Raw genomic sequence first — 56,329 nt, forward strand, 5'->3', positions numbered from 1 at the left:
GAACGATACGAACCGCGAGCGAGGTTTTTTCCTCGCCCAATGCGGGCGCTTGTGAAAGCGTCCACGCACCGAAGCCGATGTGGGCAGCGAAGAGTATCAGGGCAAATGCAATGCCCGTCTTTGCAAACCGCCCGCCGATCAGCAATGCTGGTGCGCCAAAGACAAACACTGCCAGGGCGCTCATCCCGGTGAGGCCAAGCACGGCGACCGATTGCATCAGAAGCGGCGTTGGCATGATGGCATAGCCGATGGCGTTCCACGGGAAACCGGTGAACAGAAAGAGGCGCAGCCACTCCGCCAGCGCAAAGCCGAACGCAAGCGCAACGATGCGCCCCAAGCCGTCAGACCAGAAGACACGCGCGACCATCGTCGCAAGCGCGTAGAACAGAGCCAGAAATGCAGGGAGGCCCAAAACCGCCAGCGGCAGGGCCCAGGCAAACTGGTCCGCATCGATGAGCAGCGCCGTGCCGATCCACCACAGCCCGGAAACGAAATGACCGAAGCCGAACCACCAACCGACCATTGCTGCGGGAAGCAGGCGCCTGACCGGACCGGCATTCGCATTGGCGATAGCGCCATCGATCAGCCAGACGAGAATTGGAAAAGAGATGAAGCCCGCCACAAAGATATCGAAGGGCGGCTGAGTCAGTGTGGCGAAGGCACCACTCAGAAAAGCGGCCAGCGCACGACGCCAGCCGCTCGACAGAATGATTTTCCCCGCCAGCCTTTCGATCATCCGGCCTCTTTGGGGGCGTCGGTTGCCGTTTCGGCTTGTGCGGGCTGTTCTCCCGGCTTGGCGGATACGACAGCGCGTTGCTGGCGGCGACGGTCAGCCGCGGAAAGCGGCACGATACGCACTTTCTTTACCCGGCGCGGATCGACTTCCAGCACGTGGAATTCGTAGCCCGGAATTGCCTGAACGACCTCGCCGCGAACCGGAATGCGCCCGAGAACCGAGAAGATCAGACCGCCGACCGTATCGACGTCCTCGCCATGCTCGCCAACTTCGAAAGACGGGCCGATCTTTGCGGCCAGTTCCTCCAGATCGGCGCGTGCATCCACGACGAACACGCCGTCGGCTTCTTCGGCGATCATGATTTCTTCGTCGTCATGTTCGTCTTCGATATCGCCGACGACCATTTCGACAATGTCTTCCAGCGAGACCAGACCATCGGTGCCGCCATATTCGTCGATGACCAAAGCCATCTGGATATGGGTCGCCTGCATCCGCGCCATCAATCCGCTCGCCATCATGGATGGCGGCACGAACAGGACCTTGCGCATGAGATTGAGTTCACCGATCGTCTTGGTGAGATCGATGCGGCCCATGTCGAACTTGGCGGCCTTGTCTTCGGCTGTCGCCTTGCTGCGCGTGGTACTGCGGCGCGTGGTCTTCTGACGGGCCTGCTTGGTGATGTAGTTGAGAACATCGCGGATATGGATCATGCCGCGCGGGTCGTCCAGCGTTTCGGCATAGACCGGCATACGCGAATGGCCGGATTTTTCGAAAAGCTCCAGCACTTCCCAGAGCGGCGTGGAAATTTCCACGGCCTCGACGTCGGCGCGCGGAATCATCACGTCTTCAACGCGGATTTCGCGCAGGCGCAGGATATTGTGCAGCATCGCCTTTTCTTCGGGCGAGAATGCTGAATCCTGTTCGCTTGCCGTGCTGGAAAGGGCATCGGCCAGATCTTCACGCAGCGAAGATGATTGGCGCGAGCGCATGAACGGGAAAATATTCGACAACAGGGAACGCTTTTCGGCCACTACGGACCGCTGCGTACTTTGCCCTTCGGCGTCTTGAGTCTCGCTGCGATTTTCGCCAGCGGACGGGGGGTGCGATGTTTGATCAGCCATGGTCAATCGTTGTTAAGGTCTCAATCGGATACAGCATAAGGGTCGGGGATGGCAAGAGCATGAAGGATTTCACGCTCGCGGCCCTCCATCACCTCCGCTTCCGCATCGGTTTCGTGATCGTAACCCAAAAGGTGCAAAAAGCCATGCACGACAAGGTGTACAAGGTGGTTTTCGAGCGGCTTTCCCTCTTCAAGAGCCTCTCGCTCGAGGGTTTCCCGCGCGATGATGATGTCGCCCAGCATCGGTCCCGGCTGCGATCCGGCCTTGACCGGAAATGCCGGAAACGACAGCACATTGGTCGGCTTGTCCTTGCCACGCCATTCGGCATTCAGGGTCTGGATCGATGCATCATCCGTGAAGACGACACTGAGTTCGCTTGCTGCGCTTTTCAGTCCAAGGTTGGACCAGGCGGCCTCGACGGACTTTCTGACGAGCCCTTCAAGGGCGTTTTCGTCCTGCCAGTTGCCGGCTTCGATCATGATATCGATATGGATCGCGTTATTTGACACGTTCTGCGGCGGCTCTCCATGCTGGTTAGCCGCATCATCCTTTCAGTTATTAGAGCGCCGTGCGTCCAATCAGACGCACAGAAGCCTTTGCTTGAGCATAATTTTCCCGATCAAAGCAGGATCAGAAATCAGCCGGTGGACCGATTTCCCTGCGCAGGCGGTTCGGCTTTTCGGAATCATGCTCTGGAAAGCTGCCTGCCAAGAGACAGACAGCCTTTGTTAAATCGTGATTCCAGCAGGCAATTGCAAGATCATTCCGAACGCGCGTGCTGTTTCCCGTCGCGGTCGTAAGCGCCGACGATTGCTGCCACCAGCGGATGGCGAACAACGTCTTTCTCCGTAAAGCGCACCTTGATGACGCCTTCGACATCATCCAGCACGCGAAGTGCTTCCACGAGGCCCGATTTCTGCCCCGGCGGAAGGTCGATCTGGCTTGGATCGCCGGTCACGATCATGCGCGAACCCTCGCCAAGGCGGGTCAGGAACATTTTCATCTGCATGGAGGTCGTGTTCTGCGCCTCATCGAGAATGACCGCAGAATGCGCCAGCGTACGCCCACGCATGAAGGCAAGAGGTGCAATTTCGATCACACCCGCGGTAATGGCACGTTCCACCTTTTCCGCCGGCATCATGTCGTAGAGCGCATCGTAAAGCGGGCGCAGATAGGGATCGACCTTTTCCTTCATGTCGCCCGGCAGGAAGCCCAGACGTTCCCCCGCCTCGACAGCGGGGCGGGACAGGATGATGCGTTCCACCAGACCGCGTTCGAGAAGCATGGCGGCATGAGCAACGGCAAGATAGGTCTTGCCGGTACCGGCCGGTCCGACGCCGAACACCAGCTCCGACCGGTCGAGTGCCCGCATATAGGCATCCTGCGTCGGCGTGCGGGCAAAGATCGTCTTCTTGCGCGTGGAAATCTGGGCTGCGGAAAGCTTGCCCTTGTTTTCCATGGTCGGCAGCGTCAACTGGTCATCGGCAGCGATTGCCATGCGGAGTGCGCCATCCACATCGGATGGTCCAAGCTCATGACCTTTCTGCAGCGTGGCATAAAGATGATCGAGCGCGCGCCGCGCCTGCTCGGTCGCGGTCGGCTCACCCCGGATCGACAACTGGTTACCCTTGGAGCGGACATCCACGCCAAGCTTCTGTTCGATACGGGCAAGGTTTTCATCGAACTGACCGTAAAGCGCGCTGGCAAGACGGTTGTTGTCGAAGGTGAGCACGATATGGGCCATATCCGAGGCCCCGGTCGTCGGGCTTTTTTGCGTTTGATTGGTTGGCTTGGCAGACTTCAGCTTTTCCGTAGCGCTCAACCGTATCTCCTTAAAGCACAATCCTGAAAAGTAGGGGACTTTTCAGACCAGACTATGCATGAACGCAAACCGTCCACACACTGCAATCATAGTCTCGACAGGATTACCGGCAAGCGACTCAATACGCCGAAATTTTCTGCCTCGGCATCATCATGCCTTCAGGCCAGTTTTTGCGCAATAAGGCTGTTGGTGCCTGTGGACGTGATTTTCACATGAATGATGTCGCCGATCCGGTCCTGATTGTCATCGATGATGACAGGCAGCAGCCATGGCGAACGGCCCACCATCTGGCCCGCAACGCGACCCGGCTTTTCGAGCAGCACATCCATCTCGCGACCGATCATGGAATCCTGGAACGCATATTGCTGTTCGGACAATAGTGCCTGAAGCCGCTGGAGGCGTTCATCCTTGACCGCTTCCTCGACATGATCGTCAAGATCGGCACCCGGCGTGCCGGGACGCGGCGAATATTTGAACGAATAGGCCTGCGCGTAATTGACCTCGCGCACGAGCCGCATCGTGTCTTCGAAATCCTGATCGGTTTCACCGGGGAAGCCGACGATGAAATCACCCGACAACGCCATATCCGGCCTGACTTCGCGGATACGCTCGATGAGGCGCACATATTCATCCGCCTTGTGACGGCGGTTCATCGCCTTGAGAATGCGGTCCGAGCCGGACTGTACCGGCAGATGCAGATAAGGCATCAGCTGGCGCAGGTCACGATGGGCGGCAATCAGGCTGTCATCCATGTCGCGCGGATGGCTGGTGGTGTAACGAAGGCGGGCAATCCCCGGAATGCGCGCCAGACGAAACAGAAGTTCGCCCAGGCCCCATTCGCGACCATCGTCACCAGCGCCGTGCCAGGCATTCACGTTCTGGCCGAGCAGGGTCAATTCACGCACGCCGCTGTCGGCAAGGCGCTCGGCCTCCGCCACAATCTGCTTCACACTGCGCGAAACTTCCGAGCCGCGCGTATAGGGAACCACGCAGAAGGTACAGAACTTGTCGCAGCCCTCCTGCACGGTCAGGAACGCTGAAACACCGCGCTTGCGGGTTTCCTCGCGCCTCGGCGATGGCAGATGTTCAAATTTATCCTCGATAGCGTATTCGGTCTCCACCACCTTTTCGCCGCTGCGAACCCGCGCAAGCGCATTAGGCAAGCGATGATAGGTCTGCGGCCCGATGACCAGATCGACATTCGGCGCACGGCGCAGGATTTCCTGTCCTTCCGCCTGCGCCACGCAGCCCGCAACGCCGATGGTCAGTTCCTTGCCATTCGCTTCGCGCGCATCCTTCATCTTGCGCAGACGGCCAAGCGCGGAATAGAGCTTTTCCGACGCTTTTTCACGAATATGGCAGGTATTGAGCAGAACCAGATCGGCATCATCCGGCGTATCAGTCGCGACATAGCCTTCCGCTGCAAGGCTGTCGGCCATGCGCTGGCTATCGTAGACGTTCATCTGGCAGCCATAGGTCTTTACGAAAACCTTGCGCGCATTCGGGCGCTCTGCCGCGGGGTCGAGTTCGGTGATATTGTCGCTCATGCGCGGCTATCTACAGCTTTTGTCGTCATTTTGGAAGGTGACAATCTGACGGCTGTCACTCTTCGGGGATATCACGCCCCAGCAATGCGCTTTGCAAAAGCGCGCGCACCCGGTTTTCCATTGTGCGAGCGAGCGCCTTGCGATCTGTCTCGGCCGTTACCACAATGGGTTCCCCGAAACGCACCTCGACGTCTATCGCGCCCTCTCGCAAGATGCCTTTGAGATGCGGCATCAGTTCGACATCGCCCGGCCACGACGCAATGGGGCGGAAATAGCGGCCCATCGCCATGCCGTGAACCCCCGTATAGGCGATGGCGACCGGCTGAACCATGACTTCAGGCACATTCGCTTCCCTGATTGCGGCGTGCGCGGCACCGAAAAGCGCCGTCTTGAAAGGCAGAACGCGATTGCCGTCCGATGTCGTGCCTTCGGCGAACAACACCATTGCGTCGTCGGTCGCCAGACGCCGCGCAATCTCCGAGGTCTGCTCTCCGGTCTTGCCTCGCCGCTCGCGCTCCACGAAAACGGTACGCTGCAAGACGGCGAACATGCCGAAGACGGGCCAGTCGCGCACTTCCGATTTAGCGATGAAGGACACCTGCCCTACGGCCGACAGCACGACAATGTCGCTCCATGATGTATGATTGGCGACAAGGAGAAGCGGGCGGCCTTCGTGCATCTGGCCGACGGTCCTGATGCGGAAGCCGAAAAGCCTCGCCACGACGCGGTGGAAGAAGTTCGGCAGGCTGCGTTTCCAGCCGTTCTTCAGTTTCAAAAACAGATATTGCACCGGAATCAGCGACAGGCTCAGCGCAACCATGGCCGAAACGACCAGGAATATCCGTATCGCGCCGATCATGGCGCCCTCTTCAGGTCACGCCGCAAGATGAGGGCCGCCGAACGCCCATTCGCCGTTTCGTAATAGGCAGGACGGTCGCCGACCTTCCGGAAGCCGAGGCGGCGGTAAAGCGCCTGCGCGGCGACGTTGGCCTCGTCCACCTCGAGAAAAAGCGTTTCGGCCCGTTCCTGGTAGAGATGGCGCAGCACGGCATCCATGAGCGCGCGCCCCACGCCCTGCCGCTGCACGACGCGCGCGACGGCGATGGTGAGGATTTCCGCTTCTCCTGCGACCAGACGGGCCAGCACGAAGCCGCACGCATCGTTCGGCTTGCCTTCCGCACGCGCCACAAAGCCGAACACAGTGTTTTCGCCAATCAGCGACCTGAAATCATCGGAGCTCCAGCCATGATGGAAGGCGGCGGCATGAATGCGCTGGATCGCATGGCTGTCCTGTGCGTTCAGCGGTTCTATCGAAACCTCCCTGCGACCGAAACGGCCGAACGGCAAGCCCATCATCGGCTATTCCCCAGCGCTCTTCCGCGGCAGCGCAAACCCGACCTGTGGCTTTGCATCAGGCCCGCGCATGTAAAGCGGCTTCGGCGCATCCCCCGGCTGGCGCGAGCCTGCGAGACGCGCATAAACGCCGATTGTCGCGGTCGGCTCTGACGGGCCGAGCGCGAAACGTCCGCCAACCGCCTCATTGATTGAAACGGAAGCAGAACCCGCTAGAACCGTATTTTCGGCCTGGGAAGCGGCAAGGGCCTCTGCCTCCTCCCGTGACAGGACCAGAGGCTTCGCGCCTGGCAAACCCTTCGCATCGAATGATTGCGCATAAATTTCGCCGCGATGCGCGTCGAGGAGGACGAGCACCGGCTTTTCAGGCTTCGTGAGCCGGCTTTCAGCGGCCAGCGCTTCGAAGGCTGTGATGCCGAGCGCCGGAACGCCGAGGGCCAATGCAAAGCCGCGCACCGCCGAAACGCCGATACGCACACCGGTAAACGATCCCGGCCCGATATTGACCGCCATGCGATCCATGTCGCGGAGCGATAGTTTCGCCTCCGTCAAAGCGCGTTCTACATAGGTCATCAATACTTCCGCGTGTCCTTTGCCGATGTTTTCGCTCACATCGGCAAGCACGAGATCGCCATCGGAATCGTAGACGGCAACGGAACACCACGAAGCGGCAGTATCAAGCGCGAGTATTTTCATGCGCAACCGGGTAAATCAGATTTCGCGCTGCGACAAGCCGCAACTTGGTGCAAGCCCAATCGGTCCCGTTTTTTAACCGACCCACGGAACAAAATCTGTCGGCATGCATTTTCCCACCGGGTGCGGGAATGTTTTGCGTTGCCTTGAAGGTAACGAAGGCCCTCCGGCAATCGAGCCTTGTAAGGATCTGGCGGGTTCGTTTGTGTTGGAACAGCTGCCCACGACCATGAGCGACATTCTCCCAGTCTCTCCTAGCCGGATCGAGCAAAAGGATGTGAGGATAAAATGCCCCAGAAGTCGATGCATGCAACCCGCAACGATCTTCCTTCCAATACGAAGACGACAATGATCGCGCTGCTTAACCAAAACCTCGCCGCGACAATCGATCTTGCCCTCATCACCAAGCAGGCTCACTGGAATCTCAAGGGGCCGCAATTCATCGCCGTTCATGAAATGCTCGATGGCTTCCGTGCCGATCTCGACAACCATGTCGACACGATTGCCGAGCGCGCCGTACAGATCGGCGGCACGGCCTACGGCACGACGCAGGTGGTTGCCAAGGAAAGCAAGCTCAAGCCTTATCCGACCGACATCTATGCCGTTCACGACCATCTGCTGGCATTGATCGAGCGCTATGGCGATGTCGCCAACCTGCTGCGCAAGTCGATCAAGGATGCAGATGAAGCGGGGGACGACGATACGGCGGACATCTTTACCGCCGCGTCCCGCAGCCTCGACAAGGCGCTGTGGTTCCTCGAGGCCCATGTTCAGGAAACGAACTAATATGAGAGCCTGACGGCCTGGCAACCGTCGTTTCTATAAAGGCCGGGAAATCCCGGCCTTTGTTGTCTGGCTATACTCAGTTAGCCCATTCGCCGCCGCGCATCACCGGCTCGCGGGTTCCGTCCGCGTTGATGCCGTCGACGTCGATCTGGCCGGAGCCGATCATCCAGTCGATATGGATAAGGCTCGCGTTGCCGCCCTGCGCCTTGATCTGTTCCGGCGTCATCTTCGCTCCGTCGATAAAGCATTTGGAATAGCACTGGCCGAGCGCGATATGACTTGCTGCGTTTTCATCGAACAGGGTGTTGTAGAACAAAAGCCCACTCTGCGAGATCGGTGAGGAATGCGGCACCAGCGCCACTTCGCCCAGATGACGGGCGCCTTCATCCGTATCCAGCACCTTGTTGAGCACCTCTTCACCACGGCTCGCCTTGGCCTCGATAATCCGCCCGCCCTCAAAGCGAACCACGATATTCTCGATCAAGGTGCCCTGATGCGACAAAGGCTTGGTGCTGGTCACATAGCCTTCGACACGAAGAGCGTGGGGGGTCGTAAACACTTCCTCCGTCGGGATGTTCGGATTGCAGGTGATGCCGTTTTTGGCAGTGGACGCGCCGCCGTGCCATTCATGGCCGTCGGCAAGCCCAACAGTCAGATCAGTGTTCGGCCCCTTGAAATGCAGGGCGCTATAAGCCTTGCCGTTCAGGAAGCGGGTGCGGGTGCGAAGTGCTGCATTATGCGCCGCCCAGGCGCCGACCGGATCGTCGACATCGACGCGCGACGCCGCGAAGATCGCATCGGCCAGCTTGCGGGTCGCAACATCTTCCGGTTCGTTTGGAAACATGAGCTGCGCCCATGCCGGATTGGGATAGGAGATGATGTTCCAGTTGATGTCGAAACCGGCGATCTTTTCCAGCGCCGGCTGATAGGCCTTTGAATTGGCGCGGTTGGCGCGTGAAACCTTGGCCGGATCCTGGCTTGAAAGCAGCATCGGATTGTCGGCTGCGATGGCCAGACGGGCAGCGCCGTCCGAATAGGCCTTTGCCATGCCTTCATAAAGCCAGCTTGCCGCACGGTCGAAACTCGCATCCGATGCATTCTCGTACCGGGCAAGCGCCATTTCATCATCCGCGAAGAACGGCGTTACCAGCCCGGCTCCGGCCTTGTAGGCATGCTTGGCGATGAGGCGCACCAGCGGCAGCGCCACGACCGGGGCGGTGATGACGAGATCCTGCCCCTCGCGCAATTGCAGACCGACACGAACGGCGACTTCCGCGAGACGTTCAAGTTTCACCGGATCGATGACTGGGTTCAGCTGTTCAGGAGCCATGGGTGGAAGACCTCTTTCGATAGGGAATCACCGACAGTTTATCAGACGGCATAATTTCACCACCTTTTTTCCTGCCTTTACGCTATAGTATTCACGCGGTCAGTTGCAGAAGAAAGCAGACAGCAATGAATAAGAAAGTGCTTATCTTACTGGGCATTACCGGCCTTCTGACCGGCTGCGTAACGATGACGCCCGAACAGCGCCGTGCAGCTGACGAGCAGACCTGCCAAAGCTATGGTTTCAAACCCAGGACCGACGCTTTCGCCAATTGCCTCATGCGGCTCGACCTCGATCGCAGGGCCGACAGGCGCGCCTGGCAGAATCAGGTCGATTTCTATGATGCTCCGATGATGATCTATCGTCCGGTCTATCGGCCCTGACGCCTTCGCTGAAAACAACTGCAATCTGCCATTGAAATCAAAACGCCGGTCTGGTTGGAGCAGACCGGCGTTGCAGAGCATCCGATTATAAATGCGCTTCCTAGAGCGGAGCTTCGGGACGATCCTGGGAGAGAAGAAGCGCGCCGATGGCGTCAGCCTGCTTCTGGCTCGCCGGAGCATAGCCAAGCGAGGTCGGCTGCGGGGCCGTCGTATCGAATTGCGGCTGGTAGGACGCCATCTGCATATGCTGTTCCTGTTGAGGCACCGCAACATCGCGATGACGCGCCAGACGGTCACTGCGCGCCTGAGGACCGACGCCGCTGTTCTGGTCTGCGCTTTGAGCCTTGGAAGCCTCCGCGAGTGCCACCTGAACAGTCGGTTCCGTTCCCGGAACCGGACCGGTCTGCGGCAGGGTCACATCATAAGATGGATCCTGCGGAACGGAAGGCGATTGCGGCGAATATGCGAGGGCAAGATTGTATGGCTCCTGCGGGACCGGGTTCTGCAGCGAGCCGTCGCGGTTGCGCTTTTCGTAGAAGGAATTGCCACCGGCGACGAGCACATAGTGCATGTTGTTGTAAGGGAACCTCAGGCCCGCCGTATGGAAGAACAGGGCGTTCTTGAGTTTCGGATGGCGCTGCCCCTTCAACACTGCATCGGCAGTTGCCTGAACATCAGGCAACGCCTTGGAATCCATCCTGCGGGTGAGGACGCCCGGCGCAAACTGGTTCTTCTGGCCAACGACGCCGCAAATCGTATCGGGATAACGGCCCGATGCGAGACGGTTCATGACGACCGTGCCGACAGCGAGAAGCCCGTCGGGGCTCGAACGGTTCGATTCGAAGAACATCGCGCGCTCAAGGCATTCCTTGTCACGCGCTGTGTAGGTGTAGGTCTTCACGCCATTGACGGATTTGACGTGGTTGGCCGCCGTCTTTTCCGAATTGGCTTTTCCCGTGGTTCCGGTCGTCGTGCATCCGGTGACCACGAAAGGCGCAACCACCAGCCCGACAAGAACGGGCAATTTCCACTTCGCGGCGCGCGTCAATGGCTCAATCTCATGTTAGGACCCTTAACTGATCCAGTCATTCGTTCAGGCAGACACATCCGGAATGATGCGCGCGAACGTCTGACCGCGGTGCAAGTCAAAGAGGACGAAGATCAAAATCATACGTCCTACTGTCGCTCAATCGAATTCAAGGTTTTGGAATTTTTAGGCCAAAAAAAGGCGAAGGGTCAAATCCCAACGATGCAGGCGGCGGTCAACCCGCCTGAAACGAAATCCGAATCGAGAGTGCGAATATGCCTACAAGCCCTTTAAATATATTAATAATTTATTAACAAGAATTACGAATTCAGATAAGGCATTGATTTAATGCGATACAAATTCCCGCAATACACGCCATATCGCTGCCTTAATTCGCTTTTGCTTGGATGGTTTTCCCCACCACATCCGCGCTGCTTCGAATGATCTGCAAAAATTCTGTTTCCCATGGGTTCCATTGGTCGCTGTCAACTTTGAAAACAGATTTGTAACATCGCGTGAAAATGCGTGATTGGCGCGCAGTTTTGGTCGGGCCTATGCGAATCGGATCAACGTTGCCGCAGGCTGACCATCCGCAAACGGCCCGCCACGATGAAAATGGCGGGCCGATCAGGAGCTATATCTGAGAGTTTGAATGACGGTGTCGATCAACCGAAAGAATAACCGGCACCGCGAACGGTGCGGATCGGATCGAGCGCGCGACCGACATTGATCGCCTTGCGCAGCCGTCCGACGTGGACGTCCACCGTGCGATCGTCCACATAGATGTCCGGACCCCAGACGCCATCCAGAAGCTGGCTGCGCGAGAAGACACGGCCGGGCGACATCATGAAATATTCGAGCAGTCGGAATTCAGTCGGTCCGAGACGGACTTCCTTTTCCTTGCGGTAAACCCGATGCTGCTGACGGTCCAGAACAAGGTCGCCCACTTTCAGCACATGCGAAAGAATGCTCGGATTGGACCGGCGCAGCATCGCCTTGACGCGCGCCAGAAGTTCCGGCGTCGAAAACGGCTTTACCACATAATCGTCGGCGCCGACGCTCAACCCGCGGACGCGTTCGCTTTCCTCGCCACGCGCCGTCAGCATGATGATCGGCAGGCGCTCGGTTTCCGGCCATTGGCGCAGGCGGCGGCACAATTCGATGCCCGAAACCCCTGGCAGCATCCAGTCCAGAATAAGCAAATCCGGCACATTCTCGCGCAATGCGATTTCGGCCTCGTCGCCGCGCAGCATGGTATCGACCTGGTAGCCCTCTGCCTCAAGATTATAGCGAAGTAGCACGCTCAGCGCCTCTTCGTCTTCTACCACAGCGATTTTGGGTGCCTGTGACATCCAGTATTTCCCTATCCAAATGCGGCGGGCGGTGGATACAATCCCCCCAATCGACCGCGTGCCGCCGCGCTATTCACTCATTCTCAGCCGTCGGACTCGGGATCACTCCAGGTCCGGTCGGATGCAGTTCAGGGTTTACGCGCCTCATCCACGACAATACCGTGGCTCAGGTCTTCCTTGGGCCGCTCAGCCGGCATTTGCAGGCCGGTCACGATGTAATAAACGGTCTCCGCGATGTTGGTCGCGTGATCGCCGATACGCTCGATATTCTTGGCGCAGAACAGAAGATGCGTGCAGGCGGAAATATTGCGCGGATCTTCCATCATGTAGGTCAGCAATTCGCGGAACAGTGACGTGTACATGGCGTCGATCTCGTCATCGCGGTCACGGACGACATTGATCTGCTGCACCGAACGCGACGCATAAGCGTCGAGCACGTCCTTGAGCTGGGTCAGCGCCAGTTCGGCCAGCGTTTCCAGACCACGATAGAGCTTTACCGGCTGACGCGATTCCGAAACGGCGGCAACACGCTTGGCAATGTTCTTGCCCAGATCGCCGACGCGCTCCAGGTCGGCCGAGATGCGGATCGAACCGATGATCTCGCGCAGGTCTACGGCCATGGGCTGGCGCTTGGCGATGATCATCACGGCCTTGTCGTCGATCTCGCGCTCGCTGGCGTCAAGGATGAGATCGTCGGAGATGACGCGCTGTGCGAGCGCGTTGTCCGCATTGACGATAGCGGCGACCGACTGCTCGACCATACGTTCCGCATGTCCGCCCATTTCGGCGATCTTGTGGGTGAGAAACTTCAATTCCTCGTCGTAGGAGCGAACGGTATGCTGAGACGGCATAGTAGACCTCGTAATATAAATTGCGGGGAAGCCGCACTGTCTGTTGAAACGCAGTTCCGGATCAGCCGAAGCGTCCGGTGATATAGTCCTGCGTGCGCTTTTCGGTCGGCGCGGTGAACATGGTTTCCGTGTCGCCCACTTCGACCAGATTGCCGAGGTGGAACATGGCTGTGCGTTGCGAAACGCGCGCGGCCTGCTGCATGGAGTGCGTGACGATCACGATCGTATAGTTCTGGCGCAGTTCGTCGATCAGCTCTTCCACCTTCGCCGTTGCAATCGGGTCGAGCGCCGAGCACGGTTCGTCCATGAGGATGACTTCCGGGCTGACCGCAATCGCGCGCGCAATGCAAAGGCGCTGCTGCTGGCCGCCGGAAAGACCGGTGCCCGCATCGTGCAGACGATCCTTCACTTCCTCGAACAGGCTCGCCTTCTTCAGGCTCGTCACGACGATTTCCTCCAGATCGGCCTTGGTCCGGGCGAGACCGTGGATGCGCGGGCCGTATGCGACGTTTTCATAGATCGACTTCGGGAACGGATTCGGCTTCTGGAACACCATGCCGACGCGGGCGCGCAGTTCGACGACATCGATCTTCGGATCGTAAATGTCCTCGTTGTCGAGCGTGATCTTGCCACCGACCTTGCAGCCTTCGATCGTATCGTTCATGCGGTTGAGCGAACGCAGGAAGGTAGACTTGCCGCAACCGGAAGGGCCGATCAGCGCTGTGACCATCTTTTCCTGGATTTCCAGATCGACGTCGAACAGAGCCTGCTTCTCCCCATAAAACACGCAGACCTTGTCGCCGCGCATCTTTATGGAACTGGCGTTGGCGTTCATTTTTTCTCCTACGGCTTTCTCGAGAGATCGTTCAGTCATCAGGTTCATAGCTTTCGACTCCCGTTTACCAGCGGCGCTCGAAGCGGCGGCGCAGAATGATTGCTGCAATATTCATCACGGCAAGGAACAGAAGCAGGACGATGATAGCGCCTGACGTGCGTTCCACAAAGGCTCGCTCTGCTTCGTTTGCCCACATATAGATCTGCACCGGCAAAGCAGTAGCCGGTTCCATCGGCGTTGACGGTACGTCGGCGACGAAGGCCACCATGCCGATCAGCAGAAGCGGCGCGGTTTCACCAAGCGCATGGGCAAGGCCGATGATCGTGCCGGTCAGGATGCCGGGTGCGGCAAGCGGCAGAACATGGTGGAACACCATCTGCGTTTTCGACGCGCCAAGGCCAAGGGCCGCGGAACGGATCGATGGCGGCACGGCGCGAAGGGCGGCGCGGGTCGCGATGATGATGGTTGGAAGCGTCATCAATGTCAGTACCAGACCGCCGACCAGCGAGGCGGAGCGCGGCAGGCCGAAGAAGTTGATGAACACCGCAAGCCCGAGCAGGCCGAACACGATGGACGGGACCGCCGCCAGATTGTTGATGTTCACCTCGATCATGTCGGTAAAGCGGTTCTTCTTGGCGAACTCTTCCAGATAGATCGAAGCAGCAACACCAATCGGCAGGGAAAGGCCGAGAACGATGAGCATCATGTAGAGCGAACCAACCAATGCCACGCCGAGACCGGAGGTTTCCGGACGGCTGGATGCGCCGAAGGTGAAGAGGCCCGTATTGAAGGACTCCTTCATCACGCCTTCTTCCGAAAGCGTCCTCATCCATCCCACCTGACGGTCCGAAACCTTGCGATTCGCCTCCGGCACCGAAAGATCGATCTGCCCCTTGAAGGCGGAATCGATGTCCGCGCCCGCCAGAACCGGAACGACCTGTGTCGTGCCGATGAGCGAGGGGTTGTTCATCACGATCTCGCGCAGCTGAATGCGCACGCCGTCCGAATAGAAACGGCCAAGGTCCCGCATTGCCGGTCGATCTGTCGTCGAAACACCAAGCTTTTCAGCCAGAGCGTTGCGCACCAGCAGCGGATAATTGGCCGTGATCAGCACATTCGGATCGGCCGCGCGCTTGTTGCCCGGATCGATCACGCTCTCTTCAAGCTTTACCGGCAGATAAAGCGTCGTCTGCCAGAAGGCGGTATAGCCCTTGGAGAAAACCGAGAACAGGAGCGCGCACAGGAAGAATACGCCGATGGCAATCGCAGCAATACCGTAATAGCGGAAGCGACGTTCGGCAGCGTAGCGGCGTTTCAGTCCGATATCGCGACGCGTCGGCTGTGCCGCGGCGCCGCTGGCATTAAAGGTCGTATCGGTCATTATTCGTACTGCTCCCGGTACTTGCGCACGATGTGCAGCGCAAAGATGTTCATGATCAGCGTCAGGACGAAAAGCGTGATGCCGAGTGCAAAGGCCACCAGCGTCTGCGGCGAATTGAACTCAAGATCGCCGGTGAGCTGGTTGACGATCTTCACGGTGATGGTGGTCATCGCCTCGAAGGGATTGATGTTGATGCGGGCCGCAACACCTGCCGCCAGAACCACGATCATGGTTTCGCCGATCGCGCGCGAAGCAGTCATCAGAAGCGCGCCTACGATGCCCGGCAATGCCGCCGGAAGGACCACCCGCTTGATGGTTTCGGAACGGGTCGCGCCAAGACCAAGCGAGCCGTCGCGCAACGCACGCGGCACGGCAGTGATGATGTCATCGGAAAGCGAAGACACGAACGGGATCAGCATCACGCCCATGACGAGGCCGGCGGTCAGAACGCTCTGCGCCATGATGAAACCCTGCCCGCCAGCAATGGCGATGGACAGATCGCGCAGGAAAGGTCCAACGGTCACGAGCGCAAAGAAGCCGTAGACGATGCTGGGAATACCCGCCAGAAGCTCCAGAACCGGCTTTACGATGGTGCGTACGCGCGGCGAAGCATATTCGGCCATGTAGATGGCGGAGAACAATCCGACCGGAACCGCGAACAGCATGGCCACGAAGGCGATATAGAGCGTGCCTGCCAGAAGCGGGATGAGACCGAACTGGCCGGTCTCGCCGCCCGAACCGGCAGCGGCAAAGCGCGGGTCCCACACCGTGCCGAAGAAGAAGTCCCACGGCGAAACGGACTGGAAGAAGCTGATGGTCTGGAACAGCATCGAGCAGATGATGCCGATGGTCGTCAGGATGGCGATGCCGGAGGCTGCAATCAGGCCCCAGAGAACGATCCGCTCGACATTGTTGCGTGCGCGCATGCGCCGGCTGATCGTGGAGAGGCCGAAAATCAGGCCGGCCACGGCGATCACCAGGGAAACAGCCGAACCGATGGTGTGCGTGAGGGCCGTTGCCTTTTTCAGGTAAAGCGCGATCGGCACCATATAGTCCTGGCCCTCGGTCGCGAGCGCCACGCCCTTTGCCCCCAGAAGCGTGCGGGCGTCCTGATAGTTCGACGGGAAATTTTCAAGTTCGGCAGGCGTCAGCCGGTCAAGCCCGCTGGCAAGACCGCGAACCATGCCGAGTTGCAGGCTGCGATTGGTGAAAGACCCTTCCTCAACGGCATCCGGCAAGCGGGCGGTCGCACTGTGATCCAGATAAACCGACGTTCCTACGGCCCATATGGCGAGGAACAGAACCGCAGGCAATGCTGAAACGAGGAAAACCCACCAGCCATGATAATGCGGGCGGGAATGCATTTTCTCGGTCGGCGAAGCTTTTGCGGAAGCAGACTGCGCCTTGTCCAGTGCAACGGCACGCTGGCGGCCTATGAAGAATCCGATCAGCCCGATTGCAACGATACTGACGAGAACCAGAAAGAAGGACATTCAATTTCCCCGGTTGCCCTGATGAATGCGGATGGCGTTGAGGTGCAGCTTCCACCCACGCCGTTCCACGCGAATGCGCCTGTCATAATACAAAGGCGCGAAAGGAGAAGAACGCGGAGATTCCTCATCCCCGCGTTCCACAGATCAAAACTTACTTCGCAGCCAACGTCTTGCCTTCGGAGAAGGCAGCGCGCTGTGCTTCACGTTCTGCATCCGGGGCCGGAACCAGACCATATTCGGCGAGCGGACCGTCAGGACCGATCATCTGGTCGTTGAGGAAGAACTCAACGTATTCCTTGAGGCCGGGGATGACGCCGAGATGCGCCTTCTTCACGTAGAAGAACAGCGGACGCGACACCGGATACTCACCCGAAGCAACCGTTGCAGCCGAGGGAGTAACGTCGTTGACGGTGGCAACCTTCAGCTTGTCGGCATTGTTTTCGAAGAAATAGAGGCCGAAAACGCCAACGCCGGTCTTGTTGGAGTCGATGCGGGCCAGCGTTTCAGCGTAGTCGCCATCAATGTCCACGGCCTTGCCGTCCTTGCGCACTGCGATACAGGCGGAAGCGGCAGCCTTGTCGTCGAGGCCGGCCTTCTTGATTTCGTCCAGAGCGCCGGAGTGCTTGCAGCCGTCAGCCAGAACCTTTTCTTCAAAGACTTCGCGGGTGCCGTGCTTTTCGCCCGGGATGTAGGCAGCAATGTCCCAATCCGGCAGGTTCGGGTTGACCTGGTTCCACTTGGTGTTCGGATTGTCGACCAGCTTGCCGTCCACGACGAGCTTGGCTGCGAGCGCCTTGTAGACGTCTTCCGGCTTCAGCTTCCAATCCGGACCCTTGGCGTCGGTCGCAAAAACGATGCCGTCATAGCCGAAGCGCACTTCCTGAACGTCCTTGACGCCGGCGTCGATGCACGACTTCAGTTCCGAGTCCTTCATGGCGCGCGATGCATTGGCGATGTCGATGGTGTTCTCACCGACGCCCTTGCAGAATTCCTTGATACCTGCGCCCGAACCGCCCGATTCAACAACCGGCGTCTTGAAGTTCGGGAAGGTTTCACCGAAGGTTTCGGCGACGATTTTTGCATAAGGCAGAACGGTCGAGGAACCGGCAACCTGAATCTGATCGCGCGCCTGAGCGGCGGAAACCGACATAACGGCAGCGATGGCAAGCGCTGCGGTCGAGGAAATCATCTTGTTCATGAGCTGCGGCTCCTGTTGTAAAAGACATATGACGATGTGGCGTCGTTAGCCCTCTACGCGCTCTATATTACATTCATATGACACTATTGTTACAGGTTTGTATCAGAGCCGCTTGCCAGTGATTTTGTGGGGTTTTGACGCGCCTTGAACCGGCAAAGAATAATGCGGCGTTCGTCCACCGCTTGAGTGTCGGTTTCGAATGATCGACCGGCCCACCGAATAACGGCTCCCAATTTCCAGCCAATTTACCCAGCCGCCTCTCCAGACCTATGCTTTGAACGACAAAGTGACAATACAAGGTTTCCACAGTGATCTATTCAAGTCTGTTCAACCTCGTCTGGATCATTGCGCTCGCGAGCTCCCCGTCGCAGTCCCATGCTCAAAGCCGTGTGCTCACCATTGCTACCGAAGGATATTTTCGGCCCTATAATCTCACGCGGTCCGATGGCACGCTCGACGGCTATGAGGTCGAGTTGGGCCAGCACCTTTGCCAGACGATGAAAGTCGAATGCAATTTTATCGCCATTCCCTTCGACGCCATCGTAACAAGCCTGCAGATTGGCAAAGCCGATGCTGTGATGGGAGCGCTGTCAGCAACAGAAACGCGTGAGAAAGTCATCGATTTCTCCGTATCCTACGGCCGCACGCCGCAAGTCTTCGCCACCCTGCGCGACGGTCCGTACAGCAAGCTGCCTCACATGGAGGAGAACCTGGACCTTTCGGGCAATCAGCATGAAACGGAGCAAGCCCTTCAAGATGTGAATACCGCGATAAAGGGAGCGACCGTCGGTGTCGTAAGTGGATCAATAGCCCAATCTCTGATCAATGCATATTTCAGAGAAGGAACCACTATCCGCGAGTATAAAACCGCCGAGCAGGTCGATCTCGATCTCGCAAACGGACGCATCGACATGCAGGCCACCGCCCGATCCTATCTGAACACGATCCAGAAGACGCAGGCCTATTCCGACGTCGTCATGACCGGGCCGCTTTTCAAAGGCGGCCTGCTCGGGCGCGGGGTCGCTGTCGGTCTGCGCAAGGACGAAGCTGATCTCAAGCGCCAATTCGATTCTGCAATCATGGCGGCGAAGGCCGATGGCACTCTCAAAAGGCTATCCGAAAAATGGTTCGGGTTCGACGTGACCCCGTAGGTGATTGGAACGCGACGCCTTTAAGTTGAGTTATTCCCCGCTCTAACCTTTTGTTTGAGCATGATTTAATCCTGAAACTGGATCCCACCTTTCGGAATCATGATCTAAACTCACTCGTTCGGGCGAGACAACACATAGGCGGCAGAGCCCAGCATGAACAGTGTTACTACTGTTGCCAGCAGCCAGCCAGGTTTGGCGCCCCACCAGAAAATTCCATATCCGAATGCCATGCCAAGACAGGCGTAGAGCTTGGCGCGCGGCGGAATGGCACCACGCTCGCGCCATTTTATGACCAACGGTCCGAAACGTTGATCCGCGAGCAACCGGGCCTCGATCTTCGGCGACGACCGCGCGAAGAACCATGCAGCAAAAATGATGAAGATCGTTGTCGGCATGACCGGCAGGAAGGCACCCACAATGCCAAGTCCGAGCATGAGAAAGCCGAGGCAAAGATAGACGATCCGCTTGCTCGCCGAGATTGCGGGCGAAGCGGCGTCGATCCTGTCTTTTTCCGGGTGGTCCTGCATGGCGTTCCGTCGTCTGGTCTGAACGCTTATAGCAGGAATTCAACGCTTTCGTGCAGGGTGATAGCAGTCAAAGAAACGTCATCTCACCCTCTTTCGGGCCTGTGGATAACTTTCAAAATTCGACAAGAGCTTCTCGAGCACAGTCAGAAATTGCATTTTTGCCCCCAAAACGCCTCATTTCGTCAACTTTGCCCCCGACGCTGAAAACTTACCTTGCAAATAAAAATTGCATCGCGGCCGGGGACAGCTGCCACCCACGAAAGCAGCTTTTCTTGCAACGGGCGCGCGAAATCAAGGCACAGCGAAGTGCCGCCGCAGATTCCTAACGAATCGTAAACAGCTTTACAGTAAATGGCGCGAACACTTCCTAATATTCCTTTGTTGTGTTTAAGCCATTAAGTAAACAACGGTCAGTATAGGATGATTTTCCCTGCGGGATATAGATTCAGTTATCGCATAATGTTCTCATTCGAACCACGCCAGCGCCACATTTAGATTCCAGTTCGGAACCGTCTTTCTCAGCGACAACTGTGGGACACCCCGTTAACAACTAGTGGAACTGGCATGACTTTCAAGACCCGTATGGCTATGCTTGCCGTTGCGGCAACCGGTCTTCTCGCGGCCACCGCAATCGAGGCTTCAGCACAGCAATGCGGCGGTGCCTCCTGGTACGCCCTCACTTCCCGTACGGCTTCGGGTGAACGCATGAACCCGTCCGGCCTGACCGCAGCACACCGCACCCTGCCGCTTGGCAGCAAGGTCAAGGTTACCAATCAGAGAAACGGCAAGTCGCTTGTCGTGCGCATCAACGATCGCGGCCCGTTCATCAAGGGACGTGTCCTGGACCTGTCCAAGGGTGCCGCAGGCCGGCTCGGCTTCATAGGCGCAGGACACACCAAGGTCTGCTTTACGCCTTTGTGATCCAGCAAGGTCGCGTTCAGTCGCTGGACATGGAGCATTTCCGATCCAGATTTGATCGTTGGAAATGCTCCCTCCCACTGTTTTCGGCATATTCTTCCCCTAAAAGCCGGTTTTCGCTTTTGGGGAATGCTATCTCCGATCCAGCCTGTCGGTGAACCAGCGGGTCAGATTGATCCAGACCTCGTCCTTTTCGGCGGCATCCTCGATCCCGTGCTCAAGATTAGGGTTGTCGTTGACTTCGATCACGACCACCCCATCGTCCGTTTCCTTCAGATCGACGCCATAAAGCCCGTCGCCAATGCACCGTGCCGCGCGTAAGCCGGTTTCCAGCACCAATGGCGGCGCGTCGCCCAGCGCATAGGATCGAAACCCGCCTTCCAGCGGCTTGCCGCCCGTATCGTGCTTGACAATCTGCCAGTGGTTCTTGGCCATCATATACTGGCAGATGAAGAGCGGCTTGCCGTCCAGAACGCCGACGCGCCAGTCAAACTTCGTCGGCATGTATTTTTGCGCCAGCAGGAGATCACTGTCCTCCAGCCACAGGGCAGCAAGCGCTTTCAGTTCGCCGAAATCCTTCACCTTCTTCACGCCGCGCGAGAATGACGAATCAGGTATCTTGATGACCATCGGAAAACCGAGCATGTCGGCGGCGCGTTCCAGGTCCTCCTCACCCGCGATCATCACCGTCGGCGGGACCGCCACCTCGTTGGCCTGCATCAATTCATGCAGATAAACCTTGTTGGTGCAGCGGATCATGGACATCGGGTCATCGATCACCGGCATGTTTTCCTGCTGCGCCCGGCGGGCGAAACGATAGGTGTGATTGGAGATCGACGTCGTCTCGCGGATGAACAATGCGTCGAAATTGGCGAGCCGGGGCAGATCGCGCTTGCCGATCGGTTCCACTTCCACGCCGAGCCTTGCCGCGATCCTTGCCCAGTGCTTCAGCGTTGAAACGGTTGACGGCGGCATCGCTTCCTTCGGGTCGCACAGCGTTGCGAAGGAATAGCGCGCTGGCACCTTTGGGCGCGCCGCGCGCCACTCGCGCTGGGTATATCGGTCGAGTGCCTCCTCGAAACGCTCCTTCTGATCCTTGGAAAACTTGGCGATGTTGGCAAAGCCGATCTTCTGGATTCGGGCCCATTCACCTGGCTTGACGGATACTTCCAGCGATGGTGCGCGAAACCAGTCGAAGAGCAGTCGTCCGAATTTTTCAAAGTCGGGGCTGTCGGCAAGTCCGAAATGCACGTGGATTGTCTCGGGCGCCTTTTGCGGATGCTTGCCGAGCGCCTTGTTCAGCATGTCTTCAAGTTCGGGAATGGCGTTTTCATAAAGCCGCCGTTCCGAGAGATCGATCATGGTTTCCACGGAAGGGATGATGCGGTGTCCCCGCGCTTCCGCCAGAAGCGAAGCATAATAGCCGCGGCTCTGATAAGCGTAGGAGCGCGACAGATTGATGATCCGCGGGCGCAACTGGCCATTGAAGAGCGATGGATGTGCGAGGTAATCACGCGTGGTCATGACCTTGTGCGGCGTCGCCCCATTATCGATATCCGAGAGGCGTCCTACCAGAATGACGCAGATCGTCATCAGTCCGTCCTTTTTTCCAGAATAACGGCTGCCCTGAGCCCATCACTGCCGAACCGTGCGATACGGTCGAAAATGTGAAAGGGAACAGGAACATTTGCGGCATCGGCGATGGTCTCGCCCAGCTCTTCCTCCACCCAGGGGTCGTGAATGAGAATGTGACGCCCGTCTTCGCCATGAGCGAGCACCCAATGCGGCACTTTCTTGCCGAACATATGATAACCGCTGACAAGCACGATCACTGCCGCTCCACGGCGCAGGGCCGTCAGAATGTCGTGCAGGGTAAAGCTGCGATAATCCACCGGTATGGCATAGGCTTCCGTGCGCTGCCGGAAATCGGTTTGGGCCAGTTGCATGACCTTGCGCTTTTCTTCCGAACGCACCGATTGCAGGAAAAGCATATCCTCGATGGATACGATGACCGATGCTTTCAGTCCGCGTTCATGCGCGGCGACTGCAAGTCCGAAGGGTTCGCAACCGCCGGGCCCCGACATCATGTAGATGGTAGTCGCATCGCGCCACAGACGGACTTCCAGCACTGGATCAAGTCGGGTCTCCTGATTGTGCCGGGCCAGCACCATCATCAGGCAGGCCGCGCCGCAGGTGAAATCGGTCGTCTGCTCGTAATAGGGAAAGGCGGTGACCGGCGAAATGTCACCGCGAACCGTCTTTTCAAATCGCAGCGCGTCAGAATGGTCGGCATAGTAATCGAGATAGCGCCCGATGGGACGGTAGCTGTGCCGCTTGTAGAGCCCAATGGCGCGCTCGTTATCCTCGCGCACCTCAAGCCGCAGCAATGGACGGTCGTGGTCATAAGCCGCTGTTTCCGCCGCCTGCAGCAGAAGCGAGCCGACGCCCTTGACCTTTGCCTCCGGATCGACGGCTATCGAATAGAGCCGCGCCAGCGCAGTGCCATGGCGAAACAGGATCATCGCATAGCCGATGACTGTGCCATCCACCGTTGCAACAATGGTTTCTGCGGTCGGCCGCGCGATGAGGGCGCGAAAGGAACGGCGGGAAATCCGGTCTGTCTCAAAACAGCGTTCCTCGATGCGCAGGAGCGCATCTATGTCGTCTGCCGTGGCCTTGCGCGTCGTTGCGCCTGTCATCTTCTGGCCTTTGCAAAGGGATCGTTCCGATCCGGTCGAACACCAACAATTGGCTCATTCGAGGCAAAAAACAAGCGCCCGGACCGTGGCAAAATTATGGGTAATTTTTACCGTCGAAGCTGGCTTTCCGAGAGCTGACAATTTCAATTACAGATTGCATTATTGGGAACCACCCGTATTAACCATTAATTAAGAAGTCAGGCGATCGCGAGGCAAACCGAATTGACTCCGGACTATTTCAGACATTAACGTTTCGTTAATAAATGAGTAATGGCGAGAGCCAAAGGGCGTTGAGTATGTTTTGCGTTGTTCGCTCGACCACAAAGATTATGGCAGCCGCCGGTTTCGCAGTCTCGCTGCTGATGGCAAGCTTTGGTGCGGAAGCAGCCTCCGGCGACTTCATGCAGACCGGCAAGCTGACCTCGCAGCCGATCGGACATTATGAATTCTGCAAGCGCGAGCCCAAGGAATGCGGCATCACCAGCCGAGACACCCGCGCGCTCCAACTCAACCATTCGAACTGGCAGCGCATCGTCGAGATCAACCTTGCGATCAACGAGCGCATCAAGCCGATGACCGACATGGAAATCTACGGCGTCGAGGAATACTGGGCTTATCCGACGACCGTTGGCGACTGCGAAGATTACGTGTTGCTGAAGCAGCGTGAATTGCAGAAGGCCGGCATCCCGCTCACCGATCTTCTGATCACCGTCGTACGCAAGCCGGACGGCGAAGGGCACGCGGTCCTCACCGTTCGCACTGATCGCGGCGATTTCGTTCTTGATAACCTGACGGACGAAGTCATGCGCTGGAACGAGACGGATTACACGTATCTGAAGCGTCAGGCCGCGAACGACACCGGTCGCTGGGTTACCATTGAAGGTCCCGACAATCTCCTCGTCGGCTCAGTGCGCTGACATCGAGAGCTCTCCATCTGTTTGGAAAAGGCCCCGGAATGTGCTATCCGTTCCGGGTCTAAAAAGGAGAGATCGGTGCGGTTAGCCCGATCCCCGTTGCAAAGCGGGTCCTGGCCTTCGCGATTGCCGCATTTGGCAGATGCGTCGAGTCCCTTGACCTTCCACTCCAATGCAATGGTGCATTGGAGAACAAGAGGTCTTGGTTATGAAACAGCAAATCTCCGTCATCACACTTGGCATCGCCGATCTCGGGCGCTCACGTCGCTTTTACACGGAAGGCTTCGGCTGGATTCCGGTTTTCGAGAATGACGAAATCATCTTTTATCAGATGAACGGTTTCGTTCTCGGAACCTTTCTGAAATTCGCGCTCGAATCCGACATGGACCGAGATGGTCTCTTGCAACCGGGTGCCTTTTCGCTTGCTCACAATGTGGAGCGGGAAGCCGAGGTCACGCCGCTGATGAACCGGCTGGTTGAGGCTGGCGGCAAATTATTGCGCCGGGCCGACGTGCCAATCCATGGCGGTTTTCGCGGTTATGTCGCCGACCCCGACGATCACGCCTGGGAAATTGCTTGGAACCCGGCCTGGGCAATCGACGAGAATGGTCTTGTGACGTTTGGAATATGAGCCGGATAGGGCTGGCAACGGGCGCTTTTCGCGCCCTTAGCCTCATAACGATGTGATTATTGCGGGGCGGCGCGTGGCAAAAATCTATTTCATCTCGCATCCGGAAGTCATCGTCGATCCGGCAAAGCCTGTTCCCTCATGGAACATTTCGGAGCGTGGTATCGAACGGATGCGTTCTTTTGCCGGTCGGCCTGAGCTGCAATCGATCGGGTCGATCTGGTCCAGTACTGAAACAAAGGCAATTGAAGCCGCCGAAATCCTGGCCGGTGTTTTACGAATAGTTCCTGCGACCGACGATCGTTTTAGTGAAACCGACCGAAGCTCCACCGGCTTTCTGCCTCCCGACCAGCACGAAATGGTGGCCGACCAGTTCTTTTCAGCCCCAGACAACAGCATTCGCGGATGGGAGCGGGCCATTGATGTACAATACCGCATCACGCGGGGCTTCAAATACGTGGAACGGCTCTCGGCTTCGCACGATACTGCCATTATCGGCCATGGCGGCTCCGGCACGATACTTCTCTGTTATCTTGCGGGACTCCCGATCAGCCGCCAATATGACCAGCCCCATCAGGGACACTACTGGTGCTATTCATGTGAGGAAAGAACTGTCCTCCATCATTGGAAACCGATAGCGCCACGCTGAATTTCATCAAGGACATCGCTAACATGTGGTTTCCCGGGCGGGCTGTTTACGCTATGCTTTGATTCTGGCTTCTTCCAAGCCTCCCCCCTCCGTTCGGGAAAGCATTTTTTCATGCAGGAAGAATAAATCATCGAACCAACTGTTCGGGCACATGCACAAGGAGGGACTGCAGCGACAGCTCGTCACAGGAGGTTTATCGATGCGGTCATCGTCCCCTATCTATCACCTGAAGCGGCACGCCAGACGTCTGGCAAACGAGGCTGATATTCCGTTCCATGCTGCGCTTGATCGCATTGCGGCGCAGGAAGGCTATAGAAGCTGGAGCCTGCTCGTCAACAAGTCATCCGCTCCCGTTTCTGCCAGTGAGATCTACAGCTTTCTCAAACCCGGCAACATGGTGCTGATCGGTGCGAGACCGGGTCATGGCAAGACCCTGTTGAGCCTGGATATAATGATAGAAGCCATGCGAGGCAGCAATTGCGGCGTGTTCTTTTCGCTCGATTACTCGGAAAGAGATATCGCCGCGCGCTTCCAGGCACTCGATTGTAAACAGGATGATTTTCGGCATCTGTTCCGCTTCGATTGCTCCGATGCCATCTGCGCCGATTATATAATCGCCAAACTCGATGACGCCCCAATTGGAACCGTTGTGGTCATTGATTATCTGCAGATTTTGGATCACAAGCGAGACAAGCCTGCCCTGTCGACCCAGATTGCGGCACTCAGATCTTTTGCTTCCGAGCGAAGGCTCACCATTCTGTGTATATCCCAAATCGACCGTTTCTTTGATCCAGCAACAAAGCCGTGTCCGGGGATCGAGGATGTCCGGCTTCCCAATCCGCTTGATCTTGCTTTGTTCGATACATGCCTCTTTCTCAACAATGGCGAGATTCGCGTGCAATCGCGCACTGGAACCAAGCCGCTCGTGCCTTCGTAAAGGGTGGTCAGGCTGCTGGAACCAGCCTTTCCGCGCCCATGCGGTAGGAGATGGCACTGGCCAGATGAATGCGACCCACCTTGTCGCTTCCATCGAGATCCGCCAGCGTGCGGGCCACTTTCAGGATACGATGATAGGCGCGGGCGGAAAAATGCATCTGCTCGCTCGCATCGCGCAAAAGCTTCAGTCCTGCCGCATCCGGCTCCGCGACCTCCTCTATCAGTTTGGCCGAACAATAGGCGTTGGTCATGGAGGGTTCCAGACCGAGCGCGGAATAGCGCTCGCTCTGTACTGCGCGGGCGCGGGCGACGCGTTGCGCGACCGCCCCGCTTGTTTCCGAGCGGGACGGCTTGATGAGATCGAAGGCGGAGACAGCGGGCATATCCACCCGCAAATCGATACGATCCAGAAGCGGGCCCGATATGCGGGCCTGATAATCAGCCTGACAACGCGGCCCGCGCGCGCAGACATGCCCCGGTTCGCCCGCCATGCCGCAACGGCAGGGATTCATGGCGGCGATCAATTGAAAACGCGCCGGATAGCTGGTGCGGTGATTGACGCGGGCAATCAGACATTCGCCGGTTTCAAGCGGCTGGCGCAGCGAATCCAGCACCTGCGGCGAGAATTCCGGAAACTCATCCAGAAACAGCACGCCATTATGCGCAAGCGATACTTCGCCGGGCCGTGCGCGCAGTCCGCCGCCAACCATTGCCGCCATTGATGCCGAATGATGCGGTGCGCGGAACGGACGACGGTCCGACAGTTTTCCGCCCGAAAGCTCACCCGCAATCGAGGCGATCATCCACACGTCCAGCAATTCGCGCGGAGAAAGACGCGGCAGAATGGATGGCAATCGCTGGGCGAGCATGGATTTGCCTGATCCAGGCGGCCCCACAAGCAGCAAATTATGGTTGCCAGCGGCGGCGATTTCAAGCGCCCGCTTGGCGGTCTCCTGCCCCTTTATGTCGGCAAGATCGAGTTCCGTTTCACCGGAAATCCGCATGGATGGTTCGGGCCGGGTCAAAACCTGCGTGCCGCGAAAGTGGTTGGCAAGGGCGATGAGGCTGCGCGGTGCCAATATGTCGATGTCGGCCCCCGCCCATGCTGCCTCCGGACCGCAGGAATGGGGGCAGATAAGCCCTTTCTCCTCCCGGTTAGCGCCGATTGCAGCGGGCAGGACACCCGCCACCGATGTTATCGAACCGTCGAGCGACAATTCACCCAGAACGAGATAGGACTGGATCGCATCCGCTGGAATGGCGCCAATCGCCGCCATAAGCCCGACGGCAATGGGCAAATCATAATGCGACCCTTCTTTCGGCAGGTCAGCAGGCGCCAGATTGACCGTCACCCGCTTGGTTGGCATGGACAGGCCGGAAGCATGCAGGGCCGCCTGCACCCGCTCCCGGCTTTCCGCCACAGCCTTGTCCGGCAGGCCGACGATGGACATGCCCATCTTGCCCGGCGCCACCATCACCTGCACGTCGACACGCACAGCCTCTATGCCCTGAAAAGCAACCGTCCCAACCCGCGCGACCATGTGCCCCCGCTCGCCACGCACCACATCTCTCAAGTGAGTTAAAGTCCAAATACAACTCAGAGAGTTAAGCACGAGCGAGCGGCGAATTCAAGAACAATAAGAGAACGAAGTGAGGGCAGTTCCTACCGCTTGGCTTCCACCGCCTCCCAGAACAAGGCCGCAATGTTGGTTCCGTCGAAACGCTGGATTTCGCGGATGCCGGTTGGCGAGGTGACGTTGATCTCGGTCATGTAGTCGCCGATCACATCGATGCCGACCAGAATGAAGCCGCGCTCTTTCAGCGATGGGCCAATGCGCTCGCAGATCTCGCGTTCACGCGGCGTCAACTTGCTCTGTTCGGCACGCCCACCGACATGCATGTTGGAACGGGCATCGGTTTCCGACGGCACGCGATTGATTGCCCCTACCGGTTCGCCATCGATCAGGATAATGCGCTTGTCGCCAGCACGCACGTCCTTCAGATAGCGCTGCGCAATGAACGGCTCCTTGAACAGCTGACCGAACATTTCCAGAAGCGAGGTCAGGTTGCGATCGCCATCGGCCAGATGGAACACGCCAGCACCGCCATTGCCGTAAAGCGGCTTCAAGATGATGTCGCCGAACTCGCGACGGAAATCCATGACTTCCTGCGGGTCCTTGGTGATCAGCGTTTCCGGCATGAGGTCGGGAAACTCCGTCACGAAGATTTTTTCGGGACTGTTGCGCACCCATGCCGGGTCGTTGACCACTAATGTCTTCGGGTGAATCCGCTCCAGAAGATGAGTGGTGGTGATATAGTTCATGTCGAAAGGCGGGTCCTGACGCAGAAGCACCACATCCATTTCCGACAGGTCGCGACGAATTGGCTCGCCCAGCGTATAGTGATCACCCTTGATGTCGCGCACTTCCATCTTTTCGAGGCGGGCGGATACGACGCCATCGCGCATTGAAAGCCGGTCCGGCGTATAATGGTAAAGCTCATGACCGCGCTTCTGCGCCTCGAGCGAAAGGGCGAATGTGGTATCGCCCGCGATATTCAACGTGCTGATATGGTCCATCTGGACCGCGACTTTGAGAGCCATGATTTCCTCGCGATTCGAAGTTGCGGGAAATCTAAAACGGAATGACCAGGCAACATAGTCCTTTCTCCCAATCCGGCGTGGGCTGCGCTTGCGCCTTTTCAATGTGTGAAGCTGAACTGGATCAGTTTTCTTCCATTGTCTATGCTGGCACTGTAGCTGCAAATCGCTGCTGGCGTTTCGGGAGGAAAATGTGACCGTTGTTAGAACTACGCTGTTCGCCGACCATGTAGCAGAACTGGGCGAAGGCCCCGGCTATGATCCCTTGAGCGGAAATGTCTGGTGGTTCGACATTCTCGGTCAGAAACTGATCGAGAAGAACTGGGACAGCGGCGAAACCCACGTCCATGCGCTCGGCATGAAAGCGAGCGCTCTCGCCGTGATCGACCGCGACCGGCAGTTGATCGTCAGCGAACACGGCCTGTTCATTCGTGAGCGCGCCAATGGGCGCCTCACCCTTCATCACCCGCTTGAAGCAGACAATGAAGTCACCCGCTCCAACGACGCGCGCGTGCATCCTTCGGGATCGTTCTGGATCGGCACGATGGGCAAAAAAGCCGAACCCGATGCAGGCTCCATCTGGTGGTATCGCGAAGGTCAGGTGAAAAAGCTGTTTTCCGGCATCACGATCACCAATTCGATCTGCTTTTCCCCTGACGGACAGATCGCCTATTTTGCCGATACGGATCGCAACATCATCTGGCGGGTTGATACGGACCCCGAAACCGGATTGCCGGTATCCGACAAAAGCGTCTTCCACCACCGAACCGAAGAGGGCGGTGTCGATGGCTCGGTTGTTGATGCCGAAGGCACGCTGTGGAATGCCTGCTGGGGCGGCAGATCGCTCAATGCCTATTCACCGCAAGGCCGCCTGATCCGCTCCGTTCCACTGCCTGTGGGCCAGCCATCGTGCCCAGCTTTTGTCGGGCCGGATGCGACGGCGCTGATCGTGACGAGCGCCCATGAAGGCCTGGACGATGAGGCCCGCCGGTCCGATCCCCATGCCGGAAAGGTATTACTGCTTGATCTCACAGTTGCCGGACGGCACGATCCGCCAGTTCGGCTTTGAATAGCAAATAAAAAGGGCCCTTGGGGCCCTTTGATCTAAACACCTTCGACGATGATGATCTCGCCATCGGCGACTGTCTGCCGGATCGCCTTCGCCGCCTGATATTCCGGAGAATTGTAGCAATCGAGCGCGTGCTGCATGGTCTCGAATTCGATGATCACATTGCGCGCGCGGCCCGGCCCTTCAACGGCTTCAGCCTTGCCGCCGCGTGCGATGAAATTTGCGCCATAACGCTCAAATGCCGGTTTCGCCGTCGACACATAGTCCTTGTATCGCTCGGGATCACGGACGTCCACGCGGGCAATCCAGTAAGCTTTGGTCATGCTCTCTCCTCCAGTAACTCCTTCACGCAACCGAGCGCATTTCTTCCAGAATGGCAAGGGCCGCCGCTTTACGATCAGTCGCGCCGACAATCGGGCGTGCGACGACCAGATGGCTGGCTCCGGCTTTCAATGCATCGGCAGGTGTCATGACCCGTTTCTGGTCGCCCTTTTCCGAACCGGCTGGACGAATGCCCGGCGTGACGATGGCCATGTCCGGGCCGACCGCCTGACGGATGGCCCCAGCCTCGGCGGCAGAAGCGACAATGCCGCCCATGCCCGCCTCGCGCGCCTGACGGGCCCGCTTCAGCACCAGCGTTTCCGGATCGTCGGAATATCCGGCTTCCCGCAGATCCGCATTGTCCATTGAGGTCAGAACCGTGACGCCCAGGAGGCAGAGGTTTGATCCCCTTGCGGCTTCCACTGCTGCCCGCATCGCTTTCGGGTAGGCATGAAGCGTGAGCATGGAAACGCCCATTTTCGCGACATTTTCGACGCCCTTCGCAATGGTGTTGTCGATATCGAGGAGCTTCATGTCGAGGAAGACTTTTTTCTTCGCCGCGACAAGGCTTTTTGCGAAATCGAGACCGCCCGCGAATACGAGCTGGTAGCCGATCTTGTAGAAGGAAACGGCGTCTCCCAACTCTTCGACTACCTTCTCCGCCTCAGTAATAGTCGGCACGTCAAGGCCCACGATCAGCTGATCGCGCAAATCTGTCGTCGTCATGAGAGTCTCCGTGGTGATTTTTACTCTCTTCGCACAACAGGACCCATTACGAAAGAGATGGAATCAGCTTTTTGCTTCTTCCACCCGCGTGATGAGGCTGCGGCAGACAGCAGAAAGCATCCTGGCGCTGCGCTCTTCTTTCAGCGTTCCATCCTCATTGAACGCCATGGATGCATGACCGACGGAGCATTGCTCCGTGACGATCTGCACTCCGACATTCATCAGCACGGCGCGCAGGTGATAAAGCCCTCGCATTCCCGCAAACACGCCGTCGGAACTCGAACAGAGACCCACCGTCAGACCGGCATAAGGCCTGAATGGTTGGTCGCCATCCTTCGAGATGCGGCTGACCCAATCGATGGTGTTTTTCAGAAGCGGCGGGATCGAGGCGTTATATTCCGGCGAACAGATCATCAGCCCGTCATGCTGGGCAAACAGACGACCGAGCCTCATCGCATTCTCGGGAACGCCATGTTCCTTTTCCAGGTTCTGATCCATGATCGGCAGCGGATAGTCGGCGAGCGTGATGCGTGTGACCTCAGCCCCCTGCATCCGCAACTCCTTTTCGGCTGCATCAGCCATATGTCCGGAAAAAGCGCCGATACGAACCGAACCCGCGAAGACGAGAATACGTGCAGTCATGAAAGCCTCGCGAGAATTTACACCAGTGGGCTGCGATAAACCCAGAGCTGCGCCGGCGGCACGTTCCGCACCACGAAATCATAGTGCTGAACGGTATAATTGCCGCGGCCGGCGGGAACCGGCGGCAAGGGACCATAGGTGATCTGCATCAGGGGCCGTCCACGCGGAATGCGCGAAAGCAGGCTTTCAACGAGCTGGATGCGCCGGTCCATCGGGAAATTGAGCATCGGCACGGCAGAAATAATGCAGTCGAATTTCTGGTCCTTCTTCTCGCCCAGCGCGCTGTCAAGATCGAATGCATCACCCTGAATGATGTTGACCTCCGGAAAGATCGTATTCAGGTGATCCACGAAGTCCTGCGAATATTCGATGGAATAAAGGTCGGCAGGTTTCACGCCCTGTTTCAGGATCGCCTTGGTGATGACGCCCGTACCCGGTCCAAGTTCAAGAACCGGAAGGCCGGAACCGGTGTCGATGACGCTCGCCATGCGGCGCGCGGTAACGGAACTCGTGGGCAGGATGGCGCCGACAGCTTTCGGCCCGTCTATCCATCCCTTGAAAAAACGAATCTCCTCATCGAACTTAGCGGCCAGTTTCCTGCCGAGCTGTCCTGCCATTCTCGCTGCTCCCATTGTCGTTATTGGACAAGTTTATGCCGCTTTGAATTCCCTAAGCAAGGCGTGAATAAGGAAAAGAACAAAAAAGGGAGCCGAAAGGCTCCCATTTCTATTCTCCGATACCTTCGAAGAATTCTTTCATCCTTGAGAAAAACCCGGCTGATTTCGGGCTATTCTCCTGCGAGGAAAGTTTTTCGAACTCTTCGAGCAGTTCGCGCTGACGCTTGGACAGGTTCTGCGGCGTCTCGATGTCGATCTGTATATAAAGATCGCCGACGGCTGCCTGCCGCAGGACCGGCATGCCCTTGCCCTTGAGGCGGAACTGCTTGCCGTTCTGCGTGCCTTCCGGAACCTTGACCCGCGTCTGGGTGCCGTCGAGCGTCGACACTTCGAACTGGCCGCCGAGCGCTGCCGTCGTCATCGAGATCGGCACCTTGCAGTAGAGGTCCGAGCCGTCGCGCTGGAAAAACTCATGCGGCTTGACTGAAAGGAAAATGTAGAGATCGCCCGACGGGCCGCCGCGCATGCCAGCTTCGCCTTCACCGGCCAAACGGATACGCGTACCATCCTCGATGCCTGCCGGAATATTGACCGACAGCGAACGTTCCTGCGTGACGCGGCCCTGGCCGTGGCACTTGCCGCACGGGTCCTTGATGATCTGCCCGCGGCCGTTACAGGTCGGGCAGGTGCGCTCGACCGAGAAAAAGCCCTGGGCAGCGCGGACGCGCCCCGAACCCGAACACATGGTACAGGTGGTCGGCTGTGAACCGGCCTTCGCGCCGGAACCGGAGCACTCGTCACAGGTGATGGACGTCGGAACGCGGATCTGCGCGGTCTTGCCCGCATAGGCTTCTTCCAGCGTCACTTCCATATTGTAGCGAAGATCGGCGCCGCGTTCGCGTCCGCCATTGGAGCGACGGCGACCGCCGCCCATCATCTCGCCAAAAATGTCCTCGAAGATATCGGCAAAGCCGCCACCGCCGGTAAAACCGTTGCCGAAACCGCCGCCCATGCCGCCATTTTCAAAGGCTGCGTGGCCAAACCGGTCATATGCGGCACGCTTCTGCGGGTCCTTCAGCGTTTCGTAAGCCTCGCCGATTTCCTTGAACTTGCGTTCAGCTTCCGGATTATCCGGATTGCGATCCGGATGATATTCCATGGCGAGTTTGCGAAAGGCTGTCTTCAGCGTCTTGTCGTCTGCTGTTCTTTCAACACCCAGAGCTTCGTAGTAGTCGATCTTCATCAGTTCGTTATCCCGGCGACAGGAACGCGCCTTTTGCTTTCACGGACATCGTATCCCGAAACCGGTCCCCAGATTCGTGCGACACGCCCCGAAGCGTTCAACACTTGTCAGGGGCCAGCGTTTCCAATTGTTCATCAATCGAAGTGCCTTTCCCGACCCATATGTCGGAGGAGCACTCCGGGTTTCAGTATCAACACCCACTTTGCCCGAAACCGTCTCGTGCTTTTCAAGATGTATGCAGGCCAGAGCGATTTTTCAAATGGAGACTTTGCCCGATATTTCCATCGGTATTCCACCGACACCGGCCAACATGCAGGCTTATACAAAACCTGCGAATATGAACATCTCGAAAATTGGCAAAAGCCCGGGGCAAACCCCGGGCTTGAGCGTATTAAGCCTGAAATTACGACTTCTTCTTGTCGTCATCGATTTCTTCATAATCGGCGTCGACAACATCGTCGTTTGAAGCCTTCTCTTCGCTACCGCCGGCAGCACCGGTTTCAGCAGCCTGAGCGGCCTCATACATGGCCTGACCGAGCTTCATGGAAGCTTCGGCGAGCGTCTGGGTCTTGGCCTTGATGTCGTCGGCATCATCGCCCTCGAGCGCGGTCTTGAGGCTTGCAAGCGCATCCTCAATGGCCTTCTTGTCGTCAGCCGAAACCTTGTCACCATATTCGCTCAGCGATTTTTCGGTCGAGTGAACGAGGCTTTCGCCCTGGTTCTTGGCTTCCACTGCCTCGCGGCGCTTCTTGTCGGCTTCGGCATTCGCCTCGGCGTCCTTGACCATCTTTTCGATGTCGGCATCGCTCAGACCACCGGATGCCTGAATGCGGATCTGGTGTTCCTTGCCGGTGCCCTTGTCCTTGGCCGTAACGTTGACGATGCCGTTGGCGTCGATGTCGAAGGTCACTTCGATCTGCGGCACGCCACGCGGTGCGGGCGGAATGCCGACGAGGTCGAACTGGCCGAGCATCTTGTTGTCGGCAGCCATTTCACGCTCGCCCTGGAAGACGCGGATCGTCACGGCCGACTGGTTGTCTTCGGCGGTGGAGAAGGTCTGCGACTTCTTGGTCGGGATCGTGGTGTTGCGGTCGATCAGACGGGTGAACACGCCGCCCAGCGTTTCGATGCCGAGCGAAAGCGGGGTCACGTCGAGTAGCAGAACGTCCTTGACGTCGCCCTGTAGAACGCCGGCCTGAATTGCCGCGCCCATGGCGACGACTTCGTCAGGATTGACGCCCTTGTGCGGTTCCTTGCCGAAGAAGGCCTTAACGACTTCCTGGATCTTCGGCATACGGGTCATGCCGCCGACCAGAATAACCTCGTCGATTTCGCCAGCCTTGAGACCGGCATCCTTCAGCGCAGCCTTGCAAGGCTCGATGGTGCGCTGGACGAGATCGTCGACCAGGCTTTCGAACTTGGCGCGCGACAGCTTGATGGCAAGGTGCTTCGGACCGGTGGCATCCGCCGTGATGAACGGCAGGTTCACTTCGGTCTGCTGCGAGGACGACAGTTCGATCTTGGCCTTTTCGGCAGCTTCCTTGAGGCGCTGCAGAGCGAGCTTGTCGTTCTTGAGGTCGATGCCGCTTTCCTTCTTGAACTCGGAAACGAGGTATTCGACCAGACGCATGTCAAAGTCTTCACCGCCGAGGAAGGTGTCGCCGTTGGTCGACTTCACTTCAAAGACGCCATCGCCAATTTCAAGAACCGACACGTCGAAGGTGCCGCCGCCAAGGTCGTAGACAGCGATGGTCTTGCCATCGTTCTTGTCCAGACCGTAAGCAAGCGCTGCCGCAGTCGGTTCGTTGATGATGCGCAGCACTTCAAGACCGGCGATCTTGCCGGCATCCTTGGTTGCCTGGCGCTGAGCGTCGTTGAAGTAGGCCGGAACGGTGATGACCGCCTGCGTGACCGTTTCGCCGAGATAGGATTCAGCGGTTTCCTTCATCTTCTGAAGGATCATCGCGGAGACCTGCGACGGGGAATATTTCTTGCCGTGGACTTCAACCCAGGCATCGCCATTGTCGCCCTTGACGATCTGGTATGGAACCAGGTCCTTGTCCTTGGCGACCATCGGGTCGTCAAAGCGGCGGCCGATCAGGCGCTTGACCGCAAAAATGGTACCTTCCGGATTGGTGACGGCCTGACGCTTTGCAGGCTGGCCGATGAGACGTTCGTCACTATCGCTGAATGCAACGATCGAAGGGGTTGTACGCGCACCTTCGGCATTTTCGATGACCTTCGCGTTCTTGCCGTCCATGACGGATACGCAGGAGTTGGTCGTTCCCAGATCGATACCAATAACTTTAGCCATATTTCTCTCCATTCAGCAAACCGCCAAGACCTCTACCGAGCGTTCCATGGGCGGTTCCTATCGGTTTCACAATGCTCTTTTCACGATGCATATCCGGATACCGGTCCCGGTTTCCAGACGCACATCAATGCCCTGTGCGAGGCGTATATAAGAAACGCGGTTTTTCACTGCAAGTCACAAGAACCGGACAAAGACAGATTCCTTGCCCGATATTCCTTACAGGATCAACGGACTGTCTCGCTCCCGCCGGTTTTGCCCGCACGATAGATCGCGTCGATGAATTTCTGGTTCGCACTGGAATTTTCGAGCGAGAACAGCCGCGCATCCCCATCGCCGCGTGCGGCCCGCACAAAGCTTTCGGCCTGAAGCTGGTAATGATTGACATCACCGAACGACCATTCGCTGGCTCGTGTGTGTCCGGCATCGAAAAGCGCGATGCTGCCGTGGCCATATTTACCGGTATTGAACGGCGCATAGACTTCGATGAAACCCTTGTCGCCATGGAAAACCATTGTCTGGCGTCCTGCAAGCTGCGTCGCGACGTAGAAGGTCAGATCGAAGCCGTCGAAACGGGCCGAAACATTGGCATAGCGGTCGGTGCCGAAGGCGGGATCATATTCCACCGACGCCTGGACCGACAGCGGTTCCTGACCAGTGACCATACGGGTGACGACGGTCGGATAGACGCCGATGTCCGGCAGAGCACCGCCGCCCAGTTCCGGCTGGTTGCGCATATTGTCTGGATCGACGTTGAAGTAGGAAAAGACACCCTGCACATGGCGGAGCCTGCCGATGGCGCCTTCGGCCAAAAGTTCGCGCAGCTTGATCCACTGGGGATGGTAATAGACCATGAAGGCTTCGGCTATCGTGACCTGATGCTTGTCCCGGGCCGCGATGAGCTGGTCGATATCGTCGGCCTTGAGCGCAATCGGCTTTTCGCACAGGACATGCTTGCCCGCTTCGGCTGCCTTGCGGCTCCATTCGATATGCTGCGAAGTCGGCAGCGGAATATAGACGCCGTCGACGGCGTCGCTTGCGAGGAGCTCCTCATAGGAACCGAATGCCAGCGGCGCACCAAAGCGGTCGGCAACCGATCGGGCACGTGACTGATCACGGCTTGCGATGGCATGAACGACGCCATTTTCGGACGCGCAAAGTGCGGGAATCACCTGCGTGACACCGATCCTGGCGGTGGAAAGAATACCCCAACGAAACATGCAATTCCCTCGTTCTTATGAATTCACTCTGGCGCGTCCCAGCCCTGAACGGTCAGTTCCGGCCAGAATTGCAGCGCGCGGGCCGCCTTGATTTCATGCGTTTCGCGGTTATCGATGGCACGATTGGGCCGAATGCGAAACGAAAAAATATCGTCGAGACCGAAAGGAGCGTGGATGTTGAGCCCATCCTCTGCCGTCTCGCCGTCTTTGGCCAGCCTTGCCCCTACGCAATGGGCGATCGTCGAATAACGCTCTATGGATTCGGTCGCGGAACGAAGCGGCGGATAAGGCTGTCCGAAACGCTTTTCGAACCACAGATGCACCCGTGCCTGATTGCGTATCTCGACGGGAAGCGGAAACCCGCGAAAGACCTCGGCGCCCCGTGCGATAACCGCATCCTCCGCTTCCCAGGAAAGATCGCCGCCGTCGAAATAGATGATGTCGAGATCCTTGATTCCATGCAGGTTGGGCCGTCCGGTCAGCCGGTTCCAGATGGTGTTGTAGAGCGCGCCCGAGACGAGCCAGGACCCGGACGCCTTTACGCCCAGGTCTTGCAGCCGATGCAGCGCGTCCGCCAGCATCGGACTTTCCAGCACCATATGCGAAAAGACATTCCGCTGCTGTGAAGGCGAGAGACCAGCGTAGCGCAGATGCTCCGGCAGCGTGTTCATCTGTCGGTTCCTGTTCCATGGCGATAAAAGTCGATGAATGCGCGCAAGGCCGGGCGCATCTGGCGGCGGCTTGGATAATAAAGGTGGAAACCCTCGAAGGGCGCGCACCAGTCTTCCAGAACCCGGACCAGCCGACCCTCGGCCAGAAAATCCCGCGTATAGTCCTCGAACAGCCAGACCAGTCCCGCACCGGCGAGCGCCGCCTCGAGCAGTATGCCGTTGTCGTTGGCGATCAACGGCCCTTCGACGCCGATTTCCACGATCTGACCGTTCTTCTCGAACTCCCAGCGATAGAGCCGCCCTCCCGGAAAGCGCTGACGCAAACAGCGGTGCCGCGCCAGATCGCGCGGATGCGAAGGGGCCGGACGGGCTTCGAAATAGGCGGGCGATCCCACCACGGCGCCACGCTGCGGGCCGCCGAGTCGCACCGCGATCATGTCGGCTTCCAGATTTTCGCCAAGCCGCACACCCGCATCGAAACCGGCAGCGACGATATCGGTGAAGGCGTTGTCAATGCGCAGGTCCAGAGTGATGTCGGGATAGAGCCGGGCGAATTCACCAAGGCGAGGCGCAAGTATCAACTGCGTGGCGACGAGCGGGGAGGAAATGCGCAGGATCCCCGCCGGGCGGTCCTTGGTTTCCAGCGCCGCGCCCAGCGCCTGATCGATTTCCGCCAGCGCGGGCGCAAGCCGCTCCAGAAGCCGACGGCCCGCCTCCGTTGGCGCGACGCTGCGCGTCGTGCGCGCCAGAAGGCGCACGCCCAGACTGTCCTCCAGCGTGGCCACCGCATGGCTGACGGCAGAGGGGGCAATCGCCAGTTCCCGCGCCGCGCCGCGAAAACTTCCATGCGCGGCAACGGCAGCAAGAACGGCAAGCTGTGACAGTTGGCTTCGATTCATTGTTATAAATTACAGAACAACCCGTGAAAATAAATCGGTATTATCGAACTGATCGCCCTGTTTTATGGTTCACGGCATGATCCCTCCGGACTGCAGCCGCCCCGAATGTGTCTCCAGCCGGTTCGCCTCCCGATTTCCCGCACAAATTTCAGTACTTTCAATCAGTCATTCGAAAGGAACTACAATGCAACAGCGCAAACTCGGCCCGCAATTGAGCGTTTCCGCCCTTGGTTTCGGCTGCATGGGAATGACCTATGCCTATGGCGGACAGGACGAGCAGGACGCGATCCGCACACTGCACCGCGCCGTCGATCTCGGCGTGACTTTTTTCGATACGGCGGAGGTCTATGGCCCGTTCGAGAACGAGAAACTCGTCGGCAAGGCGCTGAAGCCCTTCAGGGAGCGGGTGACGATTGCAACGAAGTTCGGCTTCAGGATCGAAGACGGGCAGATGAAGGGTGTCGATAGCCGTCCCCAACATATTCGCGACGTGGCCGAGGCTTCCCTGAAGCGGCTCGGTATCGATGTGATTGACCTGTTCTACCAGCACCGCGTCGACCCGTCCGTGCCGATCGAAGATGTGGTCGGCACCTTGAAGGACCTCATCGATCAGGGGAAGATTCGGGCGATCGGTCTTTCCGAAGCGAGCGCCTCCACGCTGCGCCACGCGCATGCGGTCCATCCCATCGCCGCGCTGCAAAGCGAATATTCGCTATGGGCTCGCGATCCGGAAGATGGTGTTCTGCCGGTCTGTCGCGAACTCGGTATTGGTTTCGTCCCCTATAGCCCGCTCGGGCGCGGCATGCTGACCGGCACGGTGCGCTCGCAGTCGGACCTTGCAGAAGACGATTTCCGCAAGACGCTGCCGCGTTTCCAGCCGGGCAATCTGGAAGCCAACAACCGGCAGGTGGATCGCATCGTGGAGATCGCGCAGGAAAAGCAGGTCACGCCGGCACAACTGGCGCTGGCTTGGGTATTGAGCCGGGGGGATTTCATCGTGCCAATCCCCGGCGTGCGCAAAATCCGCCATCTGGAAGACAATGTGAAAGCCGTCGAAGTTGTGCTGACGCCGGAAGAGCTGCAACGCCTGGACGAAGTGTCCACGCCGAACCTGATTGCAGGCGAGCGTTACAACGAACACCAGCTTGCGCTGACCGGCCTCTGATTGGATGCCCCAAACAAAAAGGGAGCCCCACGGGCTCCCTTCCTCCTTACATCCGGCGCAAGGCTGGTGGAGCGAGCGTCAGAAGACCGCCCAGCGTCATGGCGAAGCCCACCCACAGCGGCGCATGCAGGCCATAGCCGGCCTCCATCGCCTGTCCGCCGATCCACGGCCCGAGCCCGAGACCGATATTGATGACCGATGCATGCATCGCGTTCACCAGCGCTCCGGGATGAGCGATCCGCATCACCCGCGCAATGAAGGCGGGGTTGAGGGCAATGCCCGTCAGGCCGATCATCACAATGGCGAGAATTGCAGCGGGCTTCAATTCTGCGAAAAGCGCAAAAATCAGCATGGCAGACAGCATCAGAACGAGGCCGATGGCGATAGTCGGGATCGTGTGGCGATCCGCAAAGCGCCCGGTGACATAATTGCCGACGATATTGGCGCCGCCGTAAACGGCAAGCAGCAATGGCACCTGCATGGCCGAGAAACCTGCAAGCTGCACCGTGATCGGCGACAGATAGCTGTAGACGGCGAAGGAAGAACCGATGACCAGCGCGCTTGTGGCGTAGGCGGCCCAGAGTTTCGGCTTGCGCATTTCCTTCAGTTCGGAACGCAGATCGGCCTGCGGCGCATCGGGTGAAGATTCGATCTTGATTGCAATGACGAGCGCACAGGCGAGGATCAGAACAACAATGGCCCAGAAGCTCGCCCTCCAGCCGAACGCATTGGTGATTGCCGTTGCGATGGGGACGCCGAAGACGGTGCAAAGCATGAGGCCTGCGAAGACGAGCGAGGAAGCGCGCCCGCGCAGTTCCGGTCCGACAAGCTGCGCCGTGATGGCAAGCATCAGCCCGAAGCTCGTTGCCGCAGCCATCCCGGTCAGCACACGCGCGATCAGCAGAACCTGAAAACTGCTTGTGGAAGCGGCTACACTTTGCGCGGCGGCATAAAAGACCAGCAAAAGCAGGAGCCCGCGCTTGTTCTCGATCTTCAGCGCCAGAAACAATATCGTTACCAGCGGCCCGCCGATCATCATGCCCAGCGCGTAAAGCGAGATGAGATTGCCGATATCGGCAATGGAACGGTCGAACGCCACCTGAAGGGAGGGCAGCATTCCCGAAATCATGAGTTCGGAAGTCGTGAGCGCAAAAACGCCGAGACTGAGACAATAGACGACGAGCGGGATTGCCCGTGCCTTTTGCGCGGACGCAGGGACCCCTTCCGCCGCCAGGGCAGAATCGCACGTATCGTTCATGGGACGAATCCTATTTATATAGTATTGATTACATAATTAATATCGACTTGCCCGAAGGGGTCAAGAGAATTATATAAGGATGATTATAGAAAGGGAGAAAAATGGTTCCACGCGGACGTCCGCGCAGCTTCGACCGTGATGCGGCGCTGGACAAGGTGATGAAGGTTTTCTGGGCCAAGGGCTATGACTGCGCCCAGATCAACGATTTCACGACCGCCATCGGCATCACGCCGCCAAGCTTCTATGCCGCCTTCGGCAACAAGGAGCAGGCATTCCGTGAAGCTGTCGACTATTATCGCCGCACCATCGGTGCCGTCCCTTTCGACGCGCTTGAAAATGCGCCCACCATTCATGACGGCCTGCGCCAATGGCTGGAGAAATCCGCCGACAGCGCCTTTGCCTGCCCGGCGGGCGGCTGCATGATCAGCGTCTGCTCGATCCAGTGCAAACCGGAGAATGTGCCTGTGAAGGAATTTCTCCAGGCCATCCGTCACGCCAATCACGAGCGGCTTTCAAACCGCCTGCAGCAAGCGGCAGCCGCGGGCGACCTGCCAGCCGACGCCGATATCGTGCAGATGACCGAATTCTATCACATGATCCAGCAGAGCATTTCTTTTGAAGCCCGCGACGGCAATTCGCGCGCCGCGGTACAAAAGATCATCGATATGGCATTGATGGCCATTCCCACCCGTGTGAGCGGCAAGCCTAGAGCGGTTCCTGTTCTGACACAATCGCCGGAACCGCTCTAACTGTTTGTTTTATCGCATTATCCAACGCATCGAAGCGGGATAAGAAATCAGTCCAGTGAACTGATTTCCCCGCGTAGACGTTTCACAGTTTTGCTGGAAATGCTCTAATCTCGTCAGTTGAGCCACTTGTCACGGATCGCATCAAAGCTGCCATCCCTTTTTGACAAGTCGATCCACTGGTCGACGAATGCGGCCCAGTATGGATCGCGCTGTATCCAGTAAGCCTTGTCGATATGGTTGAATGGCTTCTCCACATCAACAGCGCATAGAATGCCGGGATGCTGCTTCTGCTGATAGTACGTTTCCGCGCCGTCGGTAATCATCACATCGCCCTCTCCGGCGGCAAGCGCATCAAAGATGCTCTTATTGTCCTTCCACGGGATGATTTGCGCCTGTTTGATATTGTCGTGGACGAAGATCGAATTCGTTCCGCCCGGATTGGCGATAACCTTGACGCCGGGCTTATCGATCTCGGCAATTGTCCTGAATTTATCCTTGTCGGCGCAGCGTGCAATCGGGGCCTTCCCATCCTCCACATAGGGACGGGAAAACAAACCGATCTTCTGCCGCTCCAGCGTGATGGAAACACCACCCATCGCGATGTCGAACTTGTCGTCGCGAAAATCCTGCGTGAGTGTCGGCCAGGATGTTTCGACGATTTCCAGACGCGCACCCAGAGCCTTTGCCAGACTTTGGGCCTGATCAATATCAAGTCCGGTGAACGCTCCGGTCTTCGGGTCCCTGAAGCTGAACGGGCTGTAATCGCCCGGTGTGCCAACTTTCAGCACACCGCGGGCCATGATTTCATCCAGCCTTGATTGTGGGGACGCCGTACTGAAAGACAACCCAGAAAGAGAAAATAAAAACAAAATGAATACGGCCTGAAAATAGCGCATATCTATCCTTTTCCGGCAATTATAAACTCAAAAAAATTTATTGCATAATTCCACGATCATATTTCCGAATGCAAAAAGCGCCAGCCCGAATTCATCGGGGCTGGCGCTTTCAACTTCATCACATGGCGGTTTTACCCGCGAAGAACGCCGCCGGTCTGTTTGGCAACGCTTGCCACAACCTGTTTCGACAGCGCTTCCAGATCTTCATCCGTCAATGTGCGGTCTTGCGGCTGCAACAGCACTTCGACCGCAATAGACTTCTTGCCTTCGCCGAGCGATGCACCCGTGAACACGTCAAAGACCTGAACGCCGACAATCAGCTTCTTGTCGGCAGTCGAGACTGCCTTCACGACATTGCCCGCCTCCACGTCTGCATCCACCACGAACGCGAAATCGCGCTTGAGGCTCTGGAACTGCGAGAGGTTGAGCGCAGGCTTGGTGCGTGTGGATTTAGCCTTCGGCTCAGGGATCGCGTCGATATAGACTTCGAAGCCGCAAAGCGCGCCCGAAACATCGAGCGCTTCCAGCGTATCCGGATGGAACTCGCCGAAATAACCAAGCACGACCTTGGGCCCGAGTTTCAGCGTACCCGAGCGGCCCGGATGGAACCATTCGGGACCGCCAACCTCGATCTGGATGCGATCTACCGGCGCACCGGCGGCCTCCAGTGCTGCGAGCGCGTCGGCCTTGGCGTCGAACACGCCGACGGGCGCGGCATTGCCGGCCCAGAAACGGCCCGAGCCGTCGACCTTGGCCGTACCGCGACGCACGCCACCCGCAACGCGACGCTGGCTATCCGAGGTGTCGCCTTCATAGATGCCTGAGACCTCGAACAGCGCCGTATCGCCAAAACCGCGATCTGCGTTGCGCTGGGCAGCGGCAAGCAACCCCGGCAGCAGCGACGGGCGCATGTCCGACATATCGGCCGCGATCGGGTTCGCCAGCTTCAGTTCCGGCTTACCGCCGCCAAACGCCTTCGCCTGCGCTTCAGAAATGAAGGAATAGGTCACAGCTTCCATCATGCCGCGCGAGGCGAGCATGCGGCGGGCATGACGCGTCCTGATCTGCAATGTCGTCAGGATACGGCCGTTGACCGCGCCATGGCTTGGCAGCGGCTGTGGGTCGATCCGGTTGATGCCGTGAATGCGCATGACTTCTTCAACGAGGTCGGCCTTGCCTTCCACATCGCCGCGCCATGACGGAACAATTGCCTTGATGACCTTCCCATCGCCTTCGACCCCGAAGCCCAGGCGCTTCAGAATATCGAGCGACGTTTCGTAGGGCACGTCGATGCCCGTCAGGCGCTTGACTTCCGACACCGGGAAATCGACCACGCGCGGCTCCGGCTTGCCATAGCCGACAACATCGAGAACCGTTGGCTCGCCGCCGCACAGTTCCAGCACCATCCTGGTCGCGATTTCTGCTCCGGGCACCATCATTTCCGGATCGACGCCACGCTCGAAGCGATAGCGCGCATCGGTAACGATGCCGAGTTCGCGACCCGTGCGCGCGATCATGCGCGGGTCCCACAGAGCGGACTCGATCAGCACATCGGTGGTGTTCTCATCACAGCCCGAATGTTCGCCGCCCATGATGCCGGCAATCGATTCGGGGCCGTTTTCATCGGCAATCACATACATGCCGGGCTTGAACTTATATTCCCGCTGGTCGAGACCAAGAATGGTTTCGCCATCCTTCGCAGCACGCACCGTCAGATTGCCCTTGACCTTGGCCGCATCGAAGACATGCAGCGGACGGCCCTGATCGAAGGTCACGTAATTGGTGATGTCCACCAGCGCATTGATCGGACGCAGACCAATCGCCTTGAGACGCTGCTGCATCCATTTCGGGCTTGGGCCATTCTTGACGCCCTTGACCATGCGCAGCGCGAAGCCGGTGCAGAACGGGTGCTCCGCATCCTGATCCAGAATGACCTTGACCGGGGTTTCGCCCTCGCCCTTCACGACTTCCGGCAGCGTGTTCTTGAGCGTGCCGAGACCGGCCGCTGCAAGATCGCGTGCGATGCCATGAATGCCGGTGCAGTCTGCGCGGTTTGGCGTCAGGCCAATCTCGATCACCGCATCGTCCAGCCCGGCATAGGTCGCAAAGCTGGTGCCGACCGGAGCATCCTCGGCCAAGTCGATGATGCCATTGTGTTCGTCGGAAAGCTCCAGCTCGCGCTCGGAACACATCATGCCGAAGCTTTCAACACCGCGAATCTTGCCGACGGAAAGCGTGACATCCAGGCCGGGAACATAGTCGCCCGGACGGCCCAGAACACCGACCAGACCGGCCCGTGCATTGGGGGCACCGCAGACCACCTGAACCGGCTTGCCGTCGCCCGCATCGACGGAAAGCACGCGCAGCTTGTCGGCATCCGGATGCTGGACTGCCGTCAAAACCCTGGCGATCTTGAAGGCCTTGAAAGCTGCGCGGTCATCGACCGATTCCACTTCCAGACCGATATCGGTCAGTTTCTCGACGATTTCGTCCAGTGTCGCATCGGTTTCAAGGTGATCCTTGAGCCAGGAAAGCGTGAATTTCATGATCGTGTTCTTTCCTAAATTTCAGCGTTTGAGCACTTCGACCACGCGAAAGCGCTCGCAAAGCAATTTCATGTCCGGAGAGAAGCCGCCGTTGCGGCGAAAATAGGCTTCGTGCCCTTTTCGCCAGTCATCCAGTGGGCCTTCCCCCTCATCTTCCGCAAACGCGGCATCAACTTCATCAAAGCGGCGGACCGTCAGTTCGACGGTTTCTATCACCACGGCAGGGCGGCCCCGACCGTCCAGAACCACATCGCGACGTCCGATGACCGGCATCGGCTCGCCGTCTTCCCCGAATGAGGCAAGCGCGGCACAGGTCGCGGTCTTCCGACCCGCGAGCACCAGCGCAAGCAGCTCATCGGCGAGTTCCGGCGAATCGCCAAAGGCGAAGGTCACGGCATCGCGATAAGGTTCGGGCAGTTGCATCATGCGCTCAGTCCGCCGAAAAGCGTCGGAATGTCGAGCGGACGGAAACCGTAATGTTCGATCCAGCGCACATCGGCGTCGAAGAAGGCGCGCAGATCAGGCATGCCGTATTTCAGCATTGCGATGCGGTCGATCCCCATGCCCCAGGCAAAGCCCTGATAAACGTCCGGGTCATAGCCGGAAGCGCGCAGCACATTGGGATGCACCATGCCGCAGCCCAGAATTTCGAGCCAGTCATTGCCTTCGCCGAACTTCACATGCGGGCCGGAACGGTCGCACTGGATGTCCACTTCAACCGATGGCTCGGTGAAAGGGAAGAAGCTCGGGCGCATGCGCATCTTCACCGAAGGCACTTCAAAGAAGGCCTTGCAGAACTCTTCCAGAACCCACTTCATGTTGGCGACATTCGCCGACTTGTCGACCACTAGCCCCTCCACCTGATGGAACATCGGCGAATGGGTCGCGTCGGAATCCATGCGGTAAGTCTTGCCGGGGATGACGATGCGGATCGGCTCGTCGCGGCCTTCCTTGTCGCGGATCGCAGCAAACTTCTCCATCGTGTGCACCTGCACCGGCGAGGTATGCGTGCGCAGAAGTTTGCGCTCGCCTTTCTCGTCCGCATTGAAGAAGAACGTGTCGTGCATTTCACGCGCCGGATGGCCTTCGGGGAAGTTCAGCGCGGTGAAATTGTAATAGTCGGTTTCGATATCCGGGCCTTCGGCAATCGAGAACCCCATATCGGCGAAGATTGCCGTGATCTCGTCGATCACCTGCGAGATCGGATGAATGCGGCCGCGCGACGCAGCGCTTTCACGCACAGGCAGCGTTACATCGACCTTTTCGCGCTCAAGGCGCGCTGCAATCGCCTGACGGCGCAGTTCCGTCTTGCGCTCCGTCAGCGCCTCGGTGACCCGGTTCTTCAAGCCGTTGATGGCCGGCCCCTGCGCCTGGCGTTCCTCCGGCGTCATGCTGCCCAGCGTCTTCAGCTTTTCCGAAACCGAGCCCTTCTTGCCCAGGGCCGCGACACGCACGGCTTCAATCGCCGGCTCGTCAGCCGCCGCCGCGATGTCTTCGAGAATCTGCCGTTCGAGTTGTTCTAGATCACTCATTGTTTAAATCCCTGTCGCGCCTGCGGCGCTCCACGCCTCTTGGTTCAATCCCTGTCGCGCCTTGGCGCTCCACATATTTTGCTTTGCAGCCAAAGAAGCCTTGTCGTTACTCTCTTTGACCTGATTGGTGAGACGCATCAAGATTTGCGTCAAAAAATTCCATCGCCTGCAGTAGCCGTCTTCCGTCGCCGCCAAGAAAAATGCGGCGGAACAGCCGCAACGGCGCGATGGTAAATCGGAAAAATCCGACGATTTTCTTCAATTCCGGAAGCACTGCTCCCGGTGCTACCGTCCGGTAAGCTGCGAATGCCTGTTGCGGCGTCTCTGCAAGGCGCGCCTGCGCGGTGATCTGGAAGAACAGCAGCCAGACATCGCGCGCCTGCGCGGCGGCAAGCGGCATGACCGTCTCCGGCTCCTCTTCGAAATCCAGAAAACCGGCAACGCCGTTCTTCTCGAAGAAATCGCGCGGGTGCGGACGCCCGTGGCAAAGCCCGACCGCATGCGCGTCAGCCAACGCACGCGCGCAATGGATGAGAAGCGCGTCATGTCCTTGCGGGTCATCATGGCGCAGATGGTCGAGCCGATCCTGGATGATCGGCGCAACATCGCTCAAAACCATCACCGCTCCATGGCGGTAGACGATCCTTGGCACCTGGAAGCCAGCCTGCAGGAAAGCACTCATCTTGCGCTCTTCGCGATCGGCCATGCCTGCTTCTCCGACATCCTTCGGGCTGCGCAGGAAGGGGTATGGAAGAAGCGGCGAAATCAGGCTGTGCAGACGCTTCGGGAGCGGGCGCCTTTCGGCATCATAGCGTTTGATCCAGACACGATGGCCGCCGATGACAGCGCTGGAAATGCGCTTGCCCTGGCTTTGGACGAGCAGAACCAGCAGGCTGCGGAGATCGTCCGCATCCAGATCCAGTCGCAGCTTGCCCGGTTCATCCTTCATGTCCGGTTTGAACTCCCCAAAAGGGAAAACCCGCGCCAGCCGAGCCAGCGCGGGTCCCCAAATTTATCGATACTGCTTGGGAAAGGCGGCTGGCTTAGCGGACAGCGCCTTCAAAAGCGTTCGGCGTCTCGGTGTTCTTGAGGTACTCGAGAGCCTTCTTTGCCGATGCAACCAGCGCACCGAACGCATCCGGTTCGTGGATTGCGATATCGGACAGGACCTTGCGGTCGATCTCGATGCCAGCCTTGGCAAGACCGTCGATGAAACGGCCGTAGGTCAGGCCCTGCTCGCGGACAGCAGCGTTGATGCGCTGGATCCAGAGAGCGCGGAACGAGCGCTTGCGGTTCTTGCGGTCGCGGTAAGCATACTGCTTCGAACGGTCAACTGCAGCCTTGGCGGTGCGGATGGTGTTCTTGCGACGGCCACGGAAACCAGCAGCCTGATCCAGAACCTTCTTGTGCTTTGCGTGGGCGGTAACGCCGCGTTTTACGCGTGCCATGTTATGATCTCCTTCTCAGACTAATCTTAGAGGCCGTTCGGCAGGAACTGCTTCACGATCTTTGCATCGGCATCGGCGAGAACCATGGTGCCGCGTGCATCGCGAATGAACTTGTTCGAACGCTTGATCATGCCATGACGCTTACCAGCAGCTGCGGCCTTGATTTTGCCGGTGCCGGTGATCTTGAACCGCTTCTTGGCGGCCGATTTGGTCTTCATCTTGGGCATTTTGCTACTCCTTTGTTTAGTCCCCGTCGTGCCTGCGGCACTCCACGCCTCGTGCTTCAAGCGGCATCGGTATCTGCGACCGACCGGAACTCTGTTTTCACTTCCGGACTGACCAAGCCCGAAAAGCATACGAAACCGCCACGGCATGCCCTGCCGGGCGGTTCGAACGCGGCCTTATAGGCTCAAAGACCGCAAAACGCAATGCCCGAATTGGGCTGAATCGCACTCCGGACGTCAATAAAGATGCAGAAGCACCGGCAGGACATTGGTGTCCTGCAAATATTCCACGAACTCGAAAAACGGATAGGCGACGAAAAACACCAGACCATCCGTGAACGTGCGGTAAAGCCGGTCGGGGCGGACGATCAGTTCCTTGTCGTCACGAAAAAGCGAAGGATTCGGAAAGAATCGCGGAACACTGGCGCAATAGGCTTCATAGGGCTTGCCGAAATTCTGCTTCAGGAACTTCTCTTCCGTCCGGATGACGACCGAGAAAGCGAGGTAGCAAAGCACGCCGAAAGTGATGGCGATGGTGAGACTGCCGGTCTGCGCGCCAATACCCATCGCACCGATGCTGCTGAAGACATAGAGCGGATTGCGCGTGACCGAATAGGGACCGCTCTGCACGATTTCCGCGCTCTTGCGCCCGCCGATATAGAGCGTGCACCACATGCGGCCGATAATGGCTGCAACGATCAGGCTGAGCCCGAAAGCCTCGATATATTCATGAAAATGCCCGGTCGACCGCGAGCCTACGAAAAGCAGCGCCACCACCAGAAGCACGATGACCGCACCGATCGCAAAACGCCGCCGCTGTTGATATTTCCCCAGTTCGCCCAAAGTCTTCATTGCGTTCCATGATCCCAAAATTGTCCGGGGAAATGAAAAGCCGCCCGAAGGCGGCTTTTCCAAGGCATTTCGAAATGTTCAGCGCGGAGCGAGAACCATCATCATCTGACGGCCTTCAAGCTTCGGCTCGGACTCGACCTTGGCAATTTCAACAGTGTCTTCCTTGACGCGCTGCAAAAGCTTCATGCCAAGTTCCTGGTGCGCCATTTCGCGTCCGCGGAAACGCAAGGTAACCTTGACCTTGTCGCCTTCCTCAAAGAAACGCTGAGCAGCCTTCATCTTCACCTCATAGTCATGGGTGTCGATGTTCGGTCGCATCTTGATTTCCTTGATTTCAACCGTTTTCTGCTTCTTGCGCGCTTCGGCGGCCTTTTTCTGATTCTGATACTTCAGCTTGCCGAGGTCGACGATCTTGCAAACCGGAGGCTCGGCATTCGGCACGATCTCAACGAGATCGAGACCGGCTTCTTCCGCCATGGCCAGCGCTTCCTGAATGGAAACGTCACCATGGTTCTGGCCTTCGGCATCGATAAGCTGAACCCGGGGAACCCGGATATCACGGTTGGAGCGCGGTCCGTCTTTCTGAACCGGCGTCGCTCTAAAGGGTCGGCGAATGGTCGTTATCTCCTAATTGTTACGTCTCATGCGGTCGGATGCTTGCTGCCAGACGGCATGTCCCCGATCAAACCGCAGTTGATCGCGGAAATGTCGTCAAGCAGGCGGCGAAGTCAATAGCATCTTTGTCAGGAAAAATCACCCCCGCGTGATAAACGTTCTTTTTATCATCATTTCGCGGCGGACAAGCGGCATATCGGTCACATTTGCCGTCATTTCAAGGGCCTCGCTTCAGATGGCGGGTTTTCTCTCTTTTCCGAACATGCCAAAACAATCCGGCAAATCGAGGAGATCTGACATGAACGTTGCGGGGCCGGAATTCATCGACGTGGACGGAGCGAAAATCGCGCTGCATCACAGAGCCGGAAGCAAGTCTCCGGGTGTCGTCTGGCTCGGCGGCTATCGTTCGGATATGCTGGGCACCAAGGCTGTCGTTCTCGACGAATGGGCGGCGGAGACCGGGCACAGCGCCTTACGCCACGATTATTCCGGCCACGGCTCCTCCGGCGGCGATTTCAATCAGGGCACCATCTCGCGCTGGCTGAACGAAAGCCTCGCCGTCTATCGCAAATATGCCAAAGGTCCGCAGATTCTGGTCGGCTCTTCCATGGGGGGCTGGATTGCGCTGCGCATGGCGCAGGAACTCATGAAGGAAGGCAACCCGCCCGCCGGGATCGTGCTGGTAGCACCCGCTCCTGATTTTACAGCCGTGCTCGTTGAACCCACGCTTTCCGAAGCGCAGAAAAACGATCTTCAGGAAAAAGGCTATTTCGAAGAACCCTCCGAATATTCGCCCAATCCCTATATCTATACCCGCGCCTTGATCGAGGACGGACGAAAGAACCTGGTTCTCAACGGCATCATTGAGACCGGCTGTCCGGTCCACATCCTGCAGGGCATGCAGGACCCGGATGTTCCCTACAGGCACGCGCTGACGCTGGTGGAACACCTGCCCGTCGACGACGTGACCCTGACGCTGGTGCGCGATGGCGACCATCGCCTGTCACGACCGCAGGATCTCGATCTCCTCATCCGCACCGTGTCCGGTCTGGCGGAACGCATCGGCGAAAAATCGTAACGGAGCACAGTTATGCGGTTTTCGGTTTTCGCTTCCTCCGCGGTCGCAGCCATTGTCGGCTTCGGCGGCACGCTGGCGCTCATCATTGCGGCCGCGCAGGTGCTGGGCGCCACACAGGCCGAAACCGCAAGCTGGGTCACGGCGATATGCCTTGCGATTGCTGCCTCATCCGCCTGGCTCAGCATCCGCTACAAGATGCCGATCATCGCAGCCTGGTCCACACCGGGCCTGGCGCTCATCGGAGCCAGCGCCGGTTTCAGCATGCCGGAAGCAGTCGGCGCATTCATCGTGACTGCACTGGCGCTCGTCGCCACCGGGCTTATCCGCCAGTTGTCGGTGCTCGTTTCGCGCATCCCGGCTTCCGTTGCGTCGGGCATGCTAGCAGGCGTGCTGCTCAGTTTCGTCATTGCCGCCGCCAAGACCGTGCCCGGCGATCCGGTGTTCGTTCTGCCACTGGTGGCGCTGTTCTTCGTCATCCGCCTGTTCAATCCGTCGCTCGCCGTCATTGCCGTTCTGGTCATCGGCATGGTCTTTGCTCTGGTCACGGGGCGGTCGCCCGCCCTGCCCGCGCCCGAGATTTCCACGCTCACCCTCATCTGGCCCGAGTTCCACATGGGCGCGATGGTCGGCATTGCGATCCCGCTCTATCTGGTGACCATGGCTTCGCAGAACCTGCCGGGTTTCGCCGTGCTGCGCGCTTCCGGCTATGAGCCGCCGACCAGCGCCTGCCTGCGCGTAACCGGCCTGTTTTCCCTGCTGACGGCTCCATTCGGCGCGTCGACCACCAACCTTGCCGCGATTTCGGCAGCGCTTTGCACCAATCCAGACGCGCATCCCGATGCCTCCAGGCGCTGGCTCACCGGCCCGGTCTATGCCGCGATCTATGTGGTGTTTGCCCTTTTCGGGGCATCACTGGTCGCGATCTTCGCCGTATTGCCGGTGACACTCATCGCCCTTGTTGCCGGTCTGGCGCTGACAGGCCCTTTCATCAATGCGATGTCATTGGCGCTCAAGGATGAACAGGAGCGGCTTGCGGCGACCATAACCTTTGCTGTGACAGCCTCCGGCATGGCATTTTTCGGCATCGGCTCCGCCTTCTGGGCGCTGATAGCCGGGCTTTGCGTGACTTTTCTCGAACATCTTCGTAAAAAAATTTCGAATTAATCACATTGGTTACGGGGCGTGCAGCCTGAATCCTCCGGTTGCATTCTTGAAAAGCCGCAATCTTTTCACCACGTCGAAGTCAAGCCGCCAGAAGAAAATCCCCATAGGGGTGGGCTGGCAGGCCCTGGTTTCGCGCATGTGGCCGGACGATTGTCGAACGGTTGAATGGCATGCGCTTTTTGACGGAGCAGACCATGACCAACACTGCATTGATCCGCCCGGCATGGACGCCAGCCACGATTGCGCTGATGGTGCTCGGCTTTTTCCTGTTCTGGCCGCTTGGCCTTGCCATGCTCGCCTATATCCTGTGGGGTGATCGCCTCGAAGGATTCAAGCGCGGCATGAACGAGAAGACTGATTCCGTGTTCGGCTCGTTCCGCAACTGCCGCAAGGGCGAAAGCTTCAACTTCGGCGGCACAACTGGCAACGAGGCTTTTGACGACTGGCGTCGCGCCGAGCTGGAGCGACTGGCCGAAGAACGCCGCAAGCTTGAAGAAGCACGCGCCGAATTCGAGGCCTATGCCGCCGAACTTCGCCGCGCCCGCGACAAGGAAGAGTTCGACCGTTTCATGGCCGAGCGCCGTGCGGCCTCGAAGAAGACGCCTGCCCCGCGCGCGAAAGGCGGCAAGGACGACATCACCGATCTTTGATCGATGAAACAGACCTCAAAAATCATTGGACGGCGCGGCATGACCGCGCCGTTTTTCCTGTTTTTCACAGAAATACCGGCCTTTTCAACACGTTCCACGCAAGTCGTATCCCGAAAACCGCTTCGCACTTTTCGGGATGCGCTCCGGAGCGAATCGCTTATTCTTGGACGATGGGCCTTTCCTTTCTTCGGCAAATCAGCGGTAAAGGGGCATCCGCTGGAACGACGACAGTTCGCAGCGAACGCATTCACGCGGTCGCCGGACGGGAACTTCCCTTGCGCGTTTTCGAGAATCCGCGCGCCAAAAGGCTGACCCTGCGCATAGAAGCAGGCGGCAAGGGATTGCGCGTCACGGTTCCGCCCGGACTTCCCGAGCGCGAAGTGTTGAGCTTCCTCAACCGCCACGAGGGCTGGATCGAAAGCCGCATCGCAAAACTGCCGGACCAGCCGGGCGTGCGCGCCGGCATCAAAATTCCCCTGCGTGGCGTTCCACACAAGATCGTGCACCAGCCGGGACGCGGCACGACCGAGCTTCTCGAAGGCAATATTCTACTCGTCCATGGTGACCCGGCACATCTGCCGCGCCGCGTTGCCGATCACATCAAGCGCGACGTGAGGCGCGAGATCGAGGCGCTTGTCGTCCGTCACACCACCACTGTGGGCCGCAAGGCCAAGGCGGTGCGTTTCAAGGATACGAAAAGCCGCTGGGGATCATGCACCTCGGACGGTGTCCTTTCCTTCTCCTGGCGCATCGGCATGGCGCCTGCCCCGGTGATCAACTATCTTGTCGCCCATGAGGTGGCTCATCTCATCGAGATGAACCATGGGCCGAAATTCTGGAAACTCTGCCATGAGCTTTGCCCCGATACGGAGCGCTGCAAGGCTTGGCTGAAGCGCAATGGCAGCGCATTGCAGGCAATCGACTTCACATGAAATCATCCGTACTGAACGCCGCCCGGGTGCTGTGGGATTATCACTGCATCTATGATCCGCTTGAAACCGCCGATGTGATCATCGGGCTGGGCAGCTACGATCCACGCGTGGCCGAAAGGGCTGCCGATCTGTTTCTGGAGGGCATGGCGACGTGGCTCGTGTTCACCGGCAAAAGCGGTCACTGGACGGAGAAACTCTATAAGAACAGCGAAGCGGAAGCCTTTGCCGAGATAGCCATCAGGCGCGGCGTGCCGGAAAAAGCTATCACGATCGAGCCCAACGCCACCAATATCGGCGAAAACGTAAGATTCAGCCGCGAAAAACTCGCCCCCGGCGCCGTCAGCGCCATCCTCGTGACCAAGCCGCAGACCCAGCGCCGCGTTCTGGCGACCGTGGCCCGGCAATGGCCGGAAGCGCGCGCAAGCATCACCGCGCCGCTCACCGCCTTCGAGGACCAGCCGACGGCTGATCATCCGGTTGAAATGCTTGTCCATGAGATGACGGGCGACCTGCAGCGTATCCTGGAGTATCCCGCCAAGGGCTACCAGATCGCGCAGGCAGTTCCCCTTGAGGTCATGGAGGCGTATGATTTTCTGATCGCACAGGGTTTTGATGGCCATCCGGTCTCCGAATAGATCGGAATGGACGGAATAGCTTGAGTAGCCCCCCGATTTATGCGACGGAAAACCATGGTTATCGATATCAAGATATGCGGGCTTAAAACCCCCGACGCCGTTGCCGCCGCCCTCGACGGCGGTGCGACGCATATCGGTTTCATCTTCTTTCCCAAAAGCCCGCGCCATATAACACCGCAGAAAGCGGCAGGCTTGCGCGATGCGGTCAAGGGACGAGCGCTTGCCGTCGCCGTTACGGTCGACGCCGACGATGAAACGCTGGATGAGATCGTGGAAGCGGTGAAGCCCGACATTCTGCAGTTGCACGGTCATGAGACGCCGGAACGGGTCGCCTTCATCAAGGCGCGTTATGGCCTGCCGGTCATGAAGGCCTTTTCGGTCCGTGAAGCCAGCGATCTTGCCGCGATTGCAGCCTATCAGGGCATAGCCGACCGCTTCCTGTTCGACGCCAAGCCGCCGAAGGGATCAGACCTTCCCGGCGGCAACGGCGTGTCATTCGACTGGGAACTTCTGGCTGCGCTTGACGCCGATATCGATTACATGCTTTCCGGTGGATTGAATGCAGACAATATCGCCGAAGCGCTGCACAAGACGCAGGCGCCGGGTATCGATATATCGTCCGGCGTCGAGCGCGCGCCCGGCGAAAAGGATGTGCGTCTCATCGAGAATTTTTTCCGGGCTGTCGCTGACGCCCGCAGACAGCCTGAAATGACGGAGCGAAAGCGTTGAACAAGCCGGTTGAACCCAATTCCTACAAGACAGGCCCGGATGAAGAGGGCATGTTCGGTATTTTCGGCGGACGCTTCGTTGCCGAAACACTGATGCCGCTGATCCTCGAATTGCAGGAAGCCTATGAAACGGCGAAGAACGACCCTGAATTCAAGGCTGAGCTTTCCGCGCTTTCCACCTATTATGCCGGTCGTCCTTCCAAGCTCTATTATGCCGAAGGCCTGACGAAGCATTTGGGCGGCGCAAAAATCTACTTCAAGCGCGAAGACCTGAACCATACCGGCAGCCACAAGATTAACAATTGCCTTGGCCAGATTCTGCTTGCCAAGCGCATGGGCAAGACCCGCATCATCGCCGAAACCGGCGCTGGTCAGCATGGCGTGGCGTCTGCCACCGTTGCAGCGCGTTTCGGCCTGCCTTGCGTCGTCTATATGGGCGCGACCGATGTCGAGCGCCAGAAGCCGAATGTGTTCCGCATGAAGCTGCTCGGTGCCGAAGTGAAGCCCGTCACCGCTGGAAACGGCACGCTGAAAGACGCGATGAACGAAGCCCTGCGTGACTGGGTGACGAATGTCGAAGACACCTATTACCTGATCGGCACCGCCGCCGGTCCGCATCCCTATCCGGAACTGGTGCGTGACTTCCAGTCGGTGATCGGCAATGAGGCGCGCCAGCAGATCCTCGAACAGGAAGGACGCCTGCCGGACGTGATCGTGGCAGCGGTTGGCGGCGGCTCCAATGCCATCGGCCTGTTCCATCCTTTCCTCGACGATGCCTCCGTGAAGATCGTCGGCGTCGAAGCAGGCGGACGCGGTCTCGACGGTGACGAACATTGCGCGTCGATGAGCGCGGGCCGTCCCGGTGTGCTGCATGGCAACCGCACCTATCTTCTCCAAAACGATGACGGCCAGATTCTCGAAGGGCATTCCGTTTCTGCTGGTCTCGATTATCCGGGCGTAGGTCCCGAACATTCGTGGCTCAAGGACAGCGGGCGCGTCGACTATGTGCCGATCCTCGATGATGAGGCGCTCGACGCATTCCAGCTTTGCACCCGCACCGAAGGCATCATCCCGGCGCTCGAATCCGCCCATGCCATCGCGCAGGCCGTGAAAATGGCGCCAACCATGGGCAAGGATCAGGTAATGATCGTCAATCTGTCCGGTCGTGGCGACAAGGATGTCCACACGGTCGGCAAGCTTCTCGGCATGGAC

58 protein-coding genes (2 of these 58 only partly in view) are annotated in these 56,329 nt (G+C 58.3%); 18 read left to right on the forward strand and 40 right to left on the reverse strand.

Annotated features, from left to right (window positions below; genetic code table 11):
* The 8 genes from lnt to tsaB form a co-directional block, all read right to left on the reverse strand.
* On the reverse strand, positions 1-736 hold the beginning of the coding sequence (lnt, locus tag ABWW28_RS14315) for an apolipoprotein N-acyltransferase (RefSeq protein WP_021587624.1). It extends 863 nt beyond the left edge of the window; the window shows 736 of its 1,599 coding nt (coding positions 1-736); the start codon lies at positions 734-736; the stop codon falls past the left edge of the window.
* A complete protein-coding gene (locus ABWW28_RS14320) occupies positions 733-1,857 on the reverse strand; it encodes a hemolysin family protein (RefSeq protein WP_031347143.1) in 1,125 nt (374 codons plus the stop codon). The genes lnt and ABWW28_RS14320 overlap by 4 nt, the downstream gene beginning before the upstream one ends.
* Positions 1,858-1,877: 20 nt before the next feature.
* Complete coding sequence (gene ybeY, locus ABWW28_RS14325; protein ID WP_021587622.1) at positions 1,878-2,366, reverse strand: rRNA maturation RNase YbeY; 489 nt, start codon at positions 2,364-2,366, stop codon at positions 1,878-1,880.
* A 251-nt stretch (positions 2,367-2,617) separates the two neighbouring features.
* On the reverse strand, positions 2,618-3,679 hold the full coding sequence (locus tag ABWW28_RS14330; protein ID WP_021587621.1) for a PhoH family protein: 1,062 nt from the start codon (positions 3,677-3,679) through the stop codon (positions 2,618-2,620).
* Positions 3,680-3,837: 158 nt separating this feature from the next.
* The gene (gene miaB / locus ABWW28_RS14335; RefSeq protein ID WP_021587620.1) at positions 3,838-5,226 is read right to left on the reverse strand and encodes a tRNA (N6-isopentenyl adenosine(37)-C2)-methylthiotransferase MiaB; all 1,389 of its coding nucleotides are present in this window, start codon (positions 5,224-5,226) and stop codon (positions 3,838-3,840) included.
* A gap of 55 nt (positions 5,227-5,281) precedes the next feature.
* On the reverse strand, positions 5,282-6,085 hold the full coding sequence (olsA, locus tag ABWW28_RS14340) for a lyso-ornithine lipid O-acyltransferase (RefSeq protein ID WP_021587619.1): 804 nt from the start codon (positions 6,083-6,085) through the stop codon (positions 5,282-5,284).
* Positions 6,082-6,582: a ribosomal protein S18-alanine N-acetyltransferase gene (rimI, locus tag ABWW28_RS14345; RefSeq protein ID WP_021587618.1), complete on the reverse strand. Its 501-nt coding sequence runs from the start codon at positions 6,580-6,582 to the stop codon at positions 6,082-6,084. Before rimI ends, olsA begins: the two co-directional genes overlap by 4 nt.
* A 3-nt stretch (positions 6,583-6,585) precedes the next feature.
* Entirely contained in the window at positions 6,586-7,275 is a 690-nt protein-coding gene (gene tsaB / locus ABWW28_RS14350; RefSeq protein ID WP_021587617.1) for a tRNA (adenosine(37)-N6)-threonylcarbamoyltransferase complex dimerization subunit type 1 TsaB, read from the reverse strand.
* Between the two features lie 285 nt (positions 7,276-7,560).
* Here tsaB and dps point away from each other — a divergent pair, with 285 nt between their 5' ends.
* Positions 7,561-8,058, forward strand: coding sequence for a DNA starvation/stationary phase protection protein Dps (gene dps / locus ABWW28_RS14355; RefSeq protein ID WP_021587616.1), 498 nt, complete (start codon positions 7,561-7,563; stop codon positions 8,056-8,058).
* Positions 8,059-8,134: 76 nt separating this feature from the next.
* Here the strand turns inward: dps and ABWW28_RS14360 are convergent, their stop codons facing one another.
* Positions 8,135-9,388 carry an aminopeptidase gene (locus ABWW28_RS14360; protein ID WP_021587615.1) on the reverse strand — a complete coding sequence of 418 codons (1,254 nt, stop codon included), beginning with the start codon at positions 9,386-9,388 and terminating at the stop codon, positions 8,135-8,137.
* A 125-nt stretch (positions 9,389-9,513) separates the two neighbouring features.
* On the opposite strand from ABWW28_RS14360, the gene ABWW28_RS14365 reads away from it, so the two are divergent.
* Positions 9,514-9,768: a hypothetical protein gene (locus tag ABWW28_RS14365; protein ID WP_021587614.1), complete on the forward strand. Its 255-nt coding sequence runs from the start codon at positions 9,514-9,516 to the stop codon at positions 9,766-9,768.
* Between the two features lie 100 nt (positions 9,769-9,868).
* Here the strand turns inward: ABWW28_RS14365 and ABWW28_RS14370 are convergent, their stop codons facing one another.
* The 7 genes from ABWW28_RS14370 to ABWW28_RS14400 all read right to left on the reverse strand — a co-directional run bounded on the left by ABWW28_RS14370 (position 9,869) and on the right by ABWW28_RS14400 (position 17,905).
* Positions 9,869-10,816, reverse strand: a complete 948-nt coding sequence (locus ABWW28_RS14370; protein ID WP_021587613.1) for a cell wall hydrolase — start codon at positions 10,814-10,816, stop codon at positions 9,869-9,871.
* A 644-nt stretch (positions 10,817-11,460) separates the two neighbouring features.
* Complete coding sequence (gene phoB / locus ABWW28_RS14375) at positions 11,461-12,147, reverse strand: phosphate regulon transcriptional regulator PhoB (RefSeq protein ID WP_006468130.1); 687 nt, start codon at positions 12,145-12,147, stop codon at positions 11,461-11,463.
* A 128-nt stretch (positions 12,148-12,275) separates the two neighbouring features.
* Positions 12,276-12,998, reverse strand: a complete 723-nt coding sequence (gene phoU / locus ABWW28_RS14380) for a phosphate signaling complex protein PhoU (RefSeq protein WP_006468129.1) — start codon at positions 12,996-12,998, stop codon at positions 12,276-12,278.
* Positions 12,999-13,059: 61 nt separating this feature from the next.
* On the reverse strand, positions 13,060-13,833 hold the full coding sequence (pstB, locus tag ABWW28_RS14385) for a phosphate ABC transporter ATP-binding protein PstB (RefSeq protein WP_006468128.1): 774 nt from the start codon (positions 13,831-13,833) through the stop codon (positions 13,060-13,062).
* Between the two features lie 64 nt (positions 13,834-13,897).
* Entirely contained in the window at positions 13,898-15,214 is a 1,317-nt protein-coding gene (gene pstA, locus ABWW28_RS14390; RefSeq protein WP_006473263.1) for a phosphate ABC transporter permease PstA, read from the reverse strand.
* The gene (gene pstC / locus ABWW28_RS14395; protein ID WP_021587612.1) at positions 15,214-16,707 is read right to left on the reverse strand and encodes a phosphate ABC transporter permease subunit PstC; all 1,494 of its coding nucleotides are present in this window, start codon (positions 16,705-16,707) and stop codon (positions 15,214-15,216) included. The genes pstA and pstC overlap by 1 nt, the downstream gene beginning before the upstream one ends.
* A 151-nt stretch (positions 16,708-16,858) precedes the next feature.
* Complete coding sequence (locus ABWW28_RS14400) at positions 16,859-17,905, reverse strand: PstS family phosphate ABC transporter substrate-binding protein (RefSeq protein WP_021587611.1); 1,047 nt, start codon at positions 17,903-17,905, stop codon at positions 16,859-16,861.
* A 308-nt stretch (positions 17,906-18,213) separates the two neighbouring features.
* Here ABWW28_RS14400 and ABWW28_RS14405 point away from each other — a divergent pair, with 308 nt between their 5' ends.
* A complete protein-coding gene (locus tag ABWW28_RS14405) occupies positions 18,214-19,056 on the forward strand; it encodes a transporter substrate-binding domain-containing protein (RefSeq protein ID WP_151658425.1) in 843 nt (280 codons plus the stop codon).
* 110 nt (positions 19,057-19,166) lie between these two features.
* Here ABWW28_RS14405 and ABWW28_RS14410 read toward each other — a convergent pair whose 3' ends face one another.
* Positions 19,167-19,583 carry a YbaN family protein gene (locus ABWW28_RS14410; protein ID WP_021587609.1) on the reverse strand — a complete coding sequence of 139 codons (417 nt, stop codon included), beginning with the start codon at positions 19,581-19,583 and terminating at the stop codon, positions 19,167-19,169.
* 564 nt (positions 19,584-20,147) lie between these two features.
* Between ABWW28_RS14410 and ABWW28_RS14415 the strand changes: the two genes are divergently transcribed.
* Entirely contained in the window at positions 20,148-20,504 is a 357-nt protein-coding gene (locus ABWW28_RS14415; protein ID WP_006468123.1) for a septal ring lytic transglycosylase RlpA family protein, read from the forward strand.
* Between the two features lie 129 nt (positions 20,505-20,633).
* Here the strand turns inward: ABWW28_RS14415 and ABWW28_RS14420 are convergent, their stop codons facing one another.
* Both ABWW28_RS14420 and ABWW28_RS14425 read right to left on the reverse strand, forming a co-directional pair.
* Entirely contained in the window at positions 20,634-22,094 is a 1,461-nt protein-coding gene (locus ABWW28_RS14420) for a RimK family ATP-grasp domain-containing protein (protein ID WP_021587608.1), read from the reverse strand.
* Positions 22,094-23,200: a GNAT family N-acetyltransferase/peptidase C39 family protein gene (locus ABWW28_RS14425; protein ID WP_021587607.1), complete on the reverse strand. Its 1,107-nt coding sequence runs from the start codon at positions 23,198-23,200 to the stop codon at positions 22,094-22,096. The genes ABWW28_RS14420 and ABWW28_RS14425 overlap by 1 nt, the downstream gene beginning before the upstream one ends.
* 296 nt (positions 23,201-23,496) lie before the next feature.
* Between ABWW28_RS14425 and ABWW28_RS14430 the strand changes: the two genes are divergently transcribed.
* The 4 genes from ABWW28_RS14430 (at position 23,497) to ABWW28_RS14445 (ending at position 26,328) form a co-directional block, all read left to right on the forward strand.
* Positions 23,497-24,117: a transglutaminase-like cysteine peptidase gene (locus ABWW28_RS14430; protein ID WP_006472618.1), complete on the forward strand. Its 621-nt coding sequence runs from the start codon at positions 23,497-23,499 to the stop codon at positions 24,115-24,117.
* A 205-nt stretch (positions 24,118-24,322) separates the two neighbouring features.
* On the forward strand, positions 24,323-24,745 hold the full coding sequence (locus tag ABWW28_RS14435; protein WP_021587605.1) for a VOC family protein: 423 nt from the start codon (positions 24,323-24,325) through the stop codon (positions 24,743-24,745).
* A 73-nt stretch (positions 24,746-24,818) separates the two neighbouring features.
* Positions 24,819-25,391, forward strand: coding sequence for a histidine phosphatase family protein (locus tag ABWW28_RS14440; protein WP_031347137.1), 573 nt, complete (start codon positions 24,819-24,821; stop codon positions 25,389-25,391).
* Between the two features lie 199 nt (positions 25,392-25,590).
* On the forward strand, positions 25,591-26,328 hold the full coding sequence (locus tag ABWW28_RS14445) for a DNA helicase (protein ID WP_021587603.1): 738 nt from the start codon (positions 25,591-25,593) through the stop codon (positions 26,326-26,328).
* A gap of 7 nt (positions 26,329-26,335) precedes the next feature.
* Here the strand turns inward: ABWW28_RS14445 and ABWW28_RS14450 are convergent, their stop codons facing one another.
* Complete coding sequence (locus tag ABWW28_RS14450; protein WP_021587602.1) at positions 26,336-27,868, reverse strand: YifB family Mg chelatase-like AAA ATPase; 1,533 nt, start codon at positions 27,866-27,868, stop codon at positions 26,336-26,338.
* A 122-nt stretch (positions 27,869-27,990) separates the two neighbouring features.
* The gene (gene gshB / locus ABWW28_RS14455) at positions 27,991-28,929 is read right to left on the reverse strand and encodes a glutathione synthase (protein ID WP_021587601.1); all 939 of its coding nucleotides are present in this window, start codon (positions 28,927-28,929) and stop codon (positions 27,991-27,993) included.
* Positions 28,930-29,119: 190 nt separating this feature from the next.
* On the opposite strand from gshB, the gene ABWW28_RS14460 reads away from it, so the two are divergent.
* The gene (locus ABWW28_RS14460) at positions 29,120-29,995 is read left to right on the forward strand and encodes an SMP-30/gluconolactonase/LRE family protein (protein WP_021587600.1); all 876 of its coding nucleotides are present in this window, start codon (positions 29,120-29,122) and stop codon (positions 29,993-29,995) included.
* Between the two features lie 35 nt (positions 29,996-30,030).
* Here the strand turns inward: ABWW28_RS14460 and ABWW28_RS14465 are convergent, their stop codons facing one another.
* The 9 genes from ABWW28_RS14465 to ABWW28_RS14505 all read right to left on the reverse strand — a co-directional run bounded on the left by ABWW28_RS14465 (position 30,031) and on the right by ABWW28_RS14505 (position 38,645).
* Positions 30,031-30,318 (reverse strand): DUF1330 domain-containing protein, encoded by a 288-nt coding sequence (locus tag ABWW28_RS14465; RefSeq protein ID WP_006472613.1) that lies wholly within the window; start codon positions 30,316-30,318, stop codon positions 30,031-30,033.
* A gap of 22 nt (positions 30,319-30,340) precedes the next feature.
* On the reverse strand, positions 30,341-31,042 hold the full coding sequence (pyrF, locus tag ABWW28_RS14470) for an orotidine-5'-phosphate decarboxylase (protein WP_021587599.1): 702 nt from the start codon (positions 31,040-31,042) through the stop codon (positions 30,341-30,343).
* Positions 31,043-31,105: 63 nt separating this feature from the next.
* A complete protein-coding gene (locus ABWW28_RS14475) occupies positions 31,106-31,684 on the reverse strand; it encodes an NADPH-dependent FMN reductase (protein WP_021587598.1) in 579 nt (192 codons plus the stop codon).
* 17 nt (positions 31,685-31,701) lie between these two features.
* Complete coding sequence (gene pmtA, locus ABWW28_RS14480; RefSeq protein WP_006472612.1) at positions 31,702-32,301, reverse strand: phospholipid N-methyltransferase PmtA; 600 nt, start codon at positions 32,299-32,301, stop codon at positions 31,702-31,704.
* 109 nt (positions 32,302-32,410) lie between these two features.
* On the reverse strand, positions 32,411-33,544 hold the full coding sequence (gene dnaJ, locus ABWW28_RS14485; RefSeq protein ID WP_176588068.1) for a molecular chaperone DnaJ: 1,134 nt from the start codon (positions 33,542-33,544) through the stop codon (positions 32,411-32,413).
* A 403-nt stretch (positions 33,545-33,947) separates the two neighbouring features.
* On the reverse strand, positions 33,948-35,858 hold the full coding sequence (gene dnaK / locus ABWW28_RS14490; RefSeq protein WP_021587596.1) for a molecular chaperone DnaK: 1,911 nt from the start codon (positions 35,856-35,858) through the stop codon (positions 33,948-33,950).
* Positions 35,859-36,082: 224 nt separating this feature from the next.
* A complete protein-coding gene (locus ABWW28_RS14495) occupies positions 36,083-37,075 on the reverse strand; it encodes a Gfo/Idh/MocA family protein (protein WP_021587595.1) in 993 nt (330 codons plus the stop codon).
* 23 nt (positions 37,076-37,098) lie between these two features.
* Positions 37,099-37,746 carry a nucleotidyltransferase family protein gene (locus tag ABWW28_RS14500; RefSeq protein WP_021587594.1) on the reverse strand — a complete coding sequence of 216 codons (648 nt, stop codon included), beginning with the start codon at positions 37,744-37,746 and terminating at the stop codon, positions 37,099-37,101.
* A complete protein-coding gene (locus tag ABWW28_RS14505; protein ID WP_021587593.1) occupies positions 37,743-38,645 on the reverse strand; it encodes a LysR family transcriptional regulator in 903 nt (300 codons plus the stop codon). Before ABWW28_RS14505 ends, ABWW28_RS14500 begins: the two co-directional genes overlap by 4 nt.
* A gap of 184 nt (positions 38,646-38,829) precedes the next feature.
* Here ABWW28_RS14505 and ABWW28_RS14510 point away from each other — a divergent pair, with 184 nt between their 5' ends.
* Positions 38,830-39,810, forward strand: coding sequence for an aldo/keto reductase (locus tag ABWW28_RS14510; protein ID WP_021587592.1), 981 nt, complete (start codon positions 38,830-38,832; stop codon positions 39,808-39,810).
* A gap of 46 nt (positions 39,811-39,856) precedes the next feature.
* Here the strand turns inward: ABWW28_RS14510 and ABWW28_RS14515 are convergent, their stop codons facing one another.
* Positions 39,857-41,068, reverse strand: coding sequence for an MFS transporter (locus ABWW28_RS14515; protein WP_021587591.1), 1,212 nt, complete (start codon positions 41,066-41,068; stop codon positions 39,857-39,859).
* Positions 41,069-41,169: 101 nt separating this feature from the next.
* On the opposite strand from ABWW28_RS14515, the gene ABWW28_RS14520 reads away from it, so the two are divergent.
* Positions 41,170-41,817, forward strand: a complete 648-nt coding sequence (locus tag ABWW28_RS14520; RefSeq protein WP_021587590.1) for a TetR/AcrR family transcriptional regulator — start codon at positions 41,170-41,172, stop codon at positions 41,815-41,817.
* 113 nt (positions 41,818-41,930) lie between these two features.
* Here the strand turns inward: ABWW28_RS14520 and ABWW28_RS14525 are convergent, their stop codons facing one another.
* The 9 genes from ABWW28_RS14525 to infC all read right to left on the reverse strand — a co-directional run bounded on the left by ABWW28_RS14525 (position 41,931) and on the right by infC (position 49,930).
* Positions 41,931-42,617 carry a transporter substrate-binding domain-containing protein gene (locus ABWW28_RS14525; RefSeq protein WP_313010866.1) on the reverse strand — a complete coding sequence of 229 codons (687 nt, stop codon included), beginning with the start codon at positions 42,615-42,617 and terminating at the stop codon, positions 41,931-41,933.
* Positions 42,618-42,844: 227 nt separating this feature from the next.
* A complete protein-coding gene (gene pheT, locus ABWW28_RS14530) occupies positions 42,845-45,259 on the reverse strand; it encodes a phenylalanine--tRNA ligase subunit beta (protein ID WP_176588066.1) in 2,415 nt (804 codons plus the stop codon).
* Positions 45,260-45,280: 21 nt separating this feature from the next.
* The gene (locus ABWW28_RS14535) at positions 45,281-45,685 is read right to left on the reverse strand and encodes an ASCH domain-containing protein (protein ID WP_021587587.1); all 405 of its coding nucleotides are present in this window, start codon (positions 45,683-45,685) and stop codon (positions 45,281-45,283) included.
* Positions 45,682-46,791, reverse strand: coding sequence for a phenylalanine--tRNA ligase subunit alpha (pheS, locus tag ABWW28_RS14540; protein WP_021587586.1), 1,110 nt, complete (start codon positions 46,789-46,791; stop codon positions 45,682-45,684). Before pheS ends, ABWW28_RS14535 begins: the two co-directional genes overlap by 4 nt.
* 106 nt (positions 46,792-46,897) lie before the next feature.
* Entirely contained in the window at positions 46,898-47,740 is an 843-nt protein-coding gene (locus tag ABWW28_RS14545) for a BUD32 family EKC/KEOPS complex subunit (protein ID WP_021587585.1), read from the reverse strand.
* 94 nt (positions 47,741-47,834) lie between these two features.
* Complete coding sequence (rplT, locus tag ABWW28_RS14550; protein WP_006468099.1) at positions 47,835-48,239, reverse strand: 50S ribosomal protein L20; 405 nt, start codon at positions 48,237-48,239, stop codon at positions 47,835-47,837.
* Positions 48,240-48,265: 26 nt separating this feature from the next.
* A complete protein-coding gene (rpmI, locus tag ABWW28_RS14555; RefSeq protein ID WP_006473268.1) occupies positions 48,266-48,466 on the reverse strand; it encodes a 50S ribosomal protein L35 in 201 nt (66 codons plus the stop codon).
* Positions 48,467-48,700: 234 nt separating this feature from the next.
* A complete protein-coding gene (locus ABWW28_RS14560) occupies positions 48,701-49,315 on the reverse strand; it encodes a methyltransferase family protein (RefSeq protein WP_021587584.1) in 615 nt (204 codons plus the stop codon).
* A 78-nt stretch (positions 49,316-49,393) separates the two neighbouring features.
* Complete coding sequence (infC, locus tag ABWW28_RS14565) at positions 49,394-49,930, reverse strand: translation initiation factor IF-3 (protein ID WP_075041821.1); 537 nt, start codon at positions 49,928-49,930, stop codon at positions 49,394-49,396.
* 298 nt (positions 49,931-50,228) lie between these two features.
* Between infC and ABWW28_RS14570 the strand changes: the two genes are divergently transcribed.
* The 7 genes from ABWW28_RS14570 to trpB form a co-directional block, all read left to right on the forward strand.
* Entirely contained in the window at positions 50,229-51,008 is a 780-nt protein-coding gene (locus ABWW28_RS14570) for an alpha/beta hydrolase (RefSeq protein WP_031347134.1), read from the forward strand.
* A 12-nt stretch (positions 51,009-51,020) separates the two neighbouring features.
* Positions 51,021-52,172: a benzoate/H(+) symporter BenE family transporter gene (locus ABWW28_RS14575; protein ID WP_021587581.1), complete on the forward strand. Its 1,152-nt coding sequence runs from the start codon at positions 51,021-51,023 to the stop codon at positions 52,170-52,172.
* Positions 52,173-52,366: 194 nt separating this feature from the next.
* Positions 52,367-52,822 (forward strand): DUF2852 domain-containing protein, encoded by a 456-nt coding sequence (locus ABWW28_RS14580; protein ID WP_031347133.1) that lies wholly within the window; start codon positions 52,367-52,369, stop codon positions 52,820-52,822.
* Positions 52,823-52,992: 170 nt separating this feature from the next.
* Positions 52,993-53,754, forward strand: coding sequence for a M48 family metallopeptidase (locus tag ABWW28_RS14585; protein WP_031347132.1), 762 nt, complete (start codon positions 52,993-52,995; stop codon positions 53,752-53,754).
* Complete coding sequence (locus tag ABWW28_RS14590) at positions 53,751-54,389, forward strand: YdcF family protein (RefSeq protein WP_021587578.1); 639 nt, start codon at positions 53,751-53,753, stop codon at positions 54,387-54,389. The genes ABWW28_RS14585 and ABWW28_RS14590 overlap by 4 nt, the downstream gene beginning before the upstream one ends.
* A gap of 54 nt (positions 54,390-54,443) precedes the next feature.
* The gene (locus tag ABWW28_RS14595) at positions 54,444-55,118 is read left to right on the forward strand and encodes a phosphoribosylanthranilate isomerase (protein ID WP_021587577.1); all 675 of its coding nucleotides are present in this window, start codon (positions 54,444-54,446) and stop codon (positions 55,116-55,118) included.
* Positions 55,115-56,329: the 5' portion of a tryptophan synthase subunit beta gene (trpB, locus tag ABWW28_RS14600; RefSeq protein WP_021587576.1), read on the forward strand. 6 nt of this gene lie beyond the right edge of the window; only the first 1,215 of its 1,221 coding nucleotides appear in the window; it begins with the start codon at positions 55,115-55,117; the stop codon falls past the right edge of the window. Before ABWW28_RS14595 ends, trpB begins: the two co-directional genes overlap by 4 nt.

Origin of the sequence: Brucella sp. NBRC 14130, assembly GCF_040371715.1 — a bacterium.
In the GTDB taxonomy this organism is placed as follows: Bacteria; Pseudomonadota; Alphaproteobacteria; order Rhizobiales; family Rhizobiaceae; genus Brucella; species Brucella intermedia.

Coding starts and splice junctions, on each gene's coding strand:
- ABWW28_RS14320 (WP_031347143.1), bottom strand. CDS start 1,857: ATGGCTGATCAAACATCGCACCCCCCGTCCGCTGGCGAAAATCGCAGC.
- miaB (WP_021587620.1), bottom strand. CDS start 5,226: ATGAGCGACAATATCACCGAACTCGACCCCGCGGCAGAGCGCCCGAAT.
- olsA (WP_021587619.1), bottom strand. CDS start 6,085: ATGATCGGCGCGATACGGATATTCCTGGTCGTTTCGGCCATGGTTGCG.
- rimI (WP_021587618.1), bottom strand. CDS start 6,582: ATGATGGGCTTGCCGTTCGGCCGTTTCGGTCGCAGGGAGGTTTCGATA.
- tsaB (WP_021587617.1), bottom strand. CDS start 7,275: ATGAAAATACTCGCGCTTGATACTGCCGCTTCGTGGTGTTCCGTTGCC.
- dps (WP_021587616.1), top strand. CDS start 7,561: ATGCCCCAGAAGTCGATGCATGCAACCCGCAACGATCTTCCTTCCAAT.
- ABWW28_RS14360 (WP_021587615.1), bottom strand. CDS start 9,388: ATGGCTCCTGAACAGCTGAACCCAGTCATCGATCCGGTGAAACTTGAA.
- ABWW28_RS14365 (WP_021587614.1), top strand. CDS start 9,514: ATGAATAAGAAAGTGCTTATCTTACTGGGCATTACCGGCCTTCTGACC.
- phoB (WP_006468130.1), bottom strand. CDS start 12,147: ATGTCACAGGCACCCAAAATCGCTGTGGTAGAAGACGAAGAGGCGCTG.
- phoU (WP_006468129.1), bottom strand. CDS start 12,998: ATGCCGTCTCAGCATACCGTTCGCTCCTACGACGAGGAATTGAAGTTT.
- pstB (WP_006468128.1), bottom strand. CDS start 13,833: ATGAACGCCAACGCCAGTTCCATAAAGATGCGCGGCGACAAGGTCTGC.
- pstA (WP_006473263.1), bottom strand. CDS start 15,214: ATGACCGATACGACCTTTAATGCCAGCGGCGCCGCGGCACAGCCGACG.
- pstC (WP_021587612.1), bottom strand. CDS start 16,707: ATGTCCTTCTTTCTGGTTCTCGTCAGTATCGTTGCAATCGGGCTGATC.
- ABWW28_RS14400 (WP_021587611.1), bottom strand. CDS start 17,905: ATGAACAAGATGATTTCCTCGACCGCAGCGCTTGCCATCGCTGCCGTT.
- ABWW28_RS14410 (WP_021587609.1), bottom strand. CDS start 19,583: ATGCAGGACCACCCGGAAAAAGACAGGATCGACGCCGCTTCGCCCGCA.
- ABWW28_RS14415 (WP_006468123.1), top strand. CDS start 20,148: ATGACTTTCAAGACCCGTATGGCTATGCTTGCCGTTGCGGCAACCGGT.
- ABWW28_RS14420 (WP_021587608.1), bottom strand. CDS start 22,094: ATGACGATCTGCGTCATTCTGGTAGGACGCCTCTCGGATATCGATAAT.
- ABWW28_RS14425 (WP_021587607.1), bottom strand. CDS start 23,200: ATGACAGGCGCAACGACGCGCAAGGCCACGGCAGACGACATAGATGCG.
- ABWW28_RS14430 (WP_006472618.1), top strand. CDS start 23,497: ATGTTTTGCGTTGTTCGCTCGACCACAAAGATTATGGCAGCCGCCGGT.
- ABWW28_RS14435 (WP_021587605.1), top strand. CDS start 24,323: ATGAAACAGCAAATCTCCGTCATCACACTTGGCATCGCCGATCTCGGG.
- ABWW28_RS14445 (WP_021587603.1), top strand. CDS start 25,591: ATGCGGTCATCGTCCCCTATCTATCACCTGAAGCGGCACGCCAGACGT.
- ABWW28_RS14450 (WP_021587602.1), bottom strand. CDS start 27,868: ATGGTCGCGCGGGTTGGGACGGTTGCTTTTCAGGGCATAGAGGCTGTG.
- gshB (WP_021587601.1), bottom strand. CDS start 28,929: ATGGCTCTCAAAGTCGCGGTCCAGATGGACCATATCAGCACGTTGAAT.
- ABWW28_RS14465 (WP_006472613.1), bottom strand. CDS start 30,318: ATGACCAAAGCTTACTGGATTGCCCGCGTGGACGTCCGTGATCCCGAG.
- pyrF (WP_021587599.1), bottom strand. CDS start 31,042: ATGACGACGACAGATTTGCGCGATCAGCTGATCGTGGGCCTTGACGTG.
- ABWW28_RS14475 (WP_021587598.1), bottom strand. CDS start 31,684: ATGACTGCACGTATTCTCGTCTTCGCGGGTTCGGTTCGTATCGGCGCT.
- pmtA (WP_006472612.1), bottom strand. CDS start 32,301: ATGGCAGGACAGCTCGGCAGGAAACTGGCCGCTAAGTTCGATGAGGAG.
- dnaJ (WP_176588068.1), bottom strand. CDS start 33,544: ATGAAGATCGACTACTACGAAGCTCTGGGTGTTGAAAGAACAGCAGAC.
- dnaK (WP_021587596.1), bottom strand. CDS start 35,858: ATGGCTAAAGTTATTGGTATCGATCTGGGAACGACCAACTCCTGCGTA.
- ABWW28_RS14495 (WP_021587595.1), bottom strand. CDS start 37,075: ATGTTTCGTTGGGGTATTCTTTCCACCGCCAGGATCGGTGTCACGCAG.
- ABWW28_RS14500 (WP_021587594.1), bottom strand. CDS start 37,746: ATGAACACGCTGCCGGAGCATCTGCGCTACGCTGGTCTCTCGCCTTCA.
- ABWW28_RS14505 (WP_021587593.1), bottom strand. CDS start 38,645: ATGAATCGAAGCCAACTGTCACAGCTTGCCGTTCTTGCTGCCGTTGCC.
- ABWW28_RS14510 (WP_021587592.1), top strand. CDS start 38,830: ATGCAACAGCGCAAACTCGGCCCGCAATTGAGCGTTTCCGCCCTTGGT.
- ABWW28_RS14515 (WP_021587591.1), bottom strand. CDS start 41,068: ATGAACGATACGTGCGATTCTGCCCTGGCGGCGGAAGGGGTCCCTGCG.
- ABWW28_RS14520 (WP_021587590.1), top strand. CDS start 41,170: ATGGTTCCACGCGGACGTCCGCGCAGCTTCGACCGTGATGCGGCGCTG.
- ABWW28_RS14525 (WP_313010866.1), bottom strand. CDS start 42,617: ATGGCCCGCGGTGTGCTGAAAGTTGGCACACCGGGCGATTACAGCCCG.
- pheT (WP_176588066.1), bottom strand. CDS start 45,259: ATGAAATTCACGCTTTCCTGGCTCAAGGATCACCTTGAAACCGATGCG.
- ABWW28_RS14535 (WP_021587587.1), bottom strand. CDS start 45,685: ATGATGCAACTGCCCGAACCTTATCGCGATGCCGTGACCTTCGCCTTT.
- pheS (WP_021587586.1), bottom strand. CDS start 46,791: ATGAGTGATCTAGAACAACTCGAACGGCAGATTCTCGAAGACATCGCG.
- ABWW28_RS14545 (WP_021587585.1), bottom strand. CDS start 47,740: ATGAAGGATGAACCGGGCAAGCTGCGACTGGATCTGGATGCGGACGAT.
- rplT (WP_006468099.1), bottom strand. CDS start 48,239: ATGGCACGCGTAAAACGCGGCGTTACCGCCCACGCAAAGCACAAGAAG.
- rpmI (WP_006473268.1), bottom strand. CDS start 48,466: ATGCCCAAGATGAAGACCAAATCGGCCGCCAAGAAGCGGTTCAAGATC.
- ABWW28_RS14560 (WP_021587584.1), bottom strand. CDS start 49,315: ATGAAGACTTTGGGCGAACTGGGGAAATATCAACAGCGGCGGCGTTTT.
- ABWW28_RS14570 (WP_031347134.1), top strand. CDS start 50,229: ATGAACGTTGCGGGGCCGGAATTCATCGACGTGGACGGAGCGAAAATC.
- ABWW28_RS14575 (WP_021587581.1), top strand. CDS start 51,021: ATGCGGTTTTCGGTTTTCGCTTCCTCCGCGGTCGCAGCCATTGTCGGC.
- ABWW28_RS14580 (WP_031347133.1), top strand. CDS start 52,367: ATGACCAACACTGCATTGATCCGCCCGGCATGGACGCCAGCCACGATT.
- ABWW28_RS14585 (WP_031347132.1), top strand. CDS start 52,993: ATGGGCCTTTCCTTTCTTCGGCAAATCAGCGGTAAAGGGGCATCCGCT.
- ABWW28_RS14590 (WP_021587578.1), top strand. CDS start 53,751: ATGAAATCATCCGTACTGAACGCCGCCCGGGTGCTGTGGGATTATCAC.
- ABWW28_RS14595 (WP_021587577.1), top strand. CDS start 54,444: ATGGTTATCGATATCAAGATATGCGGGCTTAAAACCCCCGACGCCGTT.